This window comes from Acinetobacter lwoffii, assembly GCF_019048525.1.
GTDB lineage: Bacteria > Pseudomonadota > Gammaproteobacteria > Pseudomonadales > Moraxellaceae > Acinetobacter > Acinetobacter lwoffii_K.
In genome coordinates, this window is sequence record NZ_CP077369.1 from 980416 (window position 1) to 1038086 (window position 57671).

The window sequence follows — 57671 nt, forward strand, 5'->3', positions numbered from 1 at the left end:
TGTGTCTGATGCTTCAATCTGCCGTGCACTGGAAGGTTTCAGTGGTGTGGGTCGTCGCTTTGAGGTTCAGGGTGAGTTTGCGATTGAGGGCGGTGACGTGAAACTGGTGGATGACTATGGTCATCATCCAAAAGAAGTCGAAGCGACGATTAAAGCTGCGCGTCAGAGTCATCCGGACCGTCGTCTGGTAATGATGTTCCAGCCACACCGTTATAGCCGTACCCGTGACTGTTTTGATGATTTTGTGGAAGTGCTTTCTACTGTAGACCAGTTATTGTTGCTGGATGTTTATCCTGCCGGTGAAAAACCGATTGTCGGGGCGGACAGCCGTACTTTGGCCCGCAGCATTCGCTTACGTGGTGAAGTCGAGCCGATTCTGGTTGATGCGACGGACGGCAACCTGAATCAGATCATGAGAAAAGTATTGCAAGCAAATGACTTGTTATTAACCCAGGGCGCAGGTAATGTTGGAGCAATCTCAGTCGAACTTGCACAAAATCACTTATATATAAAATAGTCATCTTGTGTGACTGAATTGAATTGACCAGATTGAAAAAAGTTTAAGGATATAAACGTGTCAAATGCTTCAAAATTCGGAAAAGTTGCCGTGTTGCTTGGTGGTAAATCTGCAGAGCGTGAGGTTTCTCTAGACAGTGGTACGGCGGTACTTGAGGCATTAGTGCGTTCAGGGGTCAATGCGGAAGCGTTTGATCCTCAGGAGCGTAGTGTCACAGAACTGGTAAATTATGATCGTGCTTTTATTGTATTGCATGGACGTGGCGGGGAAGATGGCCAGATCCAGGGCGCACTGGAATGGTTAAACGTGCCGTATACCGGTACCGGTGTACAAGGTTCTGCGATCGGCATGGACAAGGTCAAGACCAAGCAGGTCTGGCAGGGTTCGGAATTGCCGACAGCACCGTATCGCATTGTCACCAAAGACTCTGATGCGAACGACATTGTTAATGCTTTAGGCTTGCCTTTGATTATCAAGCCGGTACATGAAGGTTCCAGTATCGGCATGAGTAAGGTTGAGAAAATTGAAGATTTTGCAGAAGCAATTACCAAGGCAACTGAACATGATGCTGTGGTGATGGCAGAAAAATGGATTACCGGTCGTGAATATACCATTGTGGTTTTAAATGGTCAGGCGCTGCCGGTGATTCGTCTTGAACCGCCTCAAGATGTTGCCTTCTATGACTATGAAGCGAAATATCAGCGTAATGATGTGCAATATGGCATTCCATGTGGTTTAAGCGAAGCTGAAGAGCAACAGTTAAAAGCCTTGAGTTTGCGCGCATTCCAAGCAGTCGGTGCCAGTGGTTGGGGCCGGATTGATGCCATGCAGGATGAACAGGGCAACTTCTGGTTGCTTGAAGTCAATACCGTACCGGGCATGACCAGTCACTCACTGGTGCCAAAAGCGGCAGCTGCAGTCGGATACAGTTTTGATGAGCTGTGTGTCGCGATTCTGGAACAGACCTTGACTGGTTCGGCACACTAAATATGGCTCAACTTCCTGTTTCCATGCGCCGTAAACGTGCTGCGATTACTTCAATTCACGACAAGCCGCCGACACGCAAAGAAAAGCTGACCAATTTTGGTGGCTGGTTATTGTTGTGTATTGCGGTATTGGTGCTGGCCTTTGGAATATTGGGCTTATATAAAGTCATGACCAATAGTGACGTGGCAGAGCTGGGCGTGATAGGTACGCGCTCGGCTGCTGAACAGCGTCAGGTTATGCAATATGTGTCACTGATTGTGACCGAAAACTATTTTACTTCAGATCTGGAAGCGATCCGCGATCGTACTCTGGAATTATCCTGGGTGGATCGGGTCGTGGTGTCCCGAGCCTGGCCAAATGGCATTCGGGTGCGGGTGATGCCGCATCATGCAATTGCACGTTGGGGAACAGGGCGTTTATTGAGTGACAGTGGTGTTATTTTCACTGAAGTCATACCCAAGAATTATCAGGCATTACCGTTGCTACATGGGCCAGCGAGCCATGCAGAAACCATGATGCGTCGTTATAATGAAATTAATCAGTTATTTTTGCCACAAGGCATTCGTCTAAAAGAATTATATCTCACCGAGCGAATGACCTGGTTTATGCAGTTTGATTCGGGTTTAAGAATAATTGTGGATAAAGACCAGACTATGAGCAAATTACAACGCCTGAGCCATCTGTCTCAGAGCGATTTAAAGCCGGTCTGGTCTAAAATTTCGGCCATCGACCTGCGTTATCGCAATGGATTGTCGATACAGTGGAAAAATTCAATTCCGCCTAAAATTGTAAATGGACATTTTATTGTAACCATTGATGACACGGGCGTTGAGAATAAGGTAACAGTAAAGCCATAATGACCGGCTTTAAAAAATAGAGGCATTTAAAGCCATAAATCTAACAAACACGTAATGGTAGTAGTGAATAATGAGTGAAGCTGTTCCCTCGGTTGTGGCGATTGACATTGGGACACACAAAGTTTCAGTTTTGATTGGCAAGGTACACGCGCCAGACAATATCCAAGTGATTGGTATGGCCACCGCTCGTAACCGAGGCATGAGTAAAGGGAAAATTGTCAGTCTCGATAAAGTTATTACTGCAATTAAAAATGCCGTTCAAGAAGCAGAAGATATGGCGGAATGTCGTGTACATTCTGCCTGGGTCTCTATTCCAAGTGCCGAATTAAAAAGTTTTTATGCTTCAGGTCGCACCTCGATCGACAATAGCGAGCATGCGATTACCACCAGTGAAGTGGTGCGTGCACTGGAATTGGCTAAAGCTAGTCATTTGACTTCAGATCATTATCTGGTCAGTGCTGTGCCTCTGGGTTTTGAGCTGGACGACTCACCGGAATGGGTGTTAAACCCGATTCGGATGTCGGCACATAGCATGACCGGACACTATCATTTGATGATGCTGCCGATCAGTACCATGCAGAATATTGATCGCGCCCTGAAAGGTGCCAATATTGGTGTAGAAAAAATGGTGGTGTCGAGCTTGGCTACTGCTGAAGCCAGCCTGCTGAAAGACGAAAAAGAATATGGCGTATGCTTAGTAGATATCGGTGCCGGCACGACCAATGTTGCAGTGTATGTGGATGGTCGTTTGGCCTTAACCCATACCTTCCAACGTGGCGGTGAACATGTGACCCGTGATATTGCAGCAGTATTGCAAACCACGACCGAAGAAGCTGAACGTCTGAAATTATTGTATGGCTGTGTCGACCTGAAAGTGGTCAAGCCTGACCATATGATTCAGTTCCAGGGGATTGATGGGCCACAAACCATCAGCCGGATTGAACTGACTGAAATTATTATGGCTCGTTATGAAGAAATTCTGGGTCTGGTACGTGATGAGCTGGTGAAAAATGGTGCCATCCAGGGCTTGTATCATGGTGTGGTATTGACCGGTGATGCCAGTCATATCGAAGGGATGGTGAGTTTTGTTCGCCGTACCATGGGGGTCTCGGCGCATTTAGGTAATCCGCCGACTCAGGTGTATGCAGACGAACAACATCAGGCTGCTTTACGTCGCTCGCAATATAGTACGGTGGCTGGCTTGCTGATGTTTAGTCAGAGTGATACCCAGGACACGATTGTGGAACAGGATGATGTAGAGCGGTTGTCATTGGCTAAGCGGGTCAAAAGAGCCTTGTTTGGCTTTAATGACACCCTGAAATCAATCTTTTAAGTCGATTTTTATTGTGAATATTGTTGGGAAGATGTAGTTAATCGGGCTTGTACTTGACAAGTGAACGCATGAGCAGCATTCTTAAAAACAATTTTATTAAGATTAAGGCAGTATACGGGCTTAGTGACTGCCAATTATGAATTAGGAATTTTATAGGTCATGGCCTCATTTGAATTTTTCGAAGACGATCATAGCGATAGCAATGGTCAAGCCCGTTTCACTGTATTTGGTGTAGGTGGTGCGGGTGGTAATGCGGTACAACATATGTTGCAGTCCGATATCCAGGGCGTAAAATTTGTTTGTGCCAATACGGACAAACAGGCATTGGATCGTATGGAAGCCGAATTTAAAATTCAGCTGGGCGAGCAAAGTACCCGTGGTCTGGGTGCAGGTGCAAATCCGCAAGTCGGCCAGACCGCAGCAGAAGAAAGCCGTGAACTGATTCGCCAACAGCTTGAAGGGACCGATATGGTCTTTGTAACTGCGGGTATGGGCGGTGGTACCGGTACCGGTGCAGCGCCAGTGGTTGCTGAAATTGCGAAAGAAATGGGTATTCTGACCGTTGGTGTCGTGACCACGCCATTTAACTTTGAAGGCAAACGCCGTCTACAGTCTGCTGAAAAAGGGATTGAAGCGCTAGAGCAGCATGTAGACTCATTAATCATCATTCCAAACCAGCGTCTATTGAAAGTCTTCCGTGATATTTCAATGAAAGATGCCTATAAAAAAGCGGATGATGTATTGTTGAATGCAGTACGCAGTATTTTTGATTTGGTAGTCCGTCCTGGCCATATCAACCTTGACTTTGCTGACTTAAAAACAGCCATGAGCACTCGTGGTTATGCCATGATGGGTGTCGGTCTGGGTCGTGGTGAGAACCGTGCACGTCAGGCTGCTGAGCAGGCAATCCGTAGTCCATTACTCGACAACGTGACTATCATGAATGCCAAAGGCATTCTGATCAACGTGACTGGTGGCGATGACGTGACTTTCGGTGAAATTGAAGAAATTACTGATGTCGTGAACCAGATTGTCGATTTAGATGAGGGTCAAGTGTTCTACGGTACCGTTTTTGATCCGGATGCGCGTGATGAAATCAGCGTGACTGTGATTGCAACAGGTCTCACCCGTCATGCAGCGGATTCAGTTGAACCGACCAAACGTACTAATGTACAGGCAACTCGTCCAGCAGCAGCTGCACAGGCTGTGGTGGAAGATGATGATGTACCGGCAATTCAGCGTCAGCAGCATGAAACAGGTGCAGCAGCGAATCCAGCGGCGGCTTCAGTTTCTAGCCCGCGCCCAACGCCAATGAGCATTCAGGATTATCTTAAGAATCAACAGCGTAAATAACATGTAACATCATGTGTTTAGCTAAATTAGACAGGAAAGGTGGCTTTTAAGCCACCTTTTTGTTTTTTATCAATAGCCAAATATGCTAACGTATAGCGGTTTTATAGATGAACAGATGATAAAAGCATGTTGAAACAACGTACCCTGAAACGTGTCGTGAAAGCGAGCGGAATCGGTCTTCACAGTGGGCAAAAAGTCATGATTAACTTTGTGCCGCACCATGCCGATGGGGGAATTGTGTTTCGTCGTATTGACCTGAATCCGCCAGTCGACATTCCTGCCGATGCCATGCTGATTCAAGAAGCCTTCATGTGCTCGAACCTGGTTCAGGAAAATGCCAAAGTAGGCACCATTGAACATGTCATGAGTGCGATTGCTGGTCTAGGCATTGATAACCTGATTATTGAAGTGTCGGCCTCTGAAGTCCCGATTATGGATGGCAGTGCAGGTCCGTTTATTTACCTGCTCATGCAGGGCGGTTTGCAAGAACTGGATGCTGCTAAAAAATTCGTCAAGATTATTAAACCGGTTGAAGCACTCATTGATGACAAACGTGCCATTTTTAGCCCACATGAGGGCTTTCAGCTGAATTTCACCATCGATTTTGATCATCCTGCCTTTAAAAAAGAATATCAGTCCGCCAGTATCGATTTTTCTACTGAAACCTTCGTTTATGAAGTCAGTGAAGCGCGTACCTTTGGGTTTATGAAAGATCTGGATTATCTCAAAGCCAATAATCTGGCGCTGGGTGCCAGCCTGGAAAATGCCATTGGTGTAGATGAAACCGGGGTCGTTAATGAAGAAGGTTTACGTTTCTCGGACGAATTTGTACGTCATAAAATTCTGGATGCCGTGGGTGATTTATACCTGCTCGGGCATCAGATTATTGCCAAATTTGATGGTTATAAATCTGGACATGCCTTGAATAATCAACTTTTACGCAATGTGAAAAGTGATCCAAGCTGCTATGAAATTGTAACATTTGATGACGAAGCCAATTGTCCAATCATGTATGTGAATGTGACATAAGTCATTGTGTTTGTGTCTTTATGTTTTTGTTATTGCTTTAATACTGTGATACACATCACATAATGTTTGCTTTTTAATTTATTACATTTGATTGCTATGTTACTTTTTATTGCTTGCCAAACGTAGTAAAGCTTGGCTAAGCTTAGGGTCGCTTATAAAGTCAGCAGCACTACGAAGTAATTCCTGTGTTTCTGCATTTAAGGCTCTTTCAGGTGTTGCTGAAACAGGTGGCGTTTGCGAAGGATTCCGCAGGCAAACTTGAAGTTTAGTGAGATCTGTTAATTCATTTATTTGAGAGAGTTGTGAAATGTATTGCTTTTGAAGATAGGCCAATTGACTGATCATGGCCTGGTTTTCACCAGTAATCGTTAACACACCATTTTGATAGCAGACAACTTGCCAGCGTTCCGGTTGGGGCAATAGCGGTTGTACGAGTTTCGTGAGTTTCTGCCAAGCAGCGACTTGTGATGAGAGAAACGAAAAGTTTCCTGTTTTTATCTGTTTTCTTGTTTGTTGAAAAACGTTGACAGGTTCCGACATACATAATTCCTACATATTTATGTCTTAATCTTATGCGCTTCTTTTAGTGGATATCAAGGATAGAGATCTTCAAGGAACTCGATTAAAGCAGTTTAGAGAGGTTTTTTATGCATATGCGACGTATTTTGTTGGCATTTTCTTTATCAGTTTCAGCGGCTTCGGTTGCGTTCGCAGATTTAGTTAATCTAAATCAAGAAAATGGTTCAACAGATCGTATCGAGCAATTGACGCGTACTCTGGCACAGGGTGCATATACTCATCCAGATGATATCGATATTCCAGCACAGACTAAATTGAATGTTCAACTTCGTGAGAAACCAGTTGAACTGAACAATCGAACGCTTGCTCAGAAGTATGCCAATACTTCATCCAATAAAGCGGCAGCAAACAGTGCTTATTCTTGGCTAATTTCTCATCCTTTACCTAATTCTCGCGTAAGTTCAAATTACGGTGGCCGTACCATGAGTGGCCGTGCTGAAAATCATTCAGGCCTTGATCTTGCAGCGCCAAGTGGTACACCAATCTATGCAACAGGTCCAGGAATTGTGACCAAATCAGGTTGGGGCACAGGTTATGGTCAATATGTTGAAATCAATCATGGCAATGGCTATTTAACGCGCTATGCCCATGCTTCACGTCTTATTGCACGTGTGGGAGAGCAGGTGCAAGCAGGTGATCATATTGCCAACGTTGGCTGTACTGGTCGCTGTACCGGTCCACACTTACATTATGAAGTAGTAAAAGACGGTCAACGTAAAAACCCATCTACTTATTTGGCCATGTTACCTTAAGTATAGACCTGAATAACAAGAAGCATCTCTATACATAAAAACCTCCAATAAGCATTTTAAAGCGTTTAAACTGCAGGCTCTTCAAGTCAACTTGAAGGGCTTTTTGTTTTATCACTTTTAAGTCTCATATTATCACCAACTATTATAATGATTGTATAATAAATCGCCTTTATTGACTATTTTTTGTTATGTAGTGTAATTATACGTCACCCATCATTTAGTTCCTAAATAGTACTGCTAAATCGCATTCAGCTAAGGCCATACCTGCAGAGGTCTTAAATATGGTACATATAAGACATTAGATTAGGCTTTTAGGAACTGTAGATTATGGCGTTTTATGGCGATACAGACGCGCAAGAAACCCAAGAATGGCAAGATGCATTTGACTCTGTTTTGCAGCACATGGGCACTGAGCGTGCAGCATTTTTGTTAGAAAAACTTTATCAACGCGCAATTGCAAAGCATGTTCCTATTCAGCGTTTAAATACTCCCTACTTAAATACGATTTCTGTTGAAGAACAACCTGCAATGCCGGGTGACCAGGACATGGAGCGTCGTATTCGCGCGCTGATCCGCTGGAATGCCTTGGCAATGGTATTACGCGCGAATAAAACCGGTGATGATCTCGGTGGTCACCTGGCGAGTTTTGCTTCTTCTGCAACCCTTTATGATGTGGGCTTTAACCACTTCTTCCGTGCCAACAGCGATAGCTTTGGCGGCGACATGATCTATTATCAAGGTCACTGTGCACCGGGTATTTACGCGCGTTCATTTTTAGAAGGCCGTTTGACTGAAGAGCATCTGAATAATTTCCGTCGTGAAGTCGGTGGTAAAGGTCTGCCATCTTATCCGCATCCTTATTTGATGCCGGACTACTGGCAGTTCCCGACCGTATCGATGGGTCTGGGTCCAATCATGTCGATTTATCAGGCACATATCCAAAAGTACCTGATGAACCGTGGCCTGATTAAAGAAGAAGATCGTAAGGTTTGGGCTTATCTGGGTGATGGTGAGATGGACGAGCCGGAAAGCTTGGGTGCAATTTCTCTGGCAGGTCGCGAAAAGCTCGACAACCTGATTTGGGTAGTGAACTGTAACTTGCAACGTCTGGATGGTCCGGTACGTGGTAATGGCAAGATCATTCAGGAACTTGAGTCATTATTCCGCGGCGCAGGCTGGCGTGTGATTAAAGTTGTGTGGGGCCGTCATTGGGATCCACTACTGGATAAAGATAAATCCGGTGCACTGAAAGCAGTGATGGAAGAAGCAGTCGATGGCGATTTCCAGCGTTACCAGGTAAAAGGTGGTGCTTACGCGCGTGAAAAGTTCTTCGGCAAATATCCAGAAGCAGCTGAGTTGGTTAAAGATTTAAGCGATGAAGATATTGATAATCTGAACCGCGGTGGTCATGACCCGTACAAAGTTTTTGCTGCTTATGCTGAAGCATGTACGGCTAAAGGTCAGCCGACCGTGATTCTGGCGAAAACCGTGAAAGGTTATGGTTTGTCGGAAGAAATCGAAGCAGTCAACAAAACGCATCAAATCAAGAAGATGCAAATCAATTCCTTGAAATATGTGCGTGATCGTTTCAACCTTCCTTTCACCGACGAACAGCTTGAAGAAGTACCGTTCTACCGTCCAAGCGAAAATTCACCTGAATTGAAATATATGAAGGCACGTCGTGAAGCGCTAGGTGGTTACCTGCCTGCACGTCGTAAGGAAAGCGAACAGCTAGCGATTCCTGGACTTTCAGTATTTGATTCGGTCTTGGCCGGTTCAAATGGTAAAGAACAATCGACCACGATGGTGATGGTGCGTTTAATCTCTGCACTTCTTAAAGAGAAAGCGATTAAAGACCGTGTTGTGCCAATCGTGCCTGATGAAGCCCGTACTTTCGGTCTGGAAGGGATGTTCCGTCAGCTCGGTATTTATGCCGCGCATGGCCAGAAATATACCCCGGAAGACCAAGAACAGCTGATGCATTACCGTGAAGCCAAAGACGGTCACATGTTGCAGGAAGGGATTAACGAAGCCGGTGCGATGAGTGCATGGGCAGCATTGGCGACCAGTTATTCAACCAATAACCTGCCAATGATTCCGATGTACATGTACTACTCGATGTTTGGTTTCCAGCGTATTGGTGATATTGCATGGGCAGCAGGCGATGCACAGGCACAAGGCTTCTTGCTGGGTGCAACTGCGGGTCGTACTACACTGAACGGTGAAGGTTTACAGCATCAGGATGGTCATTCACACATCTTGGCTAATACCATTCCAAACTGTGTTTCTTATGACCCATGTTTCGGTTATGAATTGGCAGTGATCGTGCATGACGGTTTACAACGTATGTATGTGAACCAGGAACGTGTGTTCTATTACCTGACCGTGATGAACGAAAACTACGAGCATCCGGAAATGCCAAAAGGTGTTGAAGAAGGCATCAAGCGCGGTATGTACCTGCTTGAAGAAGATGAAAAAGCCACTGTTCAGTTACTGGGCTCAGGTGTGATCCTGCGTGAAGTGATCAAGGCAGCGAAGATTCTTCGTGAGGAATATCAAATTCATTCAAATGTCTACAGTGTGACCAGCTTCAATGAACTGGCACGTGACGGTATGGCATGTGAAGAATACAACCGCTTGCATCCGCTGGCTGAAGACGTAAAAGAAGCATGGGTATCGAAACAGCTTCGCGGTACTGAAGGTATCGTCGTGTCTGCAACCGATCATATGCGTGCTTATAGCGAACAGATTCGTGCTTATCTTCCAGATGGCCGTCCATTCGTAGCATTGGGTACTGACGGTTATGGCCGTTCAGATACACGTGCCAACTTGCGTAGTTACTTCGGTGTTGATGCTGCCCATATTGTGGTGGCAACTTTGAAAAAACTGGCAGATGAAGGTGAAGTTGATGCGCGCCTGGTAAAAGATGCGATCTCGACGTTTGAGCTTGATACAGATCGTCCAGTGGCTTGGGCACCGCAAGAAACCCCATCTGTACATGCTGTTGCTGACTACAAAGAGGAGAACTAAGCATGCAAATTACGACTCCTGATATTGGTGTAGATAAGGCAACAGTGGCCGAAATTCTGGTCAAAGTCGGTGATACGATCGCGATCGATGACAGCATTGTGTTACTTGAATCTGATAAAGCCTCTGTTGAAGTACCTAGCACTTCAGCAGGCGTGATAAAAAGCATTCTGGTGAGCCAGGGTGATGAAGTCGCTGAAGGCGCGGTACTGATTGAGCTACAAGCTGAAGACGGTAGCGCTGATGTGGTCGAGCCACAGCAAGCAGATGCCTCACAAAAAACTTCAGAAAATACTCCGACTTCATTGCCGGATCAGGAAATCATGCAGGAACTGGCTTCGCATCAGCCTAAAGCTTCTGCTGCTCCTGAGGCTCAAGCAAGCTCACAAGTGGTTGATGTTCAAATCCCCGATATTGGCGTAGAAAAAGCCACTGTCGGTGAAATCCTGGTCGCTGTCGGTGATGAAATCGAGGTAGATCAAAGTATCGTAGTGGTGGAATCAGACAAGGCGACTGTTGAAGTGCCAAGTACGGTTTCCGGCACGGTGGAATCCATAGAGATTAAAGAAGGCGATACCATTAAAGAAGGTGTGGTCATTCTGAAAGTGAAAACGGCTGTTTCGGCAGCGTCAGCACAGCCAGAACCACCTCAAGCACCAGTTGCTCAAGCGGCGGCCCAAGAGAAAGCAGTTGAAGCACCACAAACGTCAGCAGCACCTGCAGGTAATGTTGAAGTGATGGTGCCTGACCTGGGTGTAGACAAGGCGGCTGTGGCTGAAATTCTGGTTCAGGTCGGAGATACGGTTGAAAAAGATCAGAGCATCATCGTGGTGGAATCAGATAAAGCGACTGTTGAAGTGCCAAGCACTACAGCTGGCGTGATTAAAGCCATTCATGTGGAACTGGGTCAAAATGTCTCTCAAGGCATTGCACTGGTGACGATCGAAGCTGAAGCGCAAGCAGCTGCTGCACCTGTTGCAGCCAAAGCAGAAGCGCCGAAAGCAGCTGTTGCAAAAGCAGCACCAGCCCCTGCTGCATCTTCTACTCAAACAGTCGCGACGTCGGATAATGCCGATAAGCTGACCAAAGAGCAGAGTGTGGCTAACTCGAAAGTCTATGCCGGTCCTGCTGTGCGTAAACTGGCACGTGAACTGGGCGTCGTGTTGGCAGATGTCAAAGCATCTGGCCCACATGCGCGCGTCATGAAAGAAGACCTGAAAGCCTATGTTAAAACGCGTCTTACTACGCCACAGGCGGCTCCTGTAGCCGCTGCTGCTCAAGTCGCAGGTCTACCAAAACTGCCAGACTTTAGCGCTTTTGGTGGTGTGGAAGAGAAAGCCTTGACGCGTTTGCAACAAGTGTCTATTCCACAGTTGTCGCTGAATAATTTCATTCCGCAAGTGACCCAGTTTGATGCAGCAGATATTACTGAACTCGAAGCATGGCGTAATGAACTGAAAGGCAACTTCAAGAAAGAAGGCCTGAGCCTGACCATTATGGCATTCATCATCAAAGCAGTTGCGCACTTGTTAAAAGAAGAGCGTGAATTTGCTGGTCACTTGGCCGATGATGGTAAGTCAGTCTTGCTACGTAACGAGATCCATATGGGTATCGCGGTCGCAACGCCAGATGGTTTGACCGTGCCTGTACTGCGTCATCCCGATCAGAAGTCCATTAAACAGATTGCCACTGAGCTGGGAACCCTGGGTCAAAAAGCGCGTGACAAGAAATTGTCGCCGAAAGACCTGCAAGGTGCGAACTTTACCATCACCAGCCTGGGCTCAATTGGTGGTACAGCATTTACGCCATTGGTGAACTGGCCGCAAGTGGCGATTCTGGGTATTTCTCCTGCCACCATGCAACCAGTATGGAATGGTGAAGGCTTTGATCCACGCTTGATGCTGCCGTTGTCTCTGTCTTACGATCACCGTGTGATCAATGGTGCAGATGCAGCACGCTTTACCAATAAGTTAACCAAGCTGCTTAAAGATATTCGTACGCTGTTAATCTAAATTAAATTCGATTCACTTTCTTTTCTCTTGCGCTTCATTGAAAAATATTTCAATTGAAGCTCAGGAAGAAATACAAAGAAGGTATAAATAAAAACCCTGCTTCGGCAGGGTTTTTTCTTGCTGCATTGAAAAATAATCTATTTGATTCGTAAGCGTCCGCTGAACACACCTTATGAATTCGTCCTATAAGCCTTAATTTAGTCCCCACTTAAAAACAAGTGGGGACTAAAATTTATGACTACAAATCACCAGACATCCATCGCATCTCTTGCGAAAAAACGAAGAACATACAGTGCTGAATTTAAACAGCAGATCGTTCAGGCTTGTAAAGCACCGGACGTTTCAATTGCTTCGGTCGCTTTGCAACATGGATTGAATACAAATCTCGTATCCAAATGGATTCGCTTAATTGATGCTAAGCCAGGGAATGATCGCTCACCACTACCGAATAAACCTGCATTTATTGCCTTATCCTGCTCTGCACCATTAGATCCTACTCCTACTGACATGTTAACGGTTCAAATTACTTTACCCCACTCAAAAGCAGAAATTGGCTTGAAATGGCAAGTATCAAAAATATCTGCTTTAGCAGAATTACTCAAGGCACTGGCAACATGATCCGTATCGATGAAATCTGGTTGTCTACCCAGCCCATGGACATGCGAGCAGGAATGGATACGACCATGGCTCAGGTGGTGAGAGCCTTTGGCTACATCAAACCGCATTGTGCTTACCTGTTCTGTAATAAACGTGGCCATCGCATGAAAGTACTGGTGCATGATGGACTGGGGATCTGGCTGTGTGCCCGGCGGCTGGAACAGGGCAAATTTCACTGGGCTCAAGTTCACCAAGGTGAAACCGTGGCCCTCAGCCCGGAACAGTTACAGGCACTGATCCAAGGTTTGCCCTGGCAGCGCATTGGACGACAGCAGGTGGTGACGATGCTTTAAACCAGGCTCGACCATTCTGCTATTCTCCAAACGTTCTATTTCATTCTTCTCATGACCTCAGGCATACTGCGGTCATGAATACGCTGCCTGACTTAAGCCAACTGACCCATGAACAACTGCTGGAATTCACCAGGCAGTTGGCGCTGCAGCATCAGTCTCTAGCACAATCAAACCAACAATTGGATGCCAAAGTTCAACATCTTTCTATTCTCAATCAAAAATACGAGCATGAACTGGCGCTGTTTAAAAAGCACAAATTCGCCCAAAAGAATGAACACTTAACGGCAAAACAAATCCATCTGTGGGATGAAGCGGTTGAAGAAGATATTGCCGCGGTTGATCTAGAACTGGAACGGCTAAATGCAGATAAAACCAATGCAGCGACACAGAAAGCCAAAACCAATAAACCTAAACGTCGACCACTGCCAGATCATCTACACACCATCCGTATTGAGCATGAACCTGCATCAACCCAATGTGCTTGTGGCTGCCAACTCCGTCGTATCGGCGAAGATGTCAGTGAAAAACTGCATTTCAGACCGGCACAGTTCTATAAGGAACAGCATGTGCGTGGTAAATGGGTCTGTGATCAGTGTGACACTCTAACTCAGCAAGCGATGCCCGCCTATGTGATTGATAAAGGCATTGCTTCACCTGAATTGCTCAGCCATGTGCTGGTATCGAAGTATGCCGATCATTTGCCGCTGTACCGTCAGCGCCTGATCTATCAGCGGGCTGGCATTGATCTGTCCAGATCCACTTTATCTGACTGGATAGGTCGCTGCGGTGTAGAACTGGAACCTCTGGCCAATGCCTTAAAAGAGGTGGTGCTGCAACAGCGGGTGCTGCATGCAGATGAAACACCGGTCACCATCATGCGGATGGGTGAGAATAATAAAAAACCGAAGAAAGGTTATGTCTGGGCCTATGCCACCACACAGTATAATCCAGTTCAGGCGGTGATCTATGACTTTCAGGATAGTCGTTCAGGCCAGCATGCTGAAGAGTTCTTGAAAGGCTGGCAGGGCAATCTAGTCTGTGATGATTACAGTGGTTATAAAGCACGCTTTAAATCAGGCCAGGTCATTGAGGTGGGCTGCATGGCCCATGCACGTCGTAAATTCCATGAACTGCATGTGACCGGGAAAAGTCAGGTCGCTGAACAGGCCTTAGTGCTGATTCAGAAACTGTATGCGATAGAAGCAGAACTCAGGAAAAAGACCGATGGTACAGCGGAAGACCGCCGCGAATACCGACAACAGCATAGTCAACCAGTGATGCAACAACTATATGAATGGCTCAACCAACATCAACTGACGGTACCATCGAGTTCTCCAACCGCCAAGGCGATCAATTACACTCTGAAGCGTTGGCCAGCCTTAAGCCGCTATCTGGATGATGGCAATTTACCTATAGATAATAATTGGGTTGAGAATCAGATGCGCCCCTGGGCGTTGGGACGTAAGAACTGGCTGTTTGCTGGCTCGCTGCGCAGCGGCCAACGAGCTGCCAATATCATGACTTTAATCCAGTCAGCAAAGCTGAATGGCTTGGATCCGTATGCCTATTTAAGTGATGTGCTGAAAAGGCTGCCGACACATAAAGTGACCCAGATTGAAGAGTTACTGCCACACTGCTGGAAACCTAAATCGAATTAAAAATTGGTATGGGATTCAGCGGACGCTTACTTTGATTCTATACTTGGCGCACTTCATTGGGGAGTAGCCGCCTTTTGCGCAAAGCAGAAGGGTGATGGTCAACATATTTGCTCAACCGGGCATGGTCATCATAGCAAAGAACCAAGTCAGCTTTTCCAAGCTTTCTTTTGTTGGCAAGACCTTTGATTTACCACTCTGCAGATTTTGGCTAGCAGGAGCGGTGAGTCATTGGTATTGGATGCTAGCCAGAGAAAAACCTCATGTATGAATTCCTACTGTCGACTGCAATCGTAGCACTGGCTGAAATGGGTGATAAGACCCAACTGCTGGCATTGCTGCTTGCCGCACGTTTTCGCAAACCTGTTCCTATTTTAGTTGCCATTTTATTGGCGACGCTGATTAACCACGGCCTTTCTGCAGTATTGGGACAATGGGTGACCACGGTGATCGGGCCGGAGGTGCTACTGTGGATCGTCTCGATTGGCTTTATCGCAATGGCTGTCTGGATGCTGATTCCGGATGAACTCGGGGATGAAAATGCCAGTATCAATAAATGGCAAAAATTCGGGGTATTTGGTGCGACCTTTATTCTGTTCTTTCTGGCAGAAATTGGTGACAAAACTCAGATTGCTACGGTCGCATTAGCAGCACGTTTCGATAGCGTATTCTGGGTGATGCTTGGGACCACTTTGGGCATGATGCTGGCCAATGCACCTGCAGTATTTTTGGGAGATAAGCTGGCGAATAGACTCCCGATCAGCCTGATCCATAAAATTGGCGCGGCCATTTTCCTGGTCATAGGTGTCGCGACCCTGGTTCAATATTATTTCTTTTAAATTATAAAATAACAAATTGCATGAATCCTGAGCTAAAAACTCAGGATTTTTTATGCTTAAATCCTCTGAAAAGCTTGATAAATCTCGTGATATGGTCGGTTTTATGGATTGTAAATTCTATTAAATCCTTATATGTTGTATGGGTATAAAACAGCAGTTTTAACTATAAATTGGGGAATTTACATGGTTTTTGAGCGCACCACATCGCAAGTCCTGTTTGATAATGGGACACATAAATGCATTAGTTTTACCAGTCTGGTCAAAGGTGAAGGCGTTCAGGCAAACCAGTTTTTGATTATTGATCATGAGCGCGCAGCGGTACTCGATCCGGGTGGTGATTTAACCTATGTGCCGCTGACCATGGAACTGAATAAATACACCCGCTTGACCCATCTGGACTATGTCATGGCTTCACATCAAGACCCGGACATTATCACTTCCATGCCGCGCTGGCTGGTATATACCGATGCCAAAGTGGCGGCATCCAAGCTGTGGGCGCGTTTCTTGCCGCACTTAAACTCGGCCTTTATGAGCGAACGGATGAAAGGCAACTGGCTGGACCGTCTGGTGGAGCTTCCGGATCATGGTCAAATCATTCCACTGGGCCAATCTCATATTGTGGCGGTACCGGCGCATTTTCTGCATTCGGTAGGGAATTTCCAGTTTTATGATCCGATTGCCAAAATTTTATTTTCAGGTGATATGGGTGCGTCCATGGTTGAAGATGCCGCCAAGCCACTGGAAAACTTTGCCGCGCATATCCCAAAAATGAAAAGCTTCCATCAACGCTATATGTGCAATAACAAGGTGATTCGTCTCTGGGTGAAAATGGTACGCAGCATGGAAATCGAGATGATTGTGCCGCAGCATGGCACACCATTTATCGGCAAAGAGCAGATTACCCAGTTTCTGGACTGGATTGAAACGCTGGAATGCGGCACTGACCTGATGGATGAAACGGTTTTTACCTGTCCTGAATAGTTCACACAAAAAATAATTTTTTTCTTGTGTGGAAAAACAACATTTTTTATATTTCTTCTCCAAAAAACTTTTTTTGATGACGAGAACTTATAAGAAATGTTGTCTCAAGTTCCAAAACCGGATGCGTGTTTAAGCTGCGGGGCGTGCTGCGCCTATTTCAGGGTTTCGTTCTATTGGGCTGAAGGTATTCATATGCCTGAGCACTATACCGAACCTGTGACAGCAGTCTATTCATGTATGGCTGGAACCAATCAAAAAGATCCACGCTGTATCGCACTTGATGGCACCATCGGCCAGCAGGTCAGCTGCGGCATGTATGAGCAGCGCAGTTCATCCTGCAAAGAAGTGCAGATTGCCGATGATCAATGCAACAAGGCACGTGTTGCACACAATATGTTGCCCTTTGTCCAGATTGAAACTGATGAAGCTGACAATGATGACAGTTTTGAATATGTCAGCTAAATCCATCCAAAGCAGAGCTTAGGCTCTGCTTTTCACTCCATTAAAATGATCGGGGTATATTTAAAATAGGGAACTTCATTATCAGAGGTATTATTGATACTGTTTTAGCACCCACATAGATCTGCGTGTACAAAGCTTGAATAAAAAAATAATTTTGCAATTGCAATGAAATTTAAGCCGATATTTGTTTATAATAGTGCACGGAAATTACCAGTGAGACTGTTATGTTGACCATCGTTCAAGACGCGTTAACCTTCGATGATGTCCTATTACTCCCTGCCTATTCTACTGTTCTTCCAAAAGATGTCTCCCTAAAGACACGTTTAACTCGTGGCATTAACCTGAATATTCCTCTTGTATCCGCAGCAATGGATACGGTGACTGAGTCCCGTATGGCAATTGCAATGGCGCAAAATGGTGGTATCGGTATTTTGCACAAGAACATGGATATCGCTGTTCAGGCTGCAGAAGTGCGCCGTGTGAAAAAATTCGAAGCGGGTATGGTTAAAGACCCGATTACAGTGACTCCTGAGACCACAGTACGTGAATTGATTGCGCTGACTCAAGCCAATAATATCAGTGGTGTGCCTGTTGTGAAAGACGGCAAAGTGGTGGGTATCGTGACAGGTCGTGATACACGCTTTGAAACCAATCTTGAGCAGCCAGTCAGCAATATCATGACTGGTCAGGATCGTCTGGTGACAGTTCGTGAAGGCGAATCGAAAGAAAATATCCAAGCTTTATTGCAACAGCACCGTATTGAAAAAGTATTGGTGGTCAACGATCAGCAAGAGCTGAAAGGCTTAATTACGGTAACCGATTTCCGTAAAGCTGAATTGTATCCAAATAGCTGTAAAGATGACCTGGGTCGTCTGCGTGTTGGTGCTGCTGTCGGTACTGGTGCAGAAACGCCAAGCCGCGTAGAAGCCTTGGTTGATGCAGGTGTGGACGTGATTGTAGTCGATACTGCACATGGCCATTCTGCAGGTGTGATCGAGCGTGTACGTTGGGTTAAGGCCAATTATCCACAAGTTCAGGTGATTGGCGGTAACATCGCGACAGGTGATGCTGCGCTGGCGTTACTTGATGCAGGTGCGGATGCCGTTAAAGTTGGTATTGGTCCTGGTTCAATCTGTACCACGCGTATTGTGGCGGGTATTGGTATGCCACAGATCTCTGCGATTGATTCTGTTGCCAATGCGCTGAAAGATCAGATTCCTTTGATCGCAGATGGCGGTATTCGTTTCTCTGGCGATATGGCCAAAGCGATTGGTGCGGGCGCAAGCACGATTATGGTTGGTTCATTGATGGCCGGTACTGAAGAAGCACCAGGCGAAGTTGAATTCTTCCAGGGCCGTTACTACAAGGCTTATCGCGGTATGGGTTCATTGGGCGCGATGGCGGGTGCGACAGGTTCTGCTGACCGTTACTTCCAGGACTCCAAGGCCGGTGCCGAGAAGCTGGTTCCTGAAGGTATTGAAGGTCGTGTACCGTACAAAGGCCCAATGGGTAATATCGTACATCAGATGATGGGCGGCCTACGTTCTTCAATGGGTTATACCGGTTCTGCGACGATTGAAGACCTGCGTCAGAATGCCAAGTTTGTGAAAATCACTTCTGCCGGTATGTCTGAGTCGCATGTACATGATGTGACCATTACCAAAGAAGCACCAAACTATCGCGTAGGTTAATTTCCTGTGATTTAAAATTTTAAAAAGCCGTCATGCAAATGACGGCTTTTTTATTTTGGTGTAAAGTGTGACTCAAGGAAAAAAATGGGTGATATCAATCATCCGCTAAGAAGTGAGATAAAGATGAGTTATTTTGGTACGGATGGTATTCGTGGAAAGTTTGGCGAATTGCCGATTACCCCTGAGTTTGCCCTGAAACTGGGATTTGCGGCTGGTAAAGTTTTAAAACGTCATAGTAAAAAATCCAAACCATTGGTGGTTCTGGGTAAAGATACCCGTTTGTCTGGTTATATCCTGGAAGCTGCCTTACAGGCAGGTTTAAATGCCGCTGGCGTTTATGTTCACCTTTTAGGTCCACTACCGACACCGGCGATTGCTCACTTGACCCGTGCCTTACATGCCAGCTTGGGTATTGTCATTTCCGCTTCGCATAACCCGTATTTTGATAACGGCATTAAGTTCTTCTCTGCGGAAGGTAAAAAATTGCCAGATGCTTTACAAGACGAAATTAATCAGGAACTTGAAAAAGATTTTGTGATTGAAGATACGGCGAATCTGGGTAAAAGTATCCGGGTTAAAGATGCCAACGGTCGCTATATTGAATTCTGTAAATCGACGTTCCCGTATCATCTGGATCTGAATGAACTCACCATTGTGGTGGATTGTGCCAATGGTGCAGCCTATAACGTGGGACCTGCAGTGTTCCGTGAACTGGGCGCACGTGTAATTGCGATTCACAATGAGCCGAGCGGTTTAAATATTAATGAGGGCTGTGGTTCAACGCATCCGGAAAGCTTGCAACAAGCCGTGATTCAACATCAAGCGGATTTGGGTATTGCCTTTGATGGGGATGCTGACCGTGTGGTTCTCGTAGATAAAGCCGGTAATCTGATTGATGGCGACCATATTCTTTATATTCTTGCGACTCAAAGCTCGAAAAAACCGGCAGGTATCGTCGGTACCTTAATGAGCAATATGGCGCTGGAACTGGCGCTGGAAAAAGCTCAAGTGCCGTTATTACGTGCCAAAGTCGGCGACCGTTATGTATTACAAGGTCTGGAAGAAAATGGCTGGGTAATTGGCGGTGAGCCTTCTGGTCATATTCTGACTTTAGACAAGAGCACCACAGGCGATGCCATTATTGCAGCCCTGCAGGTTTTAACCGTGATGGTTGAACAGAAAAAAGCCCTGCATGAACTTGTGGCTGACTTTAAACTGTTGCCAAATGTCCTGGTCAATGTACGTTTAAATGCCATGTTTGACCCTTATTCAGTGCCTGAACTGGCAGCTGAATTTGAAAAAGCCGAACAGCAGCTTAAAGGTCGTGGCCGTTTATTGATTCGTAAATCTGGCACAGAACCTGTCATTCGTGTGATGGTCGAAGGCGATGATCTGGCTGAAGTCACCACACTTGCAAACAGCCTGGCAGATGCTGTGCGTGCCAATGCCGCTTAACAGGAACATAGATGATGAGTGATCTGATCAAGGATCTGAGTGAACTACGCCTGAATTATGAAAAAGGCGAGTTACAGGAACAGCAAGTCAATCCGAATCCACATATGCAGTTCCTGCAATGGTTTAACCATGCACTGGAAGCAAAATTGCATGAACCCTATGCCATGTCTTTGGCAACAGCCAATGCACAAGGTCGTCCACATGTGCGTACGGTATTGCTACGTGGAGCGACTGAAGCGGGTTATGACTTTTATACCAACTATGATAGTCAAAAAGGTCTGGATCTGGCTGAAAATCCTTATGCCGAACTGTTGTTGTACTGGCAGGATCAGGAGCGCCAGATTCGTATTTCAGGTCGTGTAAAGAAAATATCGGAAGAAGAATCGACCGACTATTATCATAAACGTCCACGCGAAAGCCAGATTGCCGCGCATATCAGTACCCCGCAAAGTGGCATCGTGGCTAGTCGTGAGGAATTGCAGCAACGTTTTTGGGATTTGCATACCCAGGTTGCCAATCAGCAACAGCTGGACAAGCCGGTATTCTGGGGCGGTTATCGTCTCGAACCCGATTATTATGAATTCTGGCAGGGTCGTCCGAACCGTTTGCATGACCGTTTAAGTTATCGCAAAACCGATGCCGGCTGGACTTTAGAGCGCTTAATGCCATAACCATGCAAAAACTGGAAATCAAACAACGTCCATTGCTGACACGCCCTGAAAATTTACCGGGCGTCCCTGCATTTGTGGCCGAGATTCTGGCTCGTCGTGGGGTGGAATCCGAGCAGGAACTTGAGCTCAAGCTGAAGCATTTGCTGGCACCGACCATGAAAGGCTTGCCTGAAGCCATTCAATTGATGGATCAGGCGATTGATCATGGCCAGAAAATCGTGATTGTCGGCGATTATGATGCCGATGGCGCGACCAGTACTGCACTCATGGTGCTGGCACTGCGTGATATGGGCGCCAATGTTGAATATCTGGTACCAGACCGTTTTAAATATGGGTATGGATTGACGCCCGCAATTGCAGATCTGGCCTTTGTCAATTTCACGCCTGATTTACTGATTACCGTGGACAATGGCATTTCCAGCCATGACGGAGTAAAACAGGCGCAGGATCATGGCATGCAGGTGATCATTACCGATCATCATCTAACGACCAAGCCGACACCAAAAGCCGAAGCGGTGGTTAATCCGAATCAGCTCGGTTGCGATTTCCCGAGCAAGGCCTTGGCCGGGGTGGGGGTGGCATTTTATGTGCTGGCCAATCTGTCGACCCATCGCAAGAAACTGGGGAAATCCTGTACGGTAATTACCAATTATCTTGATCTGGTAGCGCTCGGTACTTATGCCGATGTCGCGAGTCTGGACTATAACAACCGGATTCTGGTCGATGCAGGGTTGAAACGGATCCAGCAAGGGTTATGCCGAGCAGGAATCAGTGCGCTACTTGATATTGCAAAGCGTGATCCTGCTGGTCTGAAAGCTCAAGATTTGGGCTTTGTTTTAGGCCCACGGATTAACGCGGCTGGACGCATGGAAACCATGGATATCGGGATCGAATGTTTGCTGGCTCCTGATCTGACAACTGCTTATCCACTGGCTGAACAGCTGAATCAGCTCAATGTCGAACGCCGTCAGGTGGAAGGTAAAATCAAGCAGGAAGCCTTGCTTGAGCTGGATAAAATCCAGTGGGATGCCACTGAACTACCTGCTGCGTTGATCATGTTTGAACAGCATTGGCATCAGGGAGTGATCGGGATTGTAGCAGGGCGTTTAAAAGAGCAGTTCCATCGTCCGAGTATTGTTTTTGCCGCGGATCAGGATGGGATTCATATCAAAGGTTCGGCGCGTTCGATTGAAGGTATTCATATTCGTGATGCGATTGAACAGGTGGCAGAGCAATATCCTCATTTAGTCAGTCATTTTGGTGGCCATGCAGCAGCAGCCGGTTTAACCCTGAAAAAAGAAAATTTCGCCGAGTTTAAGCAGGTCTTTGAAGTACTGATTGGTGCGATGGATGAGGATTTATTCACTGCGACTTTATGGACGGATGGAGAGCTGCCAGCTTCTGCTTTTCACATTGAAACAGTCGATTTATTACAGAATTTAAGTCCATGGGGGCAAAAATTCCCCCAACCGATTTTTGATGGTGTGTTTAAAATCATGCACTATCGCTGGCTTAAAGATGTGCATCTTAAGTTACGTGTGGCGTTGGAGAATGGGCAGGTCGTGGATGCGATCGCTTTCAATGCAGCGGATAAATATGACTTTGACCCGATGAAAGATACACGATTGGTCTATGAGCTGGATAAAAATGTATTTAATGGCAATATCAGCTTGCAAATGCGGATTATCCATTTAGAACAATAGGCCATAAAAAACCGCTCGAGTGAGCGGTTTTTTTTGCTTTTAATCGGAGAGATTAGAAGCGGAAAGTACCGTTAATACCGAAAGAGTCAGCACCGTCAGTAGTTGTATAGTTCACGCCAGCTGCAATTGCAGGTGTAAAGAATTTTTGTGCGCGTAAACCAAATACTGTATCTGAATCATCTTCTGTAGAATCCGCGATTGATACACCCACACTTAAAGTTGGATCGATATAAAGATCAGCGCCTAAACGATAAGTTGTTTCATCACCGAAATAAGTTAAACCTTCAAAATTGGCAAAATGATTACCAATATGAGTCACATATTTTGCACGTAAAGATAGTGCAGTATCATCACCTACAGTAACAGCATTTAGGAGGTTAGGGACAAAACCATAATTTGCTACCTGAACTGGATCAACGCTTTCATTAGCTGCACCAGCTGCTAATAGTAGGCCATTAACTGGTAAGTAACCAACTTCAAAAGCATAGCCAGTATTGTCTTCACCAGCAAAGTCAACCTGGTTAATAGTGCCGCTTACATAAAATTGAGTATTTGGAATATAAAACTCGCCACTTACACCAAATACATCAATATCCTCATCGCCATCACCGCTTGCATTTGCATAACCTAAGCCAATATTGCTTGCTTTATTTAGGAAAGCCGCTTCTGCAAATGGAGAGTTCTTAACTTGAACAGTGTTTAAGTAATATTTTCCATTGATGAAAAATGTATCTAGATCCCCAACATTATCAATATCTGTATTTTCATACCCGACATTAAGTTCAGCTTGGTAAGCATGTGCAGTTCCCAGGCCAGCAAGAAGCGCTGTAGCAAGAGCAAGTTTCTTAAGCATTTAGATTTCTCTCTTTGTTATAAAAATATGACTGTTTGATGAACAGTTGTAACAAATTGTACAGTTTATATTCGCCCCGTCAATGTGCAAAAAATACCTAAATGCTTGTTAAGAGTGCAATAAAAAAACCCATCCGAGGATGGGTTTCTATGCATGACTAACTTTTGGTTTTAGATTAGAAGCGGTACTTCGCTGCTACACCAAAGGTATTGTAGTCATTGTTAAACTGTTCGCCAAAGCCGACACGGCCTTCTAAGCTCACTTGCTGGTTAATGAACTTACGTGCATTGATACCAAATTCGCTCTTGTCGGTAATATCATTATTGTGATAATCAGCACCGACACTCAAGGTTTTGTCGATGAAATAATCTGCTGCCAGATTGTATTCATCTAGATCACCAAACGCTGCACCTGCTTCCAGGTTGATATCTTTACCATTGCTTAATGTCGTCACATATTTAGCACGAAGTGTTGGATCTACGCCATCATCATTGTCGTTATCCCAACCTTTCACACCAGCCGCAATCAATAGACCTGGTGCTGGCAGATAACCAACTTCAGCTGCATAGGTGGTTAAATCATTTTCTAGATCATCATTGTCTTGCAGATCATGACCATTGACGTTACCGCTTAAGTAGAAGTCAGAATTCGGTACGAAGTACTCTGCACCTACGCCATAACGATGCGCTTCAGAATCACCAATTTCATTATATTGATATTGCGCACTCACGTTGCTAGCACGATCAAGGAATGCTGCTTCTGCTAATGGTGCATTACGTGTTTGAACTGGATTGAAGTAATATGTACCATCAACGCCGAAAGAACCGCTAGTTCCACCGTTGTCAGGATCAACCACTCCTGCTGATGCACCAATTTCTGCTTGGTAAGCATGTGCTGCTGTACCAGTCATTGCTATTGCTGAAAGTAGTGCCGAAGCAATCGCTAATTTTTTCATGGTTACTACCCCTCAAATCGTGAGTTAAAAACATTACACTTTTTGTTACAACTTTCAGTCTAGAGCAATTCCAAAGATCGTCAATCAAAGGAAAGTTACAGTAATGTGAATAGCGTAATCTTGTGTAATTTTTGCTGAACAAGTGACTGAATAATAAAATTAAATTTATAATGTAGTGTTTTATTAAAAGTGTGTAGATATTGTGGAATCTATTGAATTCGCTGATTTTTTATACAGACCAATAAGAAATCCTAAATTATAAAATCAATTGCAAAATTATATTTCGGTCATAAAACGGGGCTAAAAAGCCGATAAAAATTTCGGATAAAAAGACGCAAAAGAGTCTATGAGATGTTGAAAATTGGATGAGGGAAATACAGGTCTAAATGCTCAAGACATTCGAGCCTTAGACTGAATGGATCGTTAAAATAGCGGAAATAGACTGTGCTATAATATCGGGCTAAGAATTTTGTGCCTAATTTTGATTGAGAGTAATTCACGTGGAAATTAATCCGTATCTAAACCAATTAAAAGACTTAAACGAACGTGGTCAAACACTACGGGGGTATCTTTGACTACGATCTGAAAAAAGAGCGTTTAGAAGAAGTCCTGCGTGAATTAGAAGATCCAACCATCTGGAATGACCAGAGTCGTGCCCAAGCGATGGCCAAAGAGAAAGGCGAGCTTGAAAATGTATTAAATGTGCTGGATCGCTTAAGTACCCAGCTTGAAGATGCACAGGCTTTGCTTGATCTGGCGGTTGAAGCGGATGATGAAAGCTTGCTAGAAGATGTACAGGCTGAACTGAGCACGGCTGAAGAAGAACTGGCCAAGCTTGAATTCCGCCGTATGTTCAATAATCCGATGGATCCAAATCCTTGCTATCTGGAAATTCAAGCTGGTTCAGGCGGTACAGAAGCACAGGACTGGGCGTCTATGTTGCTACGTATGTATCTACGCTGGATTGAACGTCATGGCTTTAAAGCAGAAGTGATGGAAGAATCTGATGGGGATGTTGCCGGGATTAAATCTGCGACGATTCGTGTGGAAGGTGAGTACGCCTATGGCTGGTTACGTACCGAATCTGGTGTACATCGTTTAGTGCGTAAATCACCATTTGACTCGGGCAACCGTCGTCATACCTCATTTTCTGCCGTGTTTGTCTCACCGGAAGTTGATGACAATATCGAAATTGAAATCAATCCGTCCGATGTTCGTACCGATACTTATCGTGCATCAGGGGCGGGTGGTCAGCATATTAACAAAACAGATTCTGCCGTGCGTTTAACCCATGCACCGACCGGAATTGTGGTGGCCTGTCAGAACCAGCGTTCACAACATGCCAACCGTGACCACGCCTGGAAGCAGTTACGTGCCAAACTTTATGAGCTCGAGATGAGCAAACGTAACGAAGCGGCACAAGCACTGGAAGATTCCAAGTCTGATATCGGCTGGGGTAGCCAGATCCGTTCTTATGTCCTGGATGATTCACGTATTAAGGATTTGCGTACAGGTGTGGAAAATTCCAATACTGGCGCAGTTCTGGACGGTGATCTGGACAAATTTATCGAAGCAAGCTTGAAACAGGGCTTGTAAGAAGTTGTTTAAATAGCTGGCGTAACCAAGCTTGTACAGATTGTGACTCTTATATCTAAATTATTCGATATATAAATCGTAAAAATACGATATAATGGTCGCAGATGCTGAATAAAGTTTCGTTGCGCCACTGATTGTGATGTGCCTATGGACCTTGATCTAATTTTTAAAGCCTTAGCCAATCCGACCCGTCGACAAATTCTGGAGTGGTTAAAATCTCCGGAGCAATATCTGTCTGCGGAAGAGTGTGGTGGCTTTCAACGTGGGGTCTGTGCAGGTCAAATTGAACGTTTGGGCCAGGTTTCCCAGTCCACCATGTCCAATCATTTGTCTGTATTACAGCAGACTGGCCTGATCACTGCGACCAAGCATGGACAGTGGTCATATTTCTCCCGCAATGAAACTTTGATTCAACAATTTATCGAACACCTACAACAACACCTTTAACAGGTGGGAGTAACGATGGCTGAATTAAATTCTCCTTTAACGCTCGGTGCGTTAGAGCTTAAAAACCGTGTCATCATGGCGCCGCTGACCCGTAACCGCGCAACTGCTGATCGCGTTCCAACCCCAATGATGGTTGAGTACTATGCGCAACGTGCAAGTGCTGGCCTGATTATTTCTGAAGCCACAGTGATTTCTGAAGAAGCCAATGGCTATTTAAATACTCCAGGATTGTTTACCGATACTCAGGTCGAAGGCTGGAAAAAGGTTACTCAAGCGGTTCATGAGAAGGGCGGTCTGATTGTTGCCCAGCTTTGGCATGTTGGTCGTGTATCGCATCCGGATCTGTTAAATGGTGAAACACCAGTTTCTGCAAGTGCAGTACAACAGGCGGGTCATGTCAGCTTGTTACGTCCAAAACGTCCATACGTTACGCCACGTCCTTTGGAAGTTTCTGAAATTCACGCGATTACCGAGCAATATAAGCAAGCCGCGATTCGTGCTAAAGAAGCCGGTTTTGATGGTGTTGAATTACATGCTGCCAATGGTTATCTGATTGACCAGTTCTTGCAAAGCAAAACCAATCAGCGTGAAGATGAATACGGCGGTTCAGTGGAAAATCGTACACGTTTCCTGCTAGAAGCAACTGATGCACTGATTGAAGTATGGGGCGCAGATCGTGTAGGGGTGCATTTAGCGCCGCGTTGTGATGACCATGACATGGGCGACAATGATCCACGTGAAACATTTGGCTATGCCATGGAGCAGCTGGGTAAGCGCAAGATTGCCTTCTTCTTTACCCGTGAATATCTGGCTGAAGACAGTATTTCTGAATATATGAAAGAGCGTTCAGGTGGAGTGCCTTATATTGCGAATATGCAACTAAGTCGTGAAGATGCGATTGAGCTGTTGGCATCAGGCAAGGCTGATGCGGTGGCTTTTGGTAGGGCGTATATTGCCAATCCAGACTTGTATGAGCGTTTATTGGTAGATGCACCTTTAAATGAACTCAAACTAGAAAACATGATCGGAACCAATGTCGCGGAAGGCTATATTGATTATCCGACATTGGCTGAAGCAGAAGCTTTAACTACAGTAGAATAATCTAAAAATGAGCCACATTGATTAACATGTTGATGTGGCTCTGCTATATTCTGCTCATTGAATCTTTGGACAGGGGCGCAATGTGGCCACTCCATTTTGGTATAACGCAGCCTTGGCGCTGGTTAAACCCTTATATCAATCGCGTATCCGTAAACGTGCGACCGATCCTGAACAATTACAACAAGAACTGACAGAACGTTTCGGCCCGTTTCAGCCACCCAAAAACCTGCATGCCATCTGGTTTCATGTGGTGTCGGTGGGTGAAACCAATGCTGCCCAACCGTTAATTGAACATTATTTAAAACTTGGCCATCCGGTGCTGGTCACCAATACCACCAAAACCGGTCAGGCACGCGCTAAATCACTTTTTTTAAAAGCGCCTTATCTCGATTTGTTTCAAGCCGTGTATTTGCCTGCTGACCAGAAAACTTTAATTCGTGAATTTTATCAAAAGTATCAGCCGAAACTTTTATTGCTGATGGAAACTGAGCTTTGGCCTAATCTGCTGGATCAGGCACCCCAGTTTAATGTGCCAAGTGTATTATTGAATGCGCGTCTGTCCGAAAAATCCGCCAAAGGCTATGCCAAGGTCAAAGGTTTGACCCGTGGCATGCTCAAGAATTTAACTGGTCTTTTGGCACAGGATACAGCCACCCAGCAACGTTATATCCAGTTGGGAATCGCAGCTGAAAAAACCCAAGTTTTGGGCAATATCAAATTTGATATTACTGCGCCCGAGCGCTTTATTCATCAGGCAGATCAATTGAAACAGGAGTGGCAGTTAGGGGGGCGAAAGATCGTCACGTTAGCTAGTACTCATGCTCCTGAAGAAAAAGAAATTCTGAGTGTTTTAAAAGCTGCTTTAGAAGCTGATCCATATTTGGTCTGTATTGTGGTACCGCGCCATCCGGAACGTTTTGATGAGGTGTTCCAAGCTGCACAGTCTTTGGGATTGAAAATCCAGCGTCGAAGTCTAGGGCAACATATTAAAGCAGATACCCAGGTTTATTTGGCCGATTCGATGGGTGAAATGTGGCTTTGGTATGCTTTGAGTCAGGCATGTTATGTGGGTGGTTCTTTAAATGAACCAGGTGGTGGACATAATATTTTGGAGCCGATTGCGCTGAATGTGCCGACTGTTTTAGGCAAAAACTATTTTAATTTTCAGACTATCGTGGATGAGTTCGTTCAGGCAGACGCAGTCGCAGTGGTGCAGGATGCCCAGCAGGCTGCAGAGGTATTACTGGAACTTTTGCAAGATCAGGTTAAGGCGGAAATCTTGAATGCGGCAGCGCAGCAAATTATGCAGTTAAATACGGGATCGCTTGCCAAGCATATTCAGGTGATTGATCAGTATCTCTAAGTGTGTGCTAGTCATATTCTCAATCTACCTTTCTGAGACAACTGGTCATTCGTAGAAGATTTCTACTTTTAAGGGATTAAAAGTAGCAAAAATCCTTTGCGGTACTGAAGGTACTTCCTGTACCTCAGTACCGCGGGCAACATCCATGTCGCCACACACGATTTCAAATTTGGCGATAATACCTAATTTGAATATTTTGCATGTTAATGTTTTGGTTTTATCTTCCTTATGAATATCGTCCTGCTTGACCCACGTCAAACCGAAACTGAACTTTGGTCCATTACCTCAACTCGGCAACTGGAACATTTACAGCAACATCTACAGATTCAGGTGGGAGATACGTTAAAAGTCGGAATTCGGGAAGGTCAGCGTTACCTGACGGAAATTGTCGAAATCTCTGAAAAAGCAGTGCGCTTGAAACCACTGCAAGAAGAAGCTGTTCCAGAAAAATTGCCAGTGACTTTAATTGTGGCTTTGCCACGTCCGAAAGTGCTGCGCCGTCTGATCATGGACAGTGTCACCTTGGGCGTTGAAAAAATCATTTTACTACATAGCTACCGTGTCGATAAAAGCTATTGGCAAACTCCATTTTTACAGCAGTTAAATCATTATATCGAATTGGGGCTAGAACAGGCAGGGGATACGGTTGCTCCAAAAATCGAGCTGTATAAACGTTTTAAACCCTTTGTTGAAGATATCTTGCCGGGTTTGATTAGTACAGATTGCCCGGCTTATGTGGCACATCCTTATGCAGAGCAGGCGATGCCATTTGCGATTGAGCATCCCTGTACGATTGTTATTGGTCCGGAAGGCGGATTTATTCCATATGAAGTCGATTTACTCATCAAAAACGGCTGTCAGGCAGTGAGTCTGGGCAACCGTATTATCCGTACAGAAACCGTGATTCCGTATGTTTTAGGTCGTCTGTTTAGCGCGGGCTGAGGCATCATCATTGCCTTCACCACGATAGACTTTGACTTCCTGTACCGGATACGGAATCGAAATATTATGCTCGGCAAAAGCCTGAATCACCCGTTCCTGCACCGCACTGATTGAAGTTCCGGTGCCTGTTTCAGTGGTATCGACCCACCAGAAAGCTTTTAGGGTAATGGAAAAGTCAGCCAACGCGGTGACATTGACACTAAAGCCAGGCTGGCTCAGGATGGTGGGGTCTTTATCTAAAATAGCGGTAATCAGGTCTTTGGCTTTCTGGATGTCATCCTCATAGCCGATCCCCACCACGAATTCGCAGCGGCGACGGGTATAGGCGGTATTGACTGTGACCGCACTGGTGTAGACCGTGGCATTTGGAATCACGATACGGCGGCCATCTGGTGAGCGTAAAAAGGTCGCACGAATCTGGATATCTTCAACGGTACCTTCCATGCCATTCACGATAATATCGTCGCCAATCTTGAACGGTTCACTGAGAAGAATCAGCACACCAGAGAGCAGGTTCTGGAAAATATCCTTGAAGGCAAAACCGATCGCGACCGAACCAATTCCGAGGGCACTCATCAGCTGACCCGGGGTAAAGCCAGGAACCGCAATCACCAGTCCAATCAGAATACCAAAGAAAATAATAAAGGTACTGCCGACACGGTTGAGGACCAATACCAGATTCTGGCGGGTATAAGAACGGTTTTCCAAAGTTTTACGTACGAAAAACTTGAAGACTTTGGAGAGTAACCAGAAAATCGTAATCACGATCAGTGCGATACAGAAATAAGGCACACGCTCCCAGAAGCCCTCCATGATTTTGTCAATGGTGCTGTAGGCATCATTATACTTGGCGGTATGTTCAATCACGGTCTTGGTCGTTTTTTCAGTTGCCTGATGTAACAACTCCGTGGTGCCCTCAGTTACCTGGCTTAAGGTATTGTTTTGCTCTGCCACAAAAATTCCACAATTCAAATTTTGCCTATTTTGCCTGATGTTCAGCAAAAAATTAATAAGGGCTCGAAGTCACCATTGGATAATTTTAAAAATAACGGCGCTGTTGTTAAAAGTATTTGGTGGTTTTTTGCATCATTTCCGTGGGGGTAGGTGTTTGTTCTTCACCGCTCATATAACTGAATAAAGCGATAGATCCCAACAGGCTAAGCAGGGTCAGGATAATCATCAGCCAGGCCAGAATTTTTTCCCAGAGCAAGGTGATCCGTGCCGGACCATACTGATTACTGCCGCGATCGCCCGAACCAAAAACGATATAAAGCCATACAAAAATGTTTACTACCGGCAGTAAAAATAATAGCGCCCACCAGCCACTGCGGTTCATATCATGCAAACGGCGAACGGTCACCACTAAAGCGAAATACACATAGGCCAGAACCATGACCAGTACACCGATACTGGCCAAGCCTTGCAGTGAAATCAGCCAGTTGGGATCTAGAGAATGGGTAGAAATATTCACAATATCAATACTGAGACCCAGTGCAATACTGCCAAATAAAAAAATGAAATACAGAAATGCCGACCAGGCAATAAAGCTCAAGCGTCCGAAGCGGCCTTTCATCGACAGGGGATGATCCGATGCAGGCAGCGCAGGCGGGCTAAAGTAGGGAGATTCAGGCGATTTCATAAAGCGTATCCTGCTAAATCAGATGAAATAACCACAAGCGGTCAATTTTATTTTTAAGGGCTGTGCTACAGATCATACACATTTGCGCAGAAGATTCTGTACTGTAAGTTGTGGTTTATTTTGATTGAATTTGTATAAATAATCTACGACGAAAGCATGATTGCCGGATTTGAAATAAGCAGGCCATACTGCCATTATGCATAAAAAACAATCAACAACGCAGCATTAACCTCTCGTGATGAGATAGAACAAAATCAAGGAAGTGACCTATGCAAGAGATCTATCCAGTACCCGATAAATTTAAAAAAACAGCACGTACGCTCGAAGACCAGTACTTTGAACGTTATAAATATTCTATAGAACAGCCAGATAAATTTTGGGCAGAACAGGCGCAACGTCTGGACTGGATCAAGCCCTTCACCCAAGTCAAAAATACCAGCCTTAACAAAGACGATTTTAAAATCGAATGGTTTGCCGATGGTCAGCTCAATGTCAGTGCCAACTGTCTGGATCGGCACCTGAAAGAACATCCGTATAAACCGGCCATCATCTGGGAAGGGGATCATCCTTCGCGGCACAAGATTATTTCCTTTGCTGAGCTGCATGATGAAACCTGCCGTTTTGCCAATGTGCTGAAGAAAAATGGCATCCAGAAAGGCGACCGGGTCATGCTGTATATGCCGATGGTTTCTGAAGCTGCGATTGCTATGTTGGCCTGTGCCCGGATCGGGGCGGTACATTGCGTGGTATTTGGTGGTTTCTCGCCAGATTCTTTGGCCAGCCGGATTGAAGACTGTCAGGCGAAAATGGTGATTACTGCGGATTCCGGCATGCGCGGCGGTAAGGCCATTCCACTGAAAGCCAATGTCGATGAAGCACTGAAACTGGCGGGTACAGACTCGATTCAAAATGTAATGGTGGTACACCGCACCGGTAACCCAATTGAAATGCAGGAAGGACGTGATCTGTGGTATCACACGGAAATTATGTCAGTGAATGACATCTGTCCACCCGAACCGATGAATGCCGAAGATCCGCTGTTTATCCTGTATACCTCAGGTTCCACCGGCAAGCCCAAGGGCGTGATGCATACCACTGGCGGTTATCTGACCTATGTGAATTGCACCTTCCGTGAAGCATTTGATATCAAGCAGGATGATGTATTCTGGTGTACCGCAGATGTGGGCTGGATCACCGGGCATTCCTATGTACTGTATGGGCCACTTTCGAATGGTACCACCACCGTGATGTTTGAAGGTGTGCCGCAATATCCAAGCTGGGCGCGTACTGGACATATTGTTGATAAGCATAACGTGACCATTCTCTATACTGCACCGACCGCGATCCGCGCCATGATGCGTGAGGGCGATGCTTTTGTACGGGAAAGTGACCGTAGCAGCCTGAGAATTTTAGGATCGGTCGGTGAGCCAATTAATCCGGAAGCCTGGAACTGGTACTACACCGTGGTCGGTGAAAGCCGCTGTCCCGTCATCGATACCTGGTGGCAAACCGAAACTGGTGGTTTTATGATTACGCCATTGCCGGGTGCGACTGATTTAAAACCAGGTTCTGCGACACGGCCTTTCTTCGGGGTACAACCGGCTATTGTCGATGCCGATGGCAAGGAACTGGAGGGTGAAGCTGAGGGAAATCTGGTGATTAAGGATTCCTGGCCGGGTCAGATGCGTACCATTTGGGGAGACCCGGAGCGTTTTATTGAAGCTTATTTCTCTACCTATCCCGGTACTTATTTTACCGGAGATGGGGCGCGTCGCGATAAAGATGGTTATTACTGGATTACCGGTCGTGTCGATGATGTCCTGAATGTATCCGGACACCGTTTAGGTACTGCAGAAATTGAAAGTGCACTGGTGGCGCATGAATCGGTGGCTGAGGCCGCTGTAGTGGGTATGCCGCATGACATTAAAGGTCAGGGCATTTGTGCCTTTGTGACTTTGCAGGCTGATGTTGCCAGTTCAGATCAATTACGTGGAGAACTGGTCAGCTGGGTACGCAAGATTCTTGGTCCAGTGGCTACACCAGACGCCTTGCACTGGGCACCGGCCTTGCCAAAAACCCGCTCCGGCAAAATCATGCGGCGGATCCTGCGAAAAATTGCAGCCGATGAGCTGGATAGTCTCGGAGATACTTCAACCCTGGCTGAACCGCAGGTGGTGGATCATTTGATCGCAGAGGTACAGCGTAATAAAGTTTAAATTCAAGCGGTTCCAATACCGGCATTCTGCCGGTATTTTTATATCAGTCATAAGCTCTGCATGCTTTCGGATACAGGTCAGTACCCTGATCTGCTAAGCTGTTTCCATGCTGAACATGAGTTAAAATAATGAATGCACAATCCCCATATTTAAATCAGTCTCCTGTCGATATTGCCCAGAAACTTGCTGAAATTTTTGCTTTGACTGCAGCAGAGCGGGATCGGCAAGGTGGGAATCCTAAAGCCGAACGTGACCTGATTCGCCAGAGTGGCTTGCTGGGCCTGTCCATTCCAAAACAGTATGGCGGTCAGGAGACAGATTGGCAGACCATTTTTAAAACTATTCAAATTGTAGCCCAAGTCGACAGTTCATTGGCGCATGTCTATGGCTTTCATCATTTGCTGATTGCGACCGTGCAATTATTTTCCCAATCGGAACAATATGGCCCGTGGTTTGAACAGACTGCCCAAAATAATCTATTCTGGGGTAATACTCTAAATCCGCTGGACCATCGCACCACAGTTACAAAAGTTTCAGAAAACGAATATATTTTCCATGGTGATAAAAGCTTCTGCTCAGGTTCGATTGATTCGGATATGTTGCTGTGTTCAGGTTATGACGAAGCAGGAAAATTACTGATAGGAGTGATTCCTACCTGGCGAGAGGGCGTGAGCTTTCTGGGCGACTGGAACAATATGGGCCAACGCCAGACCGACAGTGGTACCAGCCATTTTGAGCAGGTCAAAATTCATGAAGATGAATTGCTGTTAAATCCCGGTCCACTGAGTACGCCATATTCCAGTCTACGGCCTTTGATTGCCCAGCTGATTTTTGTGCATCTGTTTTTGGGCGTGGCAGAAGGGGCATTTGACGTCGCCAAGCAGACCGTACAAACCCAAAAAGCCTGGTCCAAATCACTGGCAGACGATGCAGTGAATGATCCTTTTATCCAGAAGCATTTTGCCGAGTTTTATGTACAACTGGAAAGTGTACGCTTACTGGCAGATAAAGCGGTTCAGACTTTACAGGCAGCCTGGGAGCTTGGGAATGATTTAACAGCTGAGCAGCGCGGTGAAGTCTCAGTTGCCATTGCCACAGCCAAAATTGCCGCAACCAATACCTCTCTCTATATTACCCAGAATATTTTCCAGGTGATGGGTGCGCGGGCCACCACGGCCAAGCTCAATCTTGACCGTTTCTGGCGCAATGTCCGCACCCAGACCTTGCATGACCCGATCGATTATAAATATCAGGAAGTGGGGGAATGGGTGCTGACTGGAAAAGTGCCTGATCCGAGTTTTTATTCCTGATCTAAAAATAAAACAGCCTCTTTATCGGAGGCTGTTTTATTCGGGATGAAAAAGTTTGGTTTTAAATTTGCTTAAAAGCTTCAATCGCTCTTACACGAGAGGCTTTTAAATCCACAATCGGTTTTGGATAATCCAGTGCAAGATCCGGATTTTTAGCATAGGGTTCATGAATAGATTTAGCATTCAGATGTGTCAGTTCTGGCACCCATTGACGGATGTAATCCCCATTCGGGTCAAACTTCTGTGACTGGCTGACCGGGTTAAAAATCCGGAAATAAGGTACGGCATCCATGCCGGTCGAGGCACACCATTGCCAACCGCCATTGTTCGCTGCCAAATCGCCATCAATCAGATGCTGCATGAACCAGCTTTCTCCCAGACGCCAGTCAATCAGCAGGTTTTTACATAGAAACATCGCAGTAATCATGCGCACCCGGTTATGCATCCAGCCAGTGGCCCGCATTTGCCGCATGCCGGCATCGACAATTGGAATCCCGGTTTGTCCTTGTTGCCAGGCAGCCAAATTATCCGGTGCATTGCGCCACTGGATGTTATCGGTATTTTCCTTAAAAGGCCGATGCCTAGATACACGGGGAAAATCAAACAGGGTATGCAGATAAAACTCGCGCCAGAGCAGTTCATCCAGCCAGGTCTGCTGACCGATATCATCAATCTGGAAATAACTGTCCTTAAACAGGGTCTGCATACATTGACGGATCGAGAGAATACCGATATTCAGATACGGTGACAGGCGGCTGGTACCATCGACTGCAGGTAGATCTCGCTCGGTTTTATAATGAGCCATTTTATCCTCGATAAAATCATCGAGCAGCTCAAAGGCAGCTTGATCTTCCACAGGCCAGAGCTGGGCAGTATGATCGACAGAATAATCAGCCGCAAATTTTACCAGATCAAAACTGGTCAACTGAGCGGGTAATTCAAGCGGATCTTGAAGCTGAATGGCAGGATAGCAGCCCGGTATATTCTGAATCAGTCGTTCATAGCACTTTTTCTTGAATGCGCTATAGATCTGATAGGGCTGATTGGACTGATTGCGGATACTGGTCAGTGGAAACAGGCTGCGATCATGATACAGCTCGACCCGGATCTGCTGCTGTTCCAGCACCTGCTGTACCTGTGCATCACGTTGCAGTTCATTCACGCCCACTTCAATATTGGCATGTAGCATATCAATCTGCAGTTTTTGGCACAGGCTTCGCATTTCAGCAGGCAGGTCTTGCCATAAGGGAACATTTAAAATGATTAATGGAATATTCAGCTGCGCTAACTGCTGCTTTAAGACGTCGAGGCGGCGCAGATAAAAATCGATTTTAATCCGGGCATCCTGATGCCGCTTCCATTGTTCAGGAGAGAGCACCACCAGTGCTATACAGCTGCCTTGCTGGGTGGCATGCCAGAGCGCAGCATGATCATGAATGCGGAGGTCTTGACGAAACCAGATCAGTTGCATTGTTAAAATTCTTGGAAAGTCGTTAGTGCAGAATTTTAAGGAATTGACGGTCTTAAGCCTAGCCAGACAACAATTTTATCACATAAAAAAATCCCCCAAGCCGAGCCTTGAGGGGGGAGTGAATCTGCTGAGATTTATTGGAAGGATTATACGGGCTCAGCTTCTTCTTGCTGTACAGGCGTTGCCTGTTGTGCTTCAAGCTCACGGACCAAAGGCAGCACCTTCTGGCCAAAATATTCGACTTCTTCAATAAAGTGCAAAAAGCCTGACAGAATCAGATCTACGCCCACTTTTTTTAGTTCGATAATCCGTTCAGCAATCTGCTGCGGTGTCCCGATCAGATTGGTGCGGAACCCGTCATTGTATTGCACCAGATCTTTAAAGGTGGATTTGGCCCAGCTGCCTTCACCTTCCTGACTTGCTGCGCCGGCTTCACGGGTGGCCTCACCAAAAGATTTTACCGCCTGCACATTGGCCTTGCTGATAATTTCCTGCAAGACGGCCTGGGCTTCTTCTTCGCTATCGCGTGCAATCACAAAGGCATTTACACCAATTTTCACCGAGTGATGATTTGCCTTGGCTTTTTCACGAATATCATCGATCTGTTTTTTCAGCTCTTCCGGGGTATTGCCATTGGTGAAGTACCAGTCAGATACGCGAGAAGCCATATCACGTGCTGCCCGGGAACTGCCGCCCTGAAAGATTTCAATATGCGGTTTTTGTAGCGGTTTCGGACTCAGGGTATAGTCTTTGAATTGATAATATTTACCTTCAAAATTAAAGTTATTCTGGCTCCAGACCCCTTTCAGGCTACGGATAAACTCTTCCGAACGGGCATAACGCTCGTCATGTTCCGGCCATTCTTCACCAATGGCATCAAACTCACCGCGGAACCAGCCACTGACCACATTGATCGCGATCCGGCCATTGCTCAGATGGTCAATCGTCGCCAGTTGTTTTGCAGCCAGTGCCGGCTTCCATGGACCCGGCAGAATCGCGGCAATGACTTTCAGGCGTTCAGTTTTGGCCAGAATGCCATGACTGAAGCTGACCGATTCATGCTGGTTTTCTGCGTTATAGCCGGCAGTAAAACGGATCTGGGTCAGGGCATAATCAAAGCCTGCCTGTTCAGCGGTTTGTGCCAGACGCACGTTATAGTCATAGCTCCAGTCGGTGCGCTGCTCGATGTTACTAACCACCAGGCCACCACTGACATTCGGCACCCAATAGGCAAATACGATATTTTTATCATTCGACATATTCATCACCCTCTGCAATGCTGTGTTCAAGCCACTTGAGTCTTTGGTGCTTTCTTGCTGTGCAAGCGCGATTCTGCGGCATCCAGGCTCGGCACGGCTGCTGAAGGCAGCACTTCTTCCGGTTCGATCTGCTTGTTAATGCCCAGATTTTGACTGGCTTGAATGGTTTTTTCTTTAATGACTTCAGCACGTTGTCCTTTGGCTGGTGCCCATTCAAGAATCGGCAAGGCACGTGCCACGGCTAAGGTAATCCGGTCGCGAAGCAGTTCACTGTGAATGGTATATTCAGGGGTGAAATCACGGTCAGTAGCATAGACGCCAATCGGTAAAGTCTGTGCCTGGAAAAAGCTGAATAAGGGACGTAGTTGATGTTCCAGAACCAGTGCATGACGGTCACTGCCACCAGAAGCCGCCATTAATACCGGAACATCGACCAGCGCCGTTTGCTCAACAAAGTCAAAGAAATGCTTGAACAGGCCGGTAAATGAAGCGCGGTAAACTGGGGTGCCGACAATCAGCGCATCTGCGGCTTCTACTGCTGCCAGATCATCCTGAACGCGTTGCGGCAATTGATTGCGGTAAATTGCACCGCCCAAGAGCGAACCAATTTCGCTAAATTTAATGAAATGCACATTGATTGGTGTTGCTTCACCCAGCTCATCCAGAATGGCCTGAACCAAGGCTTCGGTTTTTGAGGGGTGATTTAAACCGCCAGATACGGCAACAATATTTAAGGGTTTTTGCGCATTAAAATTAGACATATTTAGAACCTGAAAATAGGGTTAATCTCGGAATGACCCTATTAATCCCGATTCAGCGAAGGGCTGTAAAATAACGAAAAGCTGAAAAGTTATCTGATTTTGCGATATACGACAAAGGCTCGATTCTTAAGGGGGTTTTTATATGTAAGTAAATGATATTTATATTTATATTGAATAAAGATAAGCTTTTTCAGTGAGGAATAAGTGATATATAAAAAAGTGATGAGAATTAAACAATTATTGCAATAGTGCAAAAATGGGCAATTTTGAAGAAAAACTGCATATTATTTTAAAAATTGTAGTGTCTTGCATATCCTTAACCGGGTTGTGTGGTTAGAATAGGGGCTACCGTGCCAAGATCTCTCTCACGTTGCCTATGAATATTTTAATCGTTGATGATCATCCACTATTTCGTCATGCCTTGATTCAAGCTGTACGTTATAGCCTGCCACAAGCCCAGATTCATGAAACTGCGGCAGTCAATGAATTTTATGAACGTCTAGAAAATGGCCCTGAGCCTGATCTTGTGCTCTTGGATTTAAACCTGCCGGGCGCTTCCGGCTTTTCTGCCCTGGTGCATGTCCGCGCACAGTATCCGTCTTTACCGATTATTGTTGTGTCTGCGCATGAAGAAGTCAGTATCATCCAGCGTGCGATCGCGCATGGTGCAATGGGCTATATTCCTAAATCTGCCCACCCAAGCCATATCGGTGAAGCGATTCGTGAAGTGCTGGAAGGTGAAATCTGGTTACCACCAAATCTGCCAGCCAATATGAATTTTGATCCGCGTGCTGCCGATGAAACGGCTTTGGCAGAACGGATCCAGTCTTTGACGCCGCAACAGTTCCGGGTATTGATGATGGTGGCTGAAGGTTTATTAAACAAGCAGATCGCTTATGAGCTGGATGTGTCAGAAGCGACGATTAAAGCGCATGTGACGGCAATCTTCCGTAAACTCGGAGTACAAAACCGGACACAAGCGGTATTGGCCATTAATGCACTGAATATTGAAGACCGCAAAATGTAAGTTCTGCATAGCCGAATTGAAAAAGACCTCCTTGGAGGTCTTTTTTTATGGGTGAAATCTGAAAAATTGAGTGCAAAGGCCTGAGTCAGCTAGGCGATATAATCCTGCTTGCGGGTGAAATCATCACAAAACAATGGATTTAAGGCACATTGTAATTCGTCAATCTGCTCTTCAGTGACATAACCTTTCGATTTCAGATATTCCGCCACGCGATCATCACGCAGACTCAGGAAAGTCGCATCATAAACACCGAGATCGACAAATAGGGCTGCAGTTTCCAGACTGTTAAAACGATCCAGATAAACTTCATTGTCATACATCAGGAAGACATGTTCGTCGCGCGTATTCGGGTCGACATGTAAACGCTGCGCCAGCTCATGTGGGCAGGTTTTGATAAATAACAGATCAGACAGCTCATCGAACTGGCTGGTGTCCAGGCAATCTTCTTCATTTTTGACCTTACCCAGCCAGGCCTTAAAGACCAGTACTGCGCCACCACGCAGCAACATGCTCCAGATCTGATGACGGGTTTTTGCCGGAAGATCCTCTGTTTCAGCTTCTAAAGACTGAATCAGCTTGTCTTCCTGTTCAGCAATCTTTTCAAAGAGGCCCAGACCTTGCGGCTTGTAGGCATAAGGTTCGAAGACATCAAAATGTAATTCATCAAAGACTTGCAGTGCCAGGGGGACTGCACTCTGATACAGCGTTTCCAGTGCCTGATACTGGGCATCATTCAGCTTGCTGTATTTAAAGATCTGTGCCCAGTCAATGCTTGGCAATAAGGCGTTGGCGCCATATTGACGGTGAAACTGCTGGGTCTGATTCAGGCCCTGGTTTTGATCTATGTTCATGTGAAGAACTCCGATATGCAGAAATAGATCAGCGACCAAAAAATTAAGGCTGCATGAGATGGGAACTGATCGTTTCTTATTCCTCTATTTTTAGAGCCAAGTGCAAGGGATAAAAAATACGACTAAAGTTATAGTAGTGGAAAATTACTCTTTAATTTTTATTAAAAACAATAAGATAATTAATTGTAACTAAGTGTACACATGTACATTAATACATTCGTCAGTTTTTGCCATAGTGAATTAAAAAATGAGCATTTTGGTCAATTTATTCAGCTGTATTTTCGGCATATTTGCTGCTTTTAGCACATTAGAATAAATTTTATGCAACCTAGGTAAGTTTATGTGGCAGTTGAGTATAAAAAATGCCCACTTCAGGGTCTGAAATGGGCATTGATCAGATCGTTATCTATTTAGGAGTCGGAAATCTTCAGTCCAGATAACCATGAACGTAATGATGCCGGTTTCAGTGGTTTTTTTAGCAGAACAATGTTCAGCTCTTTCAGACGTTGCGGCAATTCCGGATCGGAATCGGCGGTAATCAGGGCGACCGGAATATCCTTCGAACGATGTTCCAGAATGAAATCCAGACCGATCTTGTCCTGATTCAGATGTTGATCCACCAGCCAGACCTGAATATTTTCCTGCTGAATCAGCATGGCTGCTTGCTCAGGTTCAGTGGCTTTAAACACCTGATAACCCCATTTGGTCAATAAGGTCGACATGCCTTCCAGAATGGTTTCATCATTATCCAGACATAGAATCTTAAAGGCTTTGCTCTTTAAAGGTACGGCCTGAACCGGTGCTGCGACCACTTTCGGTGCTTCGATCACAGGCACTTCAATCATAAAGCAGGAACCTTTACCCAGCGCAGAAGACACATGCACCGGATAGTCCAGCATGCTGGTCATACGTTGTACGATCGCCAGACCCAAACCTAGACCCTGTTCACCCCAAGGAGAGGTATGGCCGCAACGTTCAAACTCCTGAAACAGCTTGATGCGCTGTTCTTCGGCAATGCCGGGTCCGGTATCCCAGACGCCAATGCGGATATGATTTGGTCTGCTACTCGAACGTAATACACCCACCACCACTTTACCTTTGGCGGTATAACGCAGCGCATTGCTGACAAAGTTCTGGATAATTCGACGAATCCATTGCGGATCGGTATCAATCCAGAATTGCGCATCATGTACACTGAACTTGATGCCACGCTGTGCAGCGATGGATTTGAACTGGAGTTCCAGATCGCTGAGCAGGTCATGCAGCGGATAAGCCTGACGTTTCGGCTGAATGGTGCCGCCTTCCAGTCGGGCAATGTCCAGCAGGGCAGACAGCATGCTTTCTGCACCATGCAGAGCACGATCCAGTTGCTGCAAGGTCTTGCGGTCTTCGTCATTTTGCACGCTTTGTTCGAGTGCGGTACTGAACAGACGCGCAGCATGCATCGGCTGCAACAGGTCATGACTGGCCGCTGCAATGAAGCGGCTTTTCGACATATTGGCTTTATCGGCCTGTTCACGGGCCAGTTGCTGCTCAGACAAGGCATCGGCGAGCTGCTGGGTACGGTCTTGCACCCGGGCTTCAAGCACGGCTTCATTTTCACGGAAGGCGGTAATGTCTGCGAAGGTCGTTACGAAACCGCCACCTTCGATCGGATTGCCGCGCATCTGAATGACACGGCCATCTTTACGAATCCGTTCAAATTCATGGGCACTGCCGACCTGCATCCAGTGAATCCGCTTACGGACATGTTCTTCGACCGAGCCCGGGCCACATTCACCACGTTCAGCGTTATAACGGATCAGGTCTGCGATCGGACAGCCGACATAGACAATATCGGTCGGATAATCGAACAGTTTCAGATACTGATTGTTCCAGGCCACCAGACACATGTTTTCATCGACTACGCTGACCCCTTGGGTCATGTGATCAATCATGGTCATGATCAGGTTCTGATTAAAGCGTTGCCATTGCGAGGCCTGATCGAGAATATTGGCGACCTGACCCAATGCCAAACCATTATTAACCATAGCTGTGGTCAACAGGGTACGTGCCGAAGCTGCCCCAATAGTTCCCGCCAGATACTGTTCGGTGAAACGCCACCACATGCCATTGGCACTGCTGTTTTCATTCAGCTCAACACTATTTTGGGTACAGAATTGCTGGAAAGCGCGTGTGGTTGGGCCTTCACCAGTAATCCGTTTCGCCAGAGTAATCAGATCGCCGACTTTTAAACGGGCGACATCCTGATGCGAATAGCTGACCTCGGTTGAAGGGCTCTGCGAGGGTAGTGGCTTGGTTTCATAATAGAAGAAACTTTCGGCTTGAATCTGTTCGGCAATACTCGGCCGGAAAATACGGGAAATCCAGATATACAGCAGGGTGTTTAAGCCCAGTGCCCAAACTACTCCATGGGTCAGCGGATCAAAAGACTCAAAACCGATCAGGGCTTCCGGTCTTAACCAGTTCCAGCCAAAAGGCCCTTGATTCAGCAAGCTTTGGCTAAAGCTGCTATAGGCTTCTGGCAGGCTTCGCAAAATGGTTGGAAACAGCAGGGTATAAGCCCACAAGGCAAAACCGGTCAGGAGTCCAGCATAGACACCCTGTTTACTACCGCCACGCCAGTACAGGCCACCGATCAGGGCAGGGGCGAATTGTGCCACCGCACTAAATGCCAACAGACCAAAAACCGAGAGCTGGTCAATATCATTAAAGAAGTTGAAGAACAGGAAGCCCATCAACATCACGCCCAGGATACACACCCGGCGGGTAAATTTCAGCACTAGCGGCAAGCGTTTATCATGCCGGGAAATCAGTTTTAAACGCCACAGCGCCGGCATGATCAGGTCATTGCTGAGCATGATCGACAGTGCCACTGAAGACACCAGCAGCATCCCGGTAGAGGCAGAAAAACCACCCAAGAAGGCTAATAAAGTGAGCCAGTCCTGATTATAGCTGAGTGGCAAGGACAGGACCGCCACATCCGGAATGGCCAGATATTGCGGTGCAGCATGTAGCGCCCAGCTGGCAATCGGAATAATCGCCAGGGTAGTCAGAATCAAATAAACTGCAAACCAACGCCGCGCACCACGAATATGTTTTTCATCACGTAGCTCAACCACAGCTACATGGAACTGACGCGGCAGGCAGATAATGGCCAGTGCCGCCAGCAGGGTCTGAATCCAGAAACTTTGTGGTACGCCAAACAGTTGCACATCATGAAAAGTGGTACTGATATCGCTACTGATTTGTGCCAGATTTTCTGGTGCTTCAAACATAAAGAAACAGGCAACTGCCAGCAGGGCGAAGAGTTTGACAAAAGACTCAAATGCCACGGCCAGCATCAGGCCGCCATGCTGTTCAGTATTGGCAATCTGCCGGGTACCAAACATCATCGCCAGTATTGCCAGAACCCCAGTCAGAAACAGTACGCCATTGGTCGTGCCGGTTACACCTGCGGAAGGTTCCAGAATGACGGCGGCACTCAGGGCAATCGCGCGTAACTGCAAGGCCAGATAAGGCACAATCGCCACCACCGCCAGAATGGTTACCAGTGATGCCAGTGGACCACTTTTACCATAGCGTGCTGCGACAAAGTCAGCGATCGAAGAAATGGCATGATGTTGTCTCACTCGTCCCAGACGGCGCCAGATATCATAGCCGACGGCAACGAAGAGCAGCGGACCCAGATAGATCGGCAGGAAAATAATCCCTTCACGTACCGCGGCACCCGTGGCGCCATAAAAGGTCCAGGAGGAGCAGTACACTCCTAAAGTTAAACTAAACAATAGCATGCGCCCACGGGTACTCAGCCGGCTGGCATGTTTTTCCCCGTAGAAAGCGCAGATAAAGAGTAATGCGATATAGAGGGCGAGTACCCCTATGATGAGCCAACTGTTCATATAGCCTGATGTGTACTGAGCATGCCGCTATGATAACGCATCGTGAACGCTACAGTTTAAATTGATCATTTTTTAACGACCAAAGTCTAAATTACAAACACCTACGATTATTGTTAATTTGCAACAGTGATAATTCGAATTAAAAAATAGGCAGCCCAAGGTTGGGCTACAGGAGAGTAATTATGGATGAGGTACAAGTAGATCGAATTCTACAAAATCCAAAATTCAAGGAAATGGTCCGCAAGAAAAGTACGCTCAGCTGGACGTTGACCGGCATTATGCTATTTGTCTATGTGGGTTTCATGTTGCTGGTTGGTTACAACAAAGAATTTCTACTGTCTTCAATTTCAGGTGGTGTGACCACGTGGGGTATTCCACTTGGTCTAGGTATCATTGTCCTGTCGTTTATCTTGTGTGGTGTGTATTCCTACATTGCCAATAACAAACTTGATCAATTGACTGAAGAAGCAATCCGTGAAGTCGAAGCGATTGCGCATGAAAAAGGACACCACTAAGATGAAATGGAATTCTCTTATTGCCCTGGCGACCACGATAGTGGCTTCAGGCGTTGCATTCGCTGGTCCCGATCTGGGTGCAGCAGAACAGCAGGCGACCAACTGGCACGCGATTATCATGTTTGTGATTTTCGTAGGTGCTACGCTGTTTATTACCAAATGGGCAGCAAAACAAACCACCAATACCAAAGACTTCTATACTGCCGGTGGCGGTATTTCCGGTTTCCAGAATGGCCTGGCGATTGCCGGTGACTATATGTCAGCTGCATCGTTCCTGGGTATTTCCGCGATGGTATTCCTGTCCGGTTTTGATGGCTTGCTGTATTCACTGGGTTTCATGGTGGGCTGGCCGATTGTATTGTTCCTGGTGGCAGAACGTCTGCGTAACCTGGGTAAATACAACCTGTCAGACGTAGTGTCTTTCCGCTTGCAGGAAAAACCGGTACGTACCTTGGCTGCTTTAAGTTCACTGGTTGTGGTCGCGTTCTATCTGATTGCACAGATGGTGGGTGCAGGTCAGCTGATCAAACTTCTATTCGGTCTGAACTATAACATTGCAGTCGTGATCGTTGGCTTGTTGATGATGGCCTACGTGATGTTCGGCGGTATGTTGGCAACCACTTGGGTACAGATCATCAAGGCGGTGATGTTGCTGTCTGGTGCAACCTTTATGGCATTCATGGTTATGAAAGGTGTGGGCTTCAGCTTTACCAACATGTTTGAACAGGCGATTGGTGTCTACTCAAAAGTACATGACTTGAGCCTGACAGATGCGACCAAAATCATGGGTCCGGGTAGTCTGGCATCTAATCCGATTGATGCGATTTCTTTAGGTCTGGCATTGATGTTTGGTACCGCAGGTCTGCCACATATCCTGATGCGTTTCTTCACGGTAAAAGATGCCAAAGAAGCGCGTAAATCAGTCGTAGTTGCTACAGGTTTTATTGGTTATTTCTACCTATTAACCTTCATCATTGGTTTTGGTGCGATTCTATATGTATCGAACAACCCGCAATTCCTTGATGTTGCGAAAATGGCTGTGACTGGCAAGCTGGAGCTGGTAGGTGGTAATAACATGGCGGCGGTGCACCTGTCTGATGCAGTGGGCGGCGACCTGTTCATGGGCTTCATTTCTGCAGTTGCATTTGCCACGATTCTTGCGGTCGTTGCTGGTTTGACCCTGTCAGGTGCTTCAGCAATTTCGCATGACTTGTATGCCAACGTTTTGAAGAAAGGCCAAACCACGCCTGAATCTGAACTACGTATGTCTAAAATCGCGACTTTAGGTCTTGCGATCTTCGCAATGATTCTCGGGATTTTGTTCGAAAAACAAAACGTAGCCTTCATGGTCGGTCTGGCATTCTCTGTTGCGGCATGTGCCAACTTCCCGGTACTGGTATTGTCTATGTTCTGGAAAGGCTTGACGACACGTGGTGCCGTGATTGGTGGTGTTGCAGGTCTGGTAACCGCAGTAACCTTGATTGTGCTGTCTAAAGCAGTATGGGTCGATACTTTGGGTATTTCTGATACGCCAGTGAACCCGTTCAATGGTCCTGCAATCTTCGCGATGCCATTGTCATTCTTGTGCTGCTGGTTGTTCTCTGTGACGGATAATTCGGCACAGGCTCAGGCAGAACGCAAAGCCTTTGATGCCCAGTTTGTACGTTCACAAACCGGTATTGGTATCTCAGGCGCATCGGATCACTAAGATCTGCGCTACGCTAAAAAAGCCCCGTCAGGGGCTTTTTTATGGAGATATCATCAAGTTTTTTCTTTAGGATAAATGCCGTATTGCATTGAGCTGGCTGGATTTGTGCAGTGTTATTTCAGTAATTTTCATACAAATCGTATATCTGCAAGTGGCTTTGAGCATGCTATGTTAAAAGCTGTTAACAATAACAATGTATTCCCTACATGAAGATAGTAACAAGAATAGCAACAAGAAGGGCATTATGAAGCAATCTCTGCAGCAGTTCTGGAACAGCTTTACCCATTTGCCTTCGGCATGGCTGTTGTGCCTGCAATTGCTGATCTTGCTCTTGTCGGTATTGAGTTATGGAAGCATGTCTTATCGGGCGGGAACCTGGGTACTGGGTGTTCTGGTTTTGCTGGTGATTGCCAGAGTCATTCGCCAGACTCCGATGTTTACCATTTTAGGACTCAGCTTTGTCGCCGGCGCAATTCTCTTTTCCTCCCTGATTGTGCTGGGACTGCGTTATACCTGGATCCATGTCACCGCCCACCTGTTTGAAGCTGGTGCTTATTTTAGTGCAGCCTATGGCCTACTGCGTTATATGTTTCATGACCGTTATCTGACCAAGGATGAACTCTTTGCCGCTGGCGCAGTATTTACCTTGCTGGCCTGGGGCTTTGCCTTCCTCTACAGTATCTGTCAGCTGCTGGTGCCGTACAGCTTTTCAGACCCCGATCTGCAAGCCTATCAACCCTGGCTGGATCTGATTTTTCTTAGTTTCAGTGTGCAATCTGCAACAGGACTGTCTGATATCATGCCGGTCAGTCCGGTCGCACGGATGCTAGCCATTATCCAGATGTTTGTCGGGGTGATGTATCTGGCGCTGATTGTATCCCGCTTAATTGCCTTGCAATATATCGCACGTCTACCGCATAAAAAGAACGTGAAAAATAGAGAAAACCCGCCTGGGCAATGAGACTCATCCTTTTATTGTATTTGTTACAGTAACTTAACGGCTTTATTTTGTGTCACATCCTAAAATAGCAGGAGATCTAGCTCCCATAGACTGAATCTGTCTGATCATTTTGACCTTACCAATAATTATTTGACGCTGTTTGTCGATCCAATTTTTAAAAAATGGAGGATGTATGCCTTCCACAAAACCATCCTGTTTTGCCAATATCAATCCAAATGTTTTTATCAGTACTGTCGCCATTATTGCGATATTTTTAGCGTTGGTCGTATTTGCACCCGATGCTTTTTCAGTTTTTACCCAGCAACTGAACCAGTGGATTACCACGTCCTTTAGCTGGTTCTATGTATTGTCGGTGGCGATATTTATCATCCTTCTGGCTTATATTGCCCTGTCGGATATGGGCAAAATCAAACTGGGGCCCGAGCATAGTCAACCGAAATATAGCAGTGCCTCCTGGTTTGCGATGTTATTCACCGCAGGCATGGGGATTGGCCTGATGTTCTTTGGTGTGGCCGAACCGGTGATGCATTATGTTACGCCACCTGCCGGTGAACCGGAAACTGTACTGGCTGCACAACAATCTATGCGGGTCACCTTTTTCCACTGGGGCTTACATGCCTGGGCCATTTATACGCTGGTTGGCCTATCGCTAGCTTATTTTGCTTACCGGCATCAATTGCCTTTAAAAATTCGTTCGGCCTTGTATCCGCTGATTGGTCAAAAGATCTATGGACCGATTGGAGATGGCGTCGATACCTTTGCCACCATTGGTACGGTATTTGGTGTCGCTACTACGCTTGGTTTCGGGGTGACCCAAATCAATTCAGGTTTGAACTATTTGTTTGGCATTGAACAGGCACCCAGTACTCAGGTCATTTTGATTATTGTGGTCAGTGCCATGGCGGCGACTTCCGTATTTTTTGGATTAGACAAAGGAATTAAACGTTTATCTGAACTAAATTTGGTACTTGCACTGCTGTTGCTGATTTTTGTCTTTGTGGCAGGTCCGAGTATTTATCTGTTACAGACGACTATTCAGAATGCCGGCCAGTATGTTTCAAATCTGTTTAGCATGACCTTTAATCTGTATGCCTATCAGCCAAGTGGCTGGATTGGCGGCTGGACCATCATGTACTGGGCCTGGTGGATTTCCTGGTCGCCATTTGTCGGGATGTTCATTGCCCGGGTCTCGGAAGGGCGCAGTATTCGTGAATTTATCGTGGGTGTATTGCTGATTCCGACCGGATTTACCCTGATCTGGATGGGTTTTATGGGCAATGCCGCGCTGTATAGCATTATGCATGAAGCCAATACCAGCTTGCTAGAAGCAGTTCAGCGTGATTCATCTGTGGCTCTATTCGAATTTTTAGCTAATCTGCCTTTTAGCTCAGTAACCAGTATCATTGCGACTTTACTAGTGATGCTGTTCTTTGTGACTTCTGCCGATTCAGGGGCATTGGTGACTGATTATCTGACAGCAAAAAGTGAAAATTCACCGACCTGGCAGCGTCTATTCTGGACCGTGCTCATGGCTTTGTTAGCCATCATCCTCTTGCTGGCGGGTGGCTTAGAAGCCTTGCAATCGGCCACGATCATGAGCGCCTTGCCATTTACCTTCATTATGCTGCTGATGTGCTGGGGATTAATCAAAGCCTTACATCTGGATGTTACCAAAATGCATGCGCTGCAAGCCGCACGGATTACCCCGCGTGCGATCCAGAATCCGCGCAGCTGGCAACAGCGATTAGGCCTGATTATGCATTATCCGCACACTCAGGAAGAGGTGCAGCAGTATATTCACAATACAGTGAATAAGGCATTTCTCAGCTTTCAAAGTGAATTGAAACGGCGCCGATTACAAGTGGTGATTAGCCCGCTAGAAGACGGTATACAGCTCCGTGTTGATCATCAGGATGAAATTAATTTTATCTATCAGGTCAATGCCACTCAGACTTTAAGTCCAAGCTTTATGGCTGAACTGGAGAATGCGGGAGTAGATTCCTATCAGGCAGAAGTCTTTTTAAGAGAAGGTGGGCAGGGTTATGATGTGATGGAGTGGACGCAAGAAGATCTATTGCAGGATATCATTGATCAATATGAACGTCATTTGCACTTCTTAAGTCTGGTACGTACGCCTGAGTAAACAGAGTCATAAAACAATAAAAAAGGACGCAATATGCGTCCTTTTTTGATTCAGAATCTAATCAGAAATTAGAAACGGAATTTGGCATTTACGCCGATCGTTTGAGTATCACGAACTTGAGCAGTTTGCGCAAGATTTGCTTCGTAGTTAGCATTTACATAAGATGCGCCAACTGCAACAGCAGGAGTAATGAAGTAGTTTACGTTCGCGCCCCAAGCTTTGTCTGGAGAACCAGCAAAGCTAGATTCCATATAAGAAGCACCAACGCTTAACTGTGGGTTAAGGAAAAGAGTTGTACCTAAGTTGTAGGCAGTATCTTCACCATAAACTAAACCGCTTTCAAAACCAATTGACATGTTAGTACCGTCGATTGCACCAACGTATTTAGTACGTGCAGTGATCGCATCTGTCTTATCAGCAATTGTTGCAGATTCAAGAGCAGCTTTAGCAACACCGTTGTTAAACATGTTGAAAGCATCATAAGAAGTTTGGTCAGCAACGCTGGTATAACCCACAGCAACCAAGAAGTTAGGGATTAGTAATGCACCTAGTTCTAATGCATAACGGTCACCATTGCCGTCTACGTCGCCCGCTTTGTTATCCGCGATGGTATGGCTATAAGAAGCGCTTGCATAAGCAGGAACAACGTTAGTCGGGATATACGCTTCACCTTTTACACCGAAAGTATGGTGCACAGTGCGATCACCAAATTCTTGTCCGTCTTCGCCGTATGTATAAGCAGCAGAAACATTAGATGCTTGGTTTAAAAAAGCAGCTTCAGCTAAAGGACCTTTAGAAGCATCAACATTGTTGAAGTAGTAAGTACCTTGAACTGCACCAGTGAAGTCTTGTTCATTTGCAGTGTTGTCGATGAACTCTGATTGACCTTGAACTTCAAATTGATATGCTTGAGCACCGGTCATGGCTAATAATAAAGCAGTGGCTAAACCGAGTTTTTTCATGATATTTACCGTTTTGTTACAAGATGTGTACAACTTTTGAACATATTGTATTGTAACAATTTATTAAGTCAATCCAATTCGAAATCGCTATTTTTTTAAGCTAAATCATTGTATTAATTTTGTGTAAAATTTAAGTATTAGGCTCCGAAGCTATTTTATATAAAAACTCTTGTATAACAAAAATCTAGACTTTAAATATAGAATCGGGACTAAAGATTAAGGAGAAATTATGTTGTTATTTTAATCAATTAATACGATTAATTATAATATATTTATCTATTAAAACAATTAATAATGGGTGAGTTAATTCATAAATGTGTCAAGAAGTGCAAAATGTCTGGCGCATCAGGTCTTTGATTGGATTGCTTGATTTTAAAGCATCATCAGCTTGGATCTTAGAATAGGTGTCTGTTTTTTGAGCTAAATGGGCATGTTTTATAATCTTGACTGGAGCAATCGGCTTTACATTTTGAGGGGAATTTTACATAATATGAAAATCAAGTTAGAGTTCACACTTTTATAGTGATTTAGCCTGATTCTCCACAATTTTTTGTTTTATCGCCCAGCTTTCCCCAAGGTTGGGCTTTTTTTTATCTAGCATTTTTTATTTCAGATCATTCTGTTTGTGAAAAAACCTTCAACTCAAAACAAGATGAAGAAAAGAAATATTATAATAATTTAAGCACCAAAATAGTGCATATTAAAGAGTAAAAACATAGGTCTAAAATTCAATAACTAAAAAAAACCCCGATTTTCATAGAAAATCGGGGTTTTTTCGCCAAAATTTGCGGGTAAACTAAAATATCTGCTGAGGAATAATTTAACTCGCCCTAATGCGGTGCATTATGCACCTATTTGTTGCAGGTGTAAATAGTGCAGAAAGCAAGTTTTTATATTTTTTTAGCTGCTTAAATTCCCTTGTTTTTGTAAGAGTTTATAGGGAATTGTAGTCATGAAACCCTGCATTAACATTTTAAATAAACCAACTTAAGTATCTGAAAAATAATAGATGATAAAAATTCATTAAAAACATAAGTGAAGTAAGACTAAAGGCTTTAAGACCATCCTGTTTTATTTGTATAATAATCAATCTATTTAGCTTTGCTTGTCATATTGGGGCGTAATACAACAGCATGAATACCTTACGCTCTGAGTGGATCAGTAAACGTTTGTACTGGTCGATGTCGATTATTATTTTATGTTTACTTTGCATCTGTATTCCCTTAATTGTGAGTAGCAGTCAAAGTTATTTAAAATCCAGACAAACTTATCAACAATTGAATGCCTTACAGCAGGTCGCTGATCTGGCGAATAAAATTTCGCGTGAGCGTGCGCCTGCCAATAAAGCCATGTCCAGTTCGGTGCAGGAATTTTCCCAGCATCAGCAAGAGTTAATCAGCTATCGACAGCAGGTTGATCGGCAGCTCTCCCAGACGGCTGATGTCTTGACAGAGGTCGGTTTTAACAACCTGAATCAGCAACTTTCACAGCTTGAAATCAGCCTGAAAAAAGGACGTGCACAGGTTGATGCCTATACCCGGATGCCGCGTCAGCAACGCAGTGCGCAAGAACTTGATCAGGCAATTCTGGCCATGTTTGCGGCCTGGGAAAGTTGTCGTGAACTTTTGCGTGACGTGGCAGTGGCTTCAGATAGCTCATCCACCTCTCTGAATAACTATATTAGCCAGATTCTATTTTTATCTGATTTACGTGATCAGGCCGGTCGTGTGGCCTCGTCTATCATGGCGCATGTGACTTTTGAAGCGCCACTTCCCACTGAAAATATTACCCGCTCTTTACAGACCCAACATCAGGTACGTTATTTGTGGGCCTTAATTGATACCATTCAACCTGTTCAAGACAAGACTGAGGAATTCATCCGTTTACATCGACGGGTAGAAACTGAGTTTATTCAGCAAGGCTTACCGATTGTCAGTGAGCTGATCAGTGACAGTCTTGAGCAACGTGACTACCGTTTGAGCGGAACAGAACTGACTGAAGCGATCGTAGATAAATTTGCGACTGTGGTAGACCTGCAAACTTACCTGCTGCAATACAGCAGAGATGCAGCTATTCAAGAAATGAACAGCAATATGCAGCGTTTGATCTGGAGTGTACTGGTATCGCTAATTTCATTACTGACCGCGATTTCAACCATGATTTTTGCACGTAAACAGGTATTCCTGCCGCTGATTCAGGCACGCCGCATGTTGTTGAGTTTGTCTAAAAACTCGGGTCGTCAGAAAATTGATATGCGGCTACGTGAAGTGAATCATTCAGATTCTTTATTTGCGGCCATTCAGAAATTGCAAAAAATGTTGCAAGAACGTGATGCGCTAGAATTTCGTTTAAAGAATATTGCCCATTCCGATTCTTTGACCGGATTATCCAACCGTTTCGCGCTGGAAGAATATATCCGTTTTATGGAAAATCAGCCGGGTCAATTGAGCCAAACCTGTTTGATGATTATTGATATTGATCACTTTAAACAGGTGAATGATCAATATGGACATATTATTGGCGATCAGGTGATTCAACTGGTGGCCGAGCGTTTGCAAGCTAATGTCCGTGCTACAGATTTGCTGGTGCGTTATGGCGGCGATGAATTTCTGGTATTGATTGAAAATATCCAGATGCAGCAGGCACTGATTGTGGCTGATAAAATCCGGGCTGAAGTGGCTGAGCGTCATATTGTGACTGCAGCAGGAGACGAGATTCAGATTTCGGTCAGTATCGGAGTCGCGATTGGTGCCATGTCCTGGATGGCTTTATTGTCAAATGCAGATGATGCTTTGTTTGCAGCAAAGGCCAAGGGACGCAATGCGGTGGCAGAGGTTTAGTTCAAAAGACTGCTTTCTCTACTTTTGAATTGCACAAAAGTAGCAAAATGCATTTGTTCGACTGATGCTAAGTCCCTTTAGCATAGTCGAACGGGCGACATCCACGTCGCCAGTCATGTGATCTAATTTGGATCATTTTTGGTTTTGTCGATGAGATAGTTAATAAAATTTGTGCAGGCAACAAGCATAAATTTTGCATCGATATAAGAAAGATTTGATTCGTCTAACATTGCATGGCGAATACCATCTGCATCTGATGTATAACCATATAAAGATTTAATACTGGCTTTTAATGCAGGATGTATTGGATATTGTTTTTCAATTTGACCAATTGCATCACCTAAAGTTACTTTGTCTTTCTTTAATATTTTTTGACACATACCTTCTAATGCCGAAACAGATTCTTTAATTGAATTTCGATAATCGGGATTTTGACGATCAGACATCAGTTTTAAGGCTTGATTAAGATGTTGTTGAACATCTGAATATGGATTTGTACTTTCTAATGCTTCCTCGATGGATTGGATTTCTTGTTCTGAGGTGATAAGAATAATTTTATTCTCAATAATTCGATAAGCACTATTTTCTCTTTCTAAAACAGCATTTATGAGTTTTATAAGGGTCTCTTGATATCTAGTTTTTTTCCAATCAGATGGCAAATGGTCGATAGTAAACTCAATAAGATCGTAAATTTCATACCATTTTAATTGATTGAAAAAGTGTTGATATATATCCTTTTGAATATTGGAAACAGTATTTGGCATTTCATCGAGTGGTTTTTTTAGAAAAGTGATCCAATAAGCTCTAAAAAAAGTGTATAGATTATAATCTTGTATATTTGGCAATGATGAATGTTTGGTAAATTTTCCTTGTTCAATAATAATTTGTTTAAAAACATTCCAAATGGAATTCTTCAAAGCATCATCCATGCTTTCTTTTTGAATGATTTCTCTAACAGGTTTATAACCATATCTTTCTGAAAAGCGCATTTTGTTTCCCTACACAAATTTAAGAATAGATTTATTTTTTTAATCCACCCTAACCCTCCTTTGCGAAAGGAGGGAATTCCTCCTCTTTATCAAAGAGGAGGTTGGGAGGAGATTTTTTATTTCAACAACGGCTTCAAGAATTTACCGGTATGTGAGGCTTTCACTTTCACGACTTGTTCAGGCGTGCCTTCCGCGACAATCATACCGCCCCCCGAACCGCCTTCAGGGCCTAAGTCCACCACCCAGTCGGCAGTTTTAATTACGTCCAGATTATGTTCAATCACCACGATGGTATTACCCTTGTCACGGAGCTGATGCAGGATATCCAGCAGTTTGGCAATATCATGAAAATGCAGACCTGTGGTCGGTTCATCTAGAATATACAGGGTTTGACCGGTATCGCGTTTGGCCAGTTCACGCGCCAGTTTGACACGCTGTGCTTCACCACCAGAAAGAGTGGTCGCAGACTGACCCAGACGGATATAACCCAGACCCACCTGATGCAATGTTTCCAGACGACGGTGAATCACCGGAATGGCATCAAAGAAATGCATGGCATCTTCAACGGTCATCTGCAAGACATCGGAAATATTCTTGCCCTTGTAGTTCACTTCCAGCGTTTCACGATTATAGCGTTTGCCATGACAGGCATCACATGGCACATACATATCCGGCAGGAAGTGCATCGCTACCTTGATCATGCCGTCACCTTCACAGGCTTCACAGCGGCCACCTTTCACGTTAAACGAGAAACGACCGGCAGCATAACCGCGTGCCTTGGCTTCTTGCGTCTGTGAAAACAGTTCACGAATCGGGGTAAATAGGCCGGTATAAGTCGCCGGATTGGAACGCGGGGTACGTCCAATCGGACTCTGGTCAATATCCACCACTTTGTCGAGGAACTGTAAACCATCAATCGATTCAAACTTTTCCGATGTTAAAGTGGTTGCACCATTCAGTTGGGTCGCCGCCAAAGGTAACAAAGTCCGGTTAATCAAGGTCGATTTACCTGAACCGGACACCCCGGTAACACAGGTCATAATACCTAAAGGAATGGTCAGATCGACTTTTTTCAGGTTATGCCCGGATGCTCCCATCAGCTTGATCTGTTCTTTAGGCTTAGGCGGTTGAATCCGTTTTTTCGGCACTTCAATTTTTAATTTTCCGGATAAATATTTTCCGGTCAGCGAGTCCGGATTGGCCAGAATTTCATCATACGTTCCTTCGGCAATCACATGCCCACCATGCACACCGGCACCCGGACCGATATCAATAATATGATCGGCGGCACGAATCGCATCTTCATCATGCTCGACCACCAAGACGGTATTGCCCAGATCACGCAGACGGATCAGGGTCTGTAACAGACGGTCGTTATCACGTTGATGCAAACCAATTGATGGTTCATCCAGCACATACATGACGCCCATCAAACCGGCACCGATCTGCGAGGCCAGACGAATTCGCTGCGCTTCACCACCAGACAGAGTTTCAGCTGAACGTGACAGGCTGAGATAGTTCAGGCCGACCGAAACCAGAAAGTGCAGACGTTCACGGATTTCCTTGAAAATCTTGTCAGCGATTTCACCACGTGCACCTTCCAGATGAATACCTTGATAATAGCTTTCAGCATCGCCAATCGACATACGGGTAATGTCAGCAATGGTCTTGTCCAGAATTTTCACGTTACGCGAAATTTCATTCAGACGTGAACCATCACAGGCATCACAGGCAGCATTGGATAAATACTGCGCCAGATCATCACGCACATAATTACTTTCAGTTTCACGATAACGGCGTTCCAGATGCGGCAAAATTCCTTCAAAAGGAATGACCCGATTATGACGTCGGCCACGTTCATCGATATAACTTAGATCAATTTTTTCTTTGCCAGTGCCGTACAGAAATTTTTTCTTGGTGTCGGCATCCAGTTCATTCCATGGAGTTTCCAGAGAAAAACCAAAGTGCTCGGCGACTTTCTGGATCATGCTGTAATAGTAAGGACGCTGACGGTCCCAGCCACGAATCGCGCCTTGACTGACACTAACTTCAGGATTGGGAATCAGTTTGTCGGCACTGAAATGGCTGCGGGTCCCCAGACCGTCACAAACCGGACAGGCACCAAAGGGATTGTTGAACGAAAATAAACGCGGTTCCAGTTCAGCCACCGCGCGGTCACATTGCGGGCAGGAGTGCTTGGCTGAAAACACGCGATCGCTATGCTCGCCTTTCATCCAGGACAGAATGGCGATATCGCCACCAAGACGCAGCGCGGTTTCAAAACTTTCTGCAATACGGTTGCCCAGATCATCACGTACTTTAAAGCGGTCAACTACGACTTCAATGGTATGTTTTTTCTTTTTGTCCAGTTCTGGTGGTGGATCAATTTCCATGATCTCGCCATCCACACGGGCACGGACGAAACCCTGGCTTTGTAGCTGTTCAAACAGTGCCGTATATTCGCCCTTACGTTCGCGCACGACTGGTGCTAACAATAACAGTGCAGTGCCTTCTTCTAATGCTTTGACTGCATCGACCATTTCAGTAACCGTTTGTGCCACCATCGGCAGATCATGTTCAGGACAGAACGGTGTACCGACACGCGCATACAGCAGGCGTAAATAGTCATAAATTTCGGTAATGGTACCCACGGTCGAACGCGGGTTATGACTGGTAGATTTCTGTTCGATGGCAATCGCTGGACTCAAGCCTTCAATAGAATCCACTTCCGGTTTTTCCATCTGGGAGAGGAACTGGCGGGCATAGGCAGACAGCGATTCCACATAACGGCGCTGACCTTCGGCATATAAGGTATCAAAGGCAAGCGAGGACTTTCCTGAACCAGACAGTCCCGTAATCACCACAAACTTGTCGCGTGGTATATCAAGGTTCACATTTTTCAGGTTATGGGTACGTGCGCCTCGAATACGGATGTGGCTTTGGCTCATGCAAGGATCCTAGAATATTCATCAAAAACCCTTATATGATACCGGATGAAAAATGTTCA

General features: G+C 45.5%; 45 protein-coding genes and 1 riboswitch (1 of these 46 running past the window's edge). Of the genes, 32 read left to right on the forward strand and 13 right to left on the reverse strand.

Features of this window, described 5'->3' with window-relative positions:
- From murC to lpxC, 6 genes are all read left to right on the forward strand, one after another.
- Positions 1–517: the final stretch of a UDP-N-acetylmuramate--L-alanine ligase gene (gene murC / locus I6L24_RS04575; protein WP_004647236.1), read on the forward strand. 932 nt of this gene lie to the left of the window's left edge; only the last 517 of its 1449 coding nucleotides appear in the window; its start codon lies beyond the left edge, outside the window; the stop codon is at positions 515–517.
- A gap of 57 nt (positions 518–574) precedes the next feature.
- Positions 575–1504 carry a D-alanine--D-alanine ligase gene (locus tag I6L24_RS04580; RefSeq protein WP_004647237.1) on the forward strand — a complete coding sequence of 310 codons (930 nt, stop codon included), beginning with the start codon at positions 575–577 and terminating at the stop codon, positions 1502–1504.
- A 2-nt stretch (positions 1505–1506) separates the two neighbouring features.
- Positions 1507–2361: a cell division protein FtsQ/DivIB gene (locus I6L24_RS04585; protein WP_216986482.1), complete on the forward strand. Its 855-nt coding sequence runs from the start codon at positions 1507–1509 to the stop codon at positions 2359–2361.
- 70 nt (positions 2362–2431) lie between these two features.
- Positions 2432–3694, forward strand: a complete 1263-nt coding sequence (gene ftsA, locus I6L24_RS04590) for a cell division protein FtsA (RefSeq protein WP_004647239.1) — start codon at positions 2432–2434, stop codon at positions 3692–3694.
- Between the two features lie 159 nt (positions 3695–3853).
- On the forward strand, positions 3854–5047 hold the full coding sequence (ftsZ, locus tag I6L24_RS04595; protein WP_004647240.1) for a cell division protein FtsZ: 1194 nt from the start codon (positions 3854–3856) through the stop codon (positions 5045–5047).
- Positions 5048–5173: 126 nt separating this feature from the next.
- The gene (gene lpxC, locus I6L24_RS04600) at positions 5174–6076 is read left to right on the forward strand and encodes a UDP-3-O-acyl-N-acetylglucosamine deacetylase (RefSeq protein ID WP_216986483.1); all 903 of its coding nucleotides are present in this window, start codon (positions 5174–5176) and stop codon (positions 6074–6076) included.
- 99 nt (positions 6077–6175) lie between these two features.
- Here the strand turns inward: lpxC and I6L24_RS04605 are convergent, their stop codons facing one another.
- Positions 6176–6616, reverse strand: a complete 441-nt coding sequence (locus I6L24_RS04605; RefSeq protein WP_004729162.1) for a DciA family protein — start codon at positions 6614–6616, stop codon at positions 6176–6178.
- A 107-nt stretch (positions 6617–6723) separates the two neighbouring features.
- On the opposite strand from I6L24_RS04605, the gene I6L24_RS04610 reads away from it, so the two are divergent.
- From I6L24_RS04610 to recJ, 13 genes are all read left to right on the forward strand, one after another.
- Complete coding sequence (locus I6L24_RS04610; protein WP_004281322.1) at positions 6724–7407, forward strand: M23 family metallopeptidase; 684 nt, start codon at positions 6724–6726, stop codon at positions 7405–7407.
- Positions 7408–7734: 327 nt separating this feature from the next.
- Entirely contained in the window at positions 7735–10437 is a 2703-nt protein-coding gene (aceE, locus tag I6L24_RS04615) for a pyruvate dehydrogenase (acetyl-transferring), homodimeric type (protein WP_004281324.1), read from the forward strand.
- A gap of 2 nt (positions 10438–10439) precedes the next feature.
- Entirely contained in the window at positions 10440–12446 is a 2007-nt protein-coding gene (locus tag I6L24_RS04620; protein WP_086044232.1) for a 2-oxo acid dehydrogenase subunit E2, read from the forward strand.
- 234 nt (positions 12447–12680) lie between these two features.
- Positions 12681–13064 carry an IS66-like element accessory protein TnpA gene (tnpA, locus tag I6L24_RS04625; RefSeq protein ID WP_005094709.1) on the forward strand — a complete coding sequence of 128 codons (384 nt, stop codon included), beginning with the start codon at positions 12681–12683 and terminating at the stop codon, positions 13062–13064.
- Positions 13061–13396 carry an IS66 family insertion sequence element accessory protein TnpB gene (gene tnpB / locus I6L24_RS04630; protein WP_000618091.1) on the forward strand — a complete coding sequence of 112 codons (336 nt, stop codon included), beginning with the start codon at positions 13061–13063 and terminating at the stop codon, positions 13394–13396. The genes tnpA and tnpB overlap by 4 nt, the downstream gene beginning before the upstream one ends.
- 74 nt (positions 13397–13470) lie before the next feature.
- The gene (locus tag I6L24_RS04635; protein WP_216985865.1) at positions 13471–15054 is read left to right on the forward strand and encodes an IS66-like element ISAba25 family transposase; all 1584 of its coding nucleotides are present in this window, start codon (positions 13471–13473) and stop codon (positions 15052–15054) included.
- Between the two features lie 46 nt (positions 15055–15100).
- Positions 15101–15242: riboswitch (yybP-ykoY riboswitch) on the forward strand.
- Positions 15243–15314: 72 nt separating this feature from the next.
- Positions 15315–15890 (forward strand): TMEM165/GDT1 family protein, encoded by a 576-nt coding sequence (locus I6L24_RS04640; protein ID WP_086044231.1) that lies wholly within the window; start codon positions 15315–15317, stop codon positions 15888–15890.
- A gap of 183 nt (positions 15891–16073) precedes the next feature.
- A complete protein-coding gene (locus I6L24_RS04645) occupies positions 16074–16871 on the forward strand; it encodes an oxygen-binding di-iron domain-containing protein (protein ID WP_086044230.1) in 798 nt (265 codons plus the stop codon).
- Positions 16872–16967: 96 nt separating this feature from the next.
- Complete coding sequence (locus I6L24_RS04650; protein WP_004281330.1) at positions 16968–17333, forward strand: YkgJ family cysteine cluster protein; 366 nt, start codon at positions 16968–16970, stop codon at positions 17331–17333.
- Between the two features lie 224 nt (positions 17334–17557).
- Positions 17558–19024 (forward strand): IMP dehydrogenase, encoded by a 1467-nt coding sequence (gene guaB, locus I6L24_RS04655; protein WP_004281332.1) that lies wholly within the window; start codon positions 17558–17560, stop codon positions 19022–19024.
- Between the two features lie 123 nt (positions 19025–19147).
- Complete coding sequence (gene glmM, locus I6L24_RS04660) at positions 19148–20479, forward strand: phosphoglucosamine mutase (RefSeq protein WP_017397940.1); 1332 nt, start codon at positions 19148–19150, stop codon at positions 20477–20479.
- A gap of 14 nt (positions 20480–20493) precedes the next feature.
- Positions 20494–21150, forward strand: coding sequence for a pyridoxamine 5'-phosphate oxidase (gene pdxH, locus I6L24_RS04665; protein ID WP_005267646.1), 657 nt, complete (start codon positions 20494–20496; stop codon positions 21148–21150).
- A 2-nt stretch (positions 21151–21152) separates the two neighbouring features.
- The gene (recJ, locus tag I6L24_RS04670) at positions 21153–22853 is read left to right on the forward strand and encodes a single-stranded-DNA-specific exonuclease RecJ (RefSeq protein WP_005267644.1); all 1701 of its coding nucleotides are present in this window, start codon (positions 21153–21155) and stop codon (positions 22851–22853) included.
- 52 nt (positions 22854–22905) lie between these two features.
- Here recJ and I6L24_RS04675 read toward each other — a convergent pair whose 3' ends face one another.
- Positions 22906–23706, reverse strand: coding sequence for a putative porin (locus I6L24_RS04675; protein WP_086044229.1), 801 nt, complete (start codon positions 23704–23706; stop codon positions 22906–22908).
- A gap of 175 nt (positions 23707–23881) precedes the next feature.
- Complete coding sequence (locus I6L24_RS04680; protein ID WP_004647252.1) at positions 23882–24661, reverse strand: putative porin; 780 nt, start codon at positions 24659–24661, stop codon at positions 23882–23884.
- 500 nt (positions 24662–25161) lie between these two features.
- Between I6L24_RS04680 and prfB the strand changes: the two genes are divergently transcribed.
- The 5 genes from prfB (at position 25162) to I6L24_RS04705 (ending at position 30110) form a co-directional block, all read left to right on the forward strand.
- A protein-coding gene (gene prfB / locus I6L24_RS04685; RefSeq protein ID WP_101627160.1) for a peptide chain release factor 2 occupies positions 25162–26257 on the forward strand; the annotation gives its coding sequence in 2 pieces (ribosomal slippage) (positions 25162–25233 and positions 25235–26257; 1095 coding nt in all).
- A gap of 147 nt (positions 26258–26404) precedes the next feature.
- The gene (locus I6L24_RS04690) at positions 26405–26704 is read left to right on the forward strand and encodes an ArsR/SmtB family transcription factor (protein WP_004281346.1); all 300 of its coding nucleotides are present in this window, start codon (positions 26405–26407) and stop codon (positions 26702–26704) included.
- Positions 26705–26719: 15 nt separating this feature from the next.
- Entirely contained in the window at positions 26720–27805 is a 1086-nt protein-coding gene (locus I6L24_RS04695; RefSeq protein WP_086044228.1) for an alkene reductase, read from the forward strand.
- A gap of 82 nt (positions 27806–27887) precedes the next feature.
- The gene (locus tag I6L24_RS04700; protein WP_004647256.1) at positions 27888–29168 is read left to right on the forward strand and encodes a 3-deoxy-D-manno-octulosonic acid transferase; all 1281 of its coding nucleotides are present in this window, start codon (positions 27888–27890) and stop codon (positions 29166–29168) included.
- 228 nt (positions 29169–29396) lie between these two features.
- Positions 29397–30110, forward strand: a complete 714-nt coding sequence (locus I6L24_RS04705) for a 16S rRNA (uracil(1498)-N(3))-methyltransferase (protein ID WP_004647257.1) — start codon at positions 29397–29399, stop codon at positions 30108–30110.
- On the opposite strand, the gene I6L24_RS04710 is transcribed toward I6L24_RS04705, so the two are convergent.
- Both I6L24_RS04710 and I6L24_RS04715 read right to left on the reverse strand, forming a co-directional pair.
- Positions 30084–31064, reverse strand: coding sequence for a mechanosensitive ion channel family protein (locus tag I6L24_RS04710; protein WP_004729187.1), 981 nt, complete (start codon positions 31062–31064; stop codon positions 30084–30086). The two genes, I6L24_RS04705 and I6L24_RS04710, sit on opposite strands and share 27 nt — an antisense overlap.
- A gap of 106 nt (positions 31065–31170) precedes the next feature.
- On the reverse strand, positions 31171–31749 hold the full coding sequence (locus I6L24_RS04715) for a DUF805 domain-containing protein (RefSeq protein ID WP_005108134.1): 579 nt from the start codon (positions 31747–31749) through the stop codon (positions 31171–31173).
- 269 nt (positions 31750–32018) lie between these two features.
- Between I6L24_RS04715 and acs the strand changes: the two genes are divergently transcribed.
- Positions 32019–33965 carry an acetate--CoA ligase gene (acs, locus tag I6L24_RS04720; RefSeq protein ID WP_086044227.1) on the forward strand — a complete coding sequence of 649 codons (1947 nt, stop codon included), beginning with the start codon at positions 32019–32021 and terminating at the stop codon, positions 33963–33965.
- A gap of 128 nt (positions 33966–34093) precedes the next feature.
- Positions 34094–35275, forward strand: coding sequence for an acyl-CoA dehydrogenase family protein (locus tag I6L24_RS04725; RefSeq protein ID WP_086044226.1), 1182 nt, complete (start codon positions 34094–34096; stop codon positions 35273–35275).
- Between the two features lie 61 nt (positions 35276–35336).
- Here I6L24_RS04725 and phrB read toward each other — a convergent pair whose 3' ends face one another.
- The 3 genes from phrB to msuE all read right to left on the reverse strand — a co-directional run bounded on the left by phrB (position 35337) and on the right by msuE (position 38766).
- The gene (phrB, locus tag I6L24_RS04730) at positions 35337–36746 is read right to left on the reverse strand and encodes a deoxyribodipyrimidine photo-lyase (RefSeq protein WP_086044225.1); all 1410 of its coding nucleotides are present in this window, start codon (positions 36744–36746) and stop codon (positions 35337–35339) included.
- A gap of 146 nt (positions 36747–36892) precedes the next feature.
- Positions 36893–38005: a dimethylsulfone monooxygenase SfnG gene (sfnG, locus tag I6L24_RS04735; RefSeq protein ID WP_086044224.1), complete on the reverse strand. Its 1113-nt coding sequence runs from the start codon at positions 38003–38005 to the stop codon at positions 36893–36895.
- A 26-nt stretch (positions 38006–38031) separates the two neighbouring features.
- Positions 38032–38766, reverse strand: coding sequence for an FMN reductase (gene msuE, locus I6L24_RS04740; protein WP_086044223.1), 735 nt, complete (start codon positions 38764–38766; stop codon positions 38032–38034).
- 376 nt (positions 38767–39142) lie between these two features.
- Between msuE and I6L24_RS04745 the strand changes: the two genes are divergently transcribed.
- Positions 39143–39793: a response regulator gene (locus I6L24_RS04745; RefSeq protein WP_004281370.1), complete on the forward strand. Its 651-nt coding sequence runs from the start codon at positions 39143–39145 to the stop codon at positions 39791–39793.
- Positions 39794–39882: 89 nt separating this feature from the next.
- On the opposite strand, the gene I6L24_RS04750 is transcribed toward I6L24_RS04745, so the two are convergent.
- Positions 39883–40644: a hypothetical protein gene (locus I6L24_RS04750; RefSeq protein WP_004281371.1), complete on the reverse strand. Its 762-nt coding sequence runs from the start codon at positions 40642–40644 to the stop codon at positions 39883–39885.
- 410 nt (positions 40645–41054) lie between these two features.
- The gene (locus I6L24_RS04755) at positions 41055–44546 is read right to left on the reverse strand and encodes a hybrid sensor histidine kinase/response regulator (protein WP_086044222.1); all 3492 of its coding nucleotides are present in this window, start codon (positions 44544–44546) and stop codon (positions 41055–41057) included.
- A gap of 182 nt (positions 44547–44728) precedes the next feature.
- Between I6L24_RS04755 and I6L24_RS04760 the strand changes: the two genes are divergently transcribed.
- From I6L24_RS04760 to I6L24_RS04775, 4 genes are all read left to right on the forward strand, one after another.
- Positions 44729–45061 (forward strand): DUF485 domain-containing protein, encoded by a 333-nt coding sequence (locus tag I6L24_RS04760; protein ID WP_086044221.1) that lies wholly within the window; start codon positions 44729–44731, stop codon positions 45059–45061.
- Position 45062: 1 nt separating this feature from the next.
- Positions 45063–46769 carry a cation acetate symporter gene (locus tag I6L24_RS04765; RefSeq protein WP_004729195.1) on the forward strand — a complete coding sequence of 569 codons (1707 nt, stop codon included), beginning with the start codon at positions 45063–45065 and terminating at the stop codon, positions 46767–46769.
- A 244-nt stretch (positions 46770–47013) separates the two neighbouring features.
- Entirely contained in the window at positions 47014–47730 is a 717-nt protein-coding gene (locus tag I6L24_RS04770; RefSeq protein WP_005105364.1) for an ion channel, read from the forward strand.
- A gap of 172 nt (positions 47731–47902) precedes the next feature.
- Positions 47903–49873, forward strand: a complete 1971-nt coding sequence (locus tag I6L24_RS04775) for a BCCT family transporter (protein ID WP_005267637.1) — start codon at positions 47903–47905, stop codon at positions 49871–49873.
- Positions 49874–49941: 68 nt separating this feature from the next.
- Here I6L24_RS04775 and omp33-36 read toward each other — a convergent pair whose 3' ends face one another.
- On the reverse strand, positions 49942–50835 hold the full coding sequence (omp33-36, locus tag I6L24_RS04780) for a porin Omp33-36 (protein ID WP_005105368.1): 894 nt from the start codon (positions 50833–50835) through the stop codon (positions 49942–49944).
- A 1133-nt stretch (positions 50836–51968) separates the two neighbouring features.
- Here omp33-36 and I6L24_RS04785 point away from each other — a divergent pair.
- Complete coding sequence (locus tag I6L24_RS04785; protein WP_005105369.1) at positions 51969–53675, forward strand: GGDEF domain-containing protein; 1707 nt, start codon at positions 51969–51971, stop codon at positions 53673–53675.
- A 122-nt stretch (positions 53676–53797) separates the two neighbouring features.
- Here the strand turns inward: I6L24_RS04785 and I6L24_RS04790 are convergent, their stop codons facing one another.
- Positions 53798–54664 (reverse strand): AbiJ-NTD4 domain-containing protein, encoded by an 867-nt coding sequence (locus I6L24_RS04790; protein ID WP_086044220.1) that lies wholly within the window; start codon positions 54662–54664, stop codon positions 53798–53800.
- A 116-nt stretch (positions 54665–54780) separates the two neighbouring features.
- Complete coding sequence (gene uvrA / locus I6L24_RS04795) at positions 54781–57612, reverse strand: excinuclease ABC subunit UvrA (protein WP_005105373.1); 2832 nt, start codon at positions 57610–57612, stop codon at positions 54781–54783.
- Between the last annotated feature and the right edge of the window lie 59 nt (positions 57613–57671).

Coding starts and splice junctions, on each gene's coding strand:
- I6L24_RS04585 (WP_216986482.1), top strand. CDS start 1,507: ATGGCTCAACTTCCTGTTTCCATGCGCCGTAAACGTGCTGCGATTACT.
- ftsA (WP_004647239.1), top strand. CDS start 2,432: ATGAGTGAAGCTGTTCCCTCGGTTGTGGCGATTGACATTGGGACACAC.
- ftsZ (WP_004647240.1), top strand. CDS start 3,854: ATGGCCTCATTTGAATTTTTCGAAGACGATCATAGCGATAGCAATGGT.
- lpxC (WP_216986483.1), top strand. CDS start 5,174: ATGTTGAAACAACGTACCCTGAAACGTGTCGTGAAAGCGAGCGGAATC.
- I6L24_RS04605 (WP_004729162.1), bottom strand. CDS start 6,616: ATGTCGGAACCTGTCAACGTTTTTCAACAAACAAGAAAACAGATAAAA.
- I6L24_RS04610 (WP_004281322.1), top strand. CDS start 6,724: ATGCATATGCGACGTATTTTGTTGGCATTTTCTTTATCAGTTTCAGCG.
- aceE (WP_004281324.1), top strand. CDS start 7,735: ATGGCGTTTTATGGCGATACAGACGCGCAAGAAACCCAAGAATGGCAA.
- I6L24_RS04620 (WP_086044232.1), top strand. CDS start 10,440: ATGCAAATTACGACTCCTGATATTGGTGTAGATAAGGCAACAGTGGCC.
- tnpA (WP_005094709.1), top strand. CDS start 12,681: ATGACTACAAATCACCAGACATCCATCGCATCTCTTGCGAAAAAACGA.
- tnpB (WP_000618091.1), top strand. CDS start 13,061: ATGATCCGTATCGATGAAATCTGGTTGTCTACCCAGCCCATGGACATG.
- I6L24_RS04635 (WP_216985865.1), top strand. CDS start 13,471: ATGAATACGCTGCCTGACTTAAGCCAACTGACCCATGAACAACTGCTG.
- I6L24_RS04640 (WP_086044231.1), top strand. CDS start 15,315: ATGTATGAATTCCTACTGTCGACTGCAATCGTAGCACTGGCTGAAATG.
- I6L24_RS04645 (WP_086044230.1), top strand. CDS start 16,074: ATGGTTTTTGAGCGCACCACATCGCAAGTCCTGTTTGATAATGGGACA.
- I6L24_RS04650 (WP_004281330.1), top strand. CDS start 16,968: ATGTTGTCTCAAGTTCCAAAACCGGATGCGTGTTTAAGCTGCGGGGCG.
- guaB (WP_004281332.1), top strand. CDS start 17,558: ATGTTGACCATCGTTCAAGACGCGTTAACCTTCGATGATGTCCTATTA.
- glmM (WP_017397940.1), top strand. CDS start 19,148: ATGAGTTATTTTGGTACGGATGGTATTCGTGGAAAGTTTGGCGAATTG.
- pdxH (WP_005267646.1), top strand. CDS start 20,494: ATGAGTGATCTGATCAAGGATCTGAGTGAACTACGCCTGAATTATGAA.
- recJ (WP_005267644.1), top strand. CDS start 21,153: ATGCAAAAACTGGAAATCAAACAACGTCCATTGCTGACACGCCCTGAA.
- I6L24_RS04675 (WP_086044229.1), bottom strand. CDS start 23,706: ATGCTTAAGAAACTTGCTCTTGCTACAGCGCTTCTTGCTGGCCTGGGA.
- I6L24_RS04680 (WP_004647252.1), bottom strand. CDS start 24,661: ATGAAAAAATTAGCGATTGCTTCGGCACTACTTTCAGCAATAGCAATG.
- I6L24_RS04690 (WP_004281346.1), top strand. CDS start 26,405: ATGGACCTTGATCTAATTTTTAAAGCCTTAGCCAATCCGACCCGTCGA.
- I6L24_RS04695 (WP_086044228.1), top strand. CDS start 26,720: ATGGCTGAATTAAATTCTCCTTTAACGCTCGGTGCGTTAGAGCTTAAA.
- I6L24_RS04705 (WP_004647257.1), top strand. CDS start 29,397: ATGAATATCGTCCTGCTTGACCCACGTCAAACCGAAACTGAACTTTGG.
- I6L24_RS04715 (WP_005108134.1), bottom strand. CDS start 31,749: ATGAAATCGCCTGAATCTCCCTACTTTAGCCCGCCTGCGCTGCCTGCA.
- acs (WP_086044227.1), top strand. CDS start 32,019: ATGCAAGAGATCTATCCAGTACCCGATAAATTTAAAAAAACAGCACGT.
- I6L24_RS04725 (WP_086044226.1), top strand. CDS start 34,094: ATGAATGCACAATCCCCATATTTAAATCAGTCTCCTGTCGATATTGCC.
- phrB (WP_086044225.1), bottom strand. CDS start 36,746: ATGCAACTGATCTGGTTTCGTCAAGACCTCCGCATTCATGATCATGCT.
- sfnG (WP_086044224.1), bottom strand. CDS start 38,005: ATGTCGAATGATAAAAATATCGTATTTGCCTATTGGGTGCCGAATGTC.
- msuE (WP_086044223.1), bottom strand. CDS start 38,766: ATGTCTAATTTTAATGCGCAAAAACCCTTAAATATTGTTGCCGTATCT.
- I6L24_RS04745 (WP_004281370.1), top strand. CDS start 39,143: ATGAATATTTTAATCGTTGATGATCATCCACTATTTCGTCATGCCTTG.
- I6L24_RS04750 (WP_004281371.1), bottom strand. CDS start 40,644: ATGAACATAGATCAAAACCAGGGCCTGAATCAGACCCAGCAGTTTCAC.
- I6L24_RS04755 (WP_086044222.1), bottom strand. CDS start 44,546: ATGAACAGTTGGCTCATCATAGGGGTACTCGCCCTCTATATCGCATTA.
- I6L24_RS04760 (WP_086044221.1), top strand. CDS start 44,729: ATGGATGAGGTACAAGTAGATCGAATTCTACAAAATCCAAAATTCAAG.
- I6L24_RS04765 (WP_004729195.1), top strand. CDS start 45,063: ATGAAATGGAATTCTCTTATTGCCCTGGCGACCACGATAGTGGCTTCA.
- I6L24_RS04770 (WP_005105364.1), top strand. CDS start 47,014: ATGAAGCAATCTCTGCAGCAGTTCTGGAACAGCTTTACCCATTTGCCT.
- I6L24_RS04775 (WP_005267637.1), top strand. CDS start 47,903: ATGCCTTCCACAAAACCATCCTGTTTTGCCAATATCAATCCAAATGTT.
- omp33-36 (WP_005105368.1), bottom strand. CDS start 50,835: ATGAAAAAACTCGGTTTAGCCACTGCTTTATTATTAGCCATGACCGGT.
- I6L24_RS04785 (WP_005105369.1), top strand. CDS start 51,969: ATGAATACCTTACGCTCTGAGTGGATCAGTAAACGTTTGTACTGGTCG.
- I6L24_RS04790 (WP_086044220.1), bottom strand. CDS start 54,664: ATGCGCTTTTCAGAAAGATATGGTTATAAACCTGTTAGAGAAATCATT.
- uvrA (WP_005105373.1), bottom strand. CDS start 57,612: ATGAGCCAAAGCCACATCCGTATTCGAGGCGCACGTACCCATAACCTG.